The sequence below is a fragment of the Xanthomonas sp. LF02-5 genome (assembly GCF_034105325.1).
Classification (GTDB): Bacteria; Pseudomonadota; Gammaproteobacteria; order Xanthomonadales; family Xanthomonadaceae; genus Xanthomonas_A; species Xanthomonas_A sontii.
In genome coordinates, this window is sequence record NZ_JAXGGF010000002.1 from 1 (window position 1) to 57,671 (window position 57,671).

Annotated in this window: 44 protein-coding genes and 1 pseudogene (1 of these 45 running past the window's edge); 13 read left to right on the top strand and 32 right to left on the bottom strand. The window is 69.1% G+C overall.

From position 1 onward, the window contains the following. Nucleotides 1–288: 288 nt before the first annotated feature. The 6 genes and pseudogenes from SLW52_RS06090 to SLW52_RS06115 all read right to left on the bottom strand — a co-directional run bounded on the left by SLW52_RS06090 (nucleotide 289) and on the right by SLW52_RS06115 (nucleotide 11,269). Nucleotides 289–1,305: a glycoside hydrolase family 43 protein gene (locus SLW52_RS06090; RefSeq protein ID WP_320740067.1), complete on the bottom strand. Its 1,017-nt coding sequence runs from the start codon at nucleotides 1,303–1,305 to the stop codon at nucleotides 289–291. Next, nucleotides 1,279–2,739 (bottom strand): annotated as a pseudogene (locus SLW52_RS06095) (MFS transporter); the annotation flags it as partial. The gene SLW52_RS06090 and the pseudogene SLW52_RS06095, both read right to left, overlap by 27 nt. 22 nt (nucleotides 2,740–2,761) lie before the next feature. Further along, nucleotides 2,762–5,461, bottom strand: coding sequence for a glycoside hydrolase family 3 C-terminal domain-containing protein (locus SLW52_RS06100; RefSeq protein ID WP_320739741.1), 2,700 nt, complete (start codon nucleotides 5,459–5,461; stop codon nucleotides 2,762–2,764). Beyond that, entirely contained in the window at nucleotides 5,458–7,152 is a 1,695-nt protein-coding gene (locus tag SLW52_RS06105; RefSeq protein WP_267085025.1) for a glycoside hydrolase family 43 protein, read from the bottom strand. The genes SLW52_RS06100 and SLW52_RS06105 overlap by 4 nt, the downstream gene beginning before the upstream one ends. Next, nucleotides 7,152–9,131 carry a sialate O-acetylesterase gene (locus SLW52_RS06110; protein WP_320739743.1) on the bottom strand — a complete coding sequence of 660 codons (1,980 nt, stop codon included), beginning with the start codon at nucleotides 9,129–9,131 and terminating at the stop codon, nucleotides 7,152–7,154. Before SLW52_RS06110 ends, SLW52_RS06105 begins: the two co-directional genes overlap by 1 nt. Then, nucleotides 9,128–11,269: an alpha-glucuronidase family glycosyl hydrolase gene (locus tag SLW52_RS06115; RefSeq protein ID WP_320739745.1), complete on the bottom strand. Its 2,142-nt coding sequence runs from the start codon at nucleotides 11,267–11,269 to the stop codon at nucleotides 9,128–9,130. Before SLW52_RS06115 ends, SLW52_RS06110 begins: the two co-directional genes overlap by 4 nt. A gap of 111 nt (nucleotides 11,270–11,380) precedes the next feature. On the opposite strand from SLW52_RS06115, the gene SLW52_RS06120 reads away from it, so the two are divergent. After that, nucleotides 11,381–12,439 (top strand): LacI family DNA-binding transcriptional regulator, encoded by a 1,059-nt coding sequence (locus tag SLW52_RS06120; protein ID WP_017913380.1) that lies wholly within the window; start codon nucleotides 11,381–11,383, stop codon nucleotides 12,437–12,439. 14 nt (nucleotides 12,440–12,453) lie between these two features. Here SLW52_RS06120 and SLW52_RS06125 read toward each other — a convergent pair whose 3' ends face one another. From SLW52_RS06125 to SLW52_RS06155, 7 genes are all read right to left on the bottom strand, one after another. Next, complete coding sequence (locus tag SLW52_RS06125; RefSeq protein ID WP_320740068.1) at nucleotides 12,454–14,940, bottom strand: exo 1,3/1,4-beta-D-glucan glucohydrolase; 2,487 nt, start codon at nucleotides 14,938–14,940, stop codon at nucleotides 12,454–12,456. Between the two features lie 88 nt (nucleotides 14,941–15,028). Then, the gene (gene xylA, locus SLW52_RS06130) at nucleotides 15,029–16,363 is read right to left on the bottom strand and encodes a xylose isomerase (protein ID WP_320739747.1); all 1,335 of its coding nucleotides are present in this window, start codon (nucleotides 16,361–16,363) and stop codon (nucleotides 15,029–15,031) included. A 44-nt stretch (nucleotides 16,364–16,407) separates the two neighbouring features. Next, entirely contained in the window at nucleotides 16,408–17,910 is a 1,503-nt protein-coding gene (xylB, locus tag SLW52_RS06135) for a xylulokinase (RefSeq protein WP_320739749.1), read from the bottom strand. Between the two features lie 54 nt (nucleotides 17,911–17,964). Further along, complete coding sequence (locus SLW52_RS06140; RefSeq protein WP_320739751.1) at nucleotides 17,965–19,494, bottom strand: tryptophan halogenase family protein; 1,530 nt, start codon at nucleotides 19,492–19,494, stop codon at nucleotides 17,965–17,967. Between the two features lie 13 nt (nucleotides 19,495–19,507). Further along, complete coding sequence (locus SLW52_RS06145; RefSeq protein WP_320739752.1) at nucleotides 19,508–20,509, bottom strand: cupin-like domain-containing protein; 1,002 nt, start codon at nucleotides 20,507–20,509, stop codon at nucleotides 19,508–19,510. 20 nt (nucleotides 20,510–20,529) lie between these two features. Continuing rightward, nucleotides 20,530–21,288 (bottom strand): SapC family protein, encoded by a 759-nt coding sequence (locus SLW52_RS06150; RefSeq protein ID WP_320739754.1) that lies wholly within the window; start codon nucleotides 21,286–21,288, stop codon nucleotides 20,530–20,532. A gap of 93 nt (nucleotides 21,289–21,381) precedes the next feature. Further along, nucleotides 21,382–24,513, bottom strand: coding sequence for a TonB-dependent receptor (locus tag SLW52_RS06155; RefSeq protein WP_320739756.1), 3,132 nt, complete (start codon nucleotides 24,511–24,513; stop codon nucleotides 21,382–21,384). 403 nt (nucleotides 24,514–24,916) lie between these two features. Here SLW52_RS06155 and SLW52_RS06160 point away from each other — a divergent pair, with 403 nt between their 5' ends. The 4 genes from SLW52_RS06160 (at nucleotide 24,917) to SLW52_RS06175 (ending at nucleotide 29,692) form a co-directional block, all read left to right on the top strand. Then, on the top strand, nucleotides 24,917–25,894 hold the full coding sequence (locus SLW52_RS06160; protein ID WP_267100253.1) for a LacI family DNA-binding transcriptional regulator: 978 nt from the start codon (nucleotides 24,917–24,919) through the stop codon (nucleotides 25,892–25,894). Nucleotides 25,895–27,104: 1,210 nt separating this feature from the next. Further along, a complete protein-coding gene (locus SLW52_RS06165; protein ID WP_295914222.1) occupies nucleotides 27,105–27,815 on the top strand; it encodes a L,D-transpeptidase family protein in 711 nt (236 codons plus the stop codon). Beyond that, the gene (locus SLW52_RS06170; protein ID WP_295936353.1) at nucleotides 27,812–29,107 is read left to right on the top strand and encodes an APC family permease; all 1,296 of its coding nucleotides are present in this window, start codon (nucleotides 27,812–27,814) and stop codon (nucleotides 29,105–29,107) included. The genes SLW52_RS06165 and SLW52_RS06170 overlap by 4 nt, the downstream gene beginning before the upstream one ends. 87 nt (nucleotides 29,108–29,194) lie before the next feature. Next, on the top strand, nucleotides 29,195–29,692 hold the full coding sequence (locus SLW52_RS06175; RefSeq protein WP_320739758.1) for a hypothetical protein: 498 nt from the start codon (nucleotides 29,195–29,197) through the stop codon (nucleotides 29,690–29,692). 120 nt (nucleotides 29,693–29,812) lie between these two features. On the opposite strand, the gene SLW52_RS06180 is transcribed toward SLW52_RS06175, so the two are convergent. Next, nucleotides 29,813–30,319, bottom strand: coding sequence for a hypothetical protein (locus SLW52_RS06180; RefSeq protein ID WP_148829653.1), 507 nt, complete (start codon nucleotides 30,317–30,319; stop codon nucleotides 29,813–29,815). Between the two features lie 170 nt (nucleotides 30,320–30,489). Here SLW52_RS06180 and SLW52_RS06185 point away from each other — a divergent pair, with 170 nt between their 5' ends. Then, nucleotides 30,490–30,798 carry a hypothetical protein gene (locus SLW52_RS06185; protein ID WP_017916324.1) on the top strand — a complete coding sequence of 103 codons (309 nt, stop codon included), beginning with the start codon at nucleotides 30,490–30,492 and terminating at the stop codon, nucleotides 30,796–30,798. Nucleotides 30,799–31,024: 226 nt separating this feature from the next. Here SLW52_RS06185 and SLW52_RS06190 read toward each other — a convergent pair whose 3' ends face one another. From SLW52_RS06190 to tsaD, 7 genes are all read right to left on the bottom strand, one after another. Further along, nucleotides 31,025–32,170 (bottom strand): PQQ-dependent sugar dehydrogenase, encoded by a 1,146-nt coding sequence (locus SLW52_RS06190; protein WP_295936358.1) that lies wholly within the window; start codon nucleotides 32,168–32,170, stop codon nucleotides 31,025–31,027. Nucleotides 32,171–32,344: 174 nt separating this feature from the next. Continuing rightward, nucleotides 32,345–34,522, bottom strand: a complete 2,178-nt coding sequence (locus tag SLW52_RS06195; protein ID WP_320739760.1) for a glycoside hydrolase family 3 N-terminal domain-containing protein — start codon at nucleotides 34,520–34,522, stop codon at nucleotides 32,345–32,347. Between the two features lie 258 nt (nucleotides 34,523–34,780). Next, nucleotides 34,781–35,722 carry an alpha-E domain-containing protein gene (locus tag SLW52_RS06200; RefSeq protein WP_017908619.1) on the bottom strand — a complete coding sequence of 314 codons (942 nt, stop codon included), beginning with the start codon at nucleotides 35,720–35,722 and terminating at the stop codon, nucleotides 34,781–34,783. Beyond that, a complete protein-coding gene (locus SLW52_RS06205; RefSeq protein ID WP_010341631.1) occupies nucleotides 35,722–37,170 on the bottom strand; it encodes a circularly permuted type 2 ATP-grasp protein in 1,449 nt (482 codons plus the stop codon). The genes SLW52_RS06200 and SLW52_RS06205 overlap by 1 nt, the downstream gene beginning before the upstream one ends. 79 nt (nucleotides 37,171–37,249) lie before the next feature. Beyond that, a complete protein-coding gene (locus SLW52_RS06210; protein WP_017915483.1) occupies nucleotides 37,250–38,569 on the bottom strand; it encodes a mechanosensitive ion channel domain-containing protein in 1,320 nt (439 codons plus the stop codon). Then, a complete protein-coding gene (folB, locus tag SLW52_RS06215) occupies nucleotides 38,566–38,919 on the bottom strand; it encodes a dihydroneopterin aldolase (protein ID WP_017912042.1) in 354 nt (117 codons plus the stop codon). Before folB ends, SLW52_RS06210 begins: the two co-directional genes overlap by 4 nt. Before the next feature lie 70 nt (nucleotides 38,920–38,989). Further along, entirely contained in the window at nucleotides 38,990–40,072 is a 1,083-nt protein-coding gene (gene tsaD, locus SLW52_RS06220) for a tRNA (adenosine(37)-N6)-threonylcarbamoyltransferase complex transferase subunit TsaD (RefSeq protein ID WP_295845397.1), read from the bottom strand. 122 nt (nucleotides 40,073–40,194) lie between these two features. Here tsaD and rpsU point away from each other — a divergent pair, with 122 nt between their 5' ends. The 4 genes from rpsU to dnaG all read left to right on the top strand — a co-directional run bounded on the left by rpsU (nucleotide 40,195) and on the right by dnaG (nucleotide 43,970). Then, on the top strand, nucleotides 40,195–40,410 hold the full coding sequence (gene rpsU / locus SLW52_RS06225) for a 30S ribosomal protein S21 (RefSeq protein WP_003465342.1): 216 nt from the start codon (nucleotides 40,195–40,197) through the stop codon (nucleotides 40,408–40,410). Between the two features lie 243 nt (nucleotides 40,411–40,653). Next, nucleotides 40,654–41,100 (top strand): GatB/YqeY domain-containing protein, encoded by a 447-nt coding sequence (locus tag SLW52_RS06230; RefSeq protein WP_017912044.1) that lies wholly within the window; start codon nucleotides 40,654–40,656, stop codon nucleotides 41,098–41,100. Nucleotides 41,101–41,241: 141 nt separating this feature from the next. After that, nucleotides 41,242–42,156 (top strand): YihY/virulence factor BrkB family protein, encoded by a 915-nt coding sequence (locus SLW52_RS06235; RefSeq protein WP_320739763.1) that lies wholly within the window; start codon nucleotides 41,242–41,244, stop codon nucleotides 42,154–42,156. Between the two features lie 71 nt (nucleotides 42,157–42,227). Further along, entirely contained in the window at nucleotides 42,228–43,970 is a 1,743-nt protein-coding gene (dnaG, locus tag SLW52_RS06240; RefSeq protein WP_295972821.1) for a DNA primase, read from the top strand. A gap of 75 nt (nucleotides 43,971–44,045) precedes the next feature. On the opposite strand, the gene SLW52_RS06245 is transcribed toward dnaG, so the two are convergent. Further along, on the bottom strand, nucleotides 44,046–45,005 hold the full coding sequence (locus tag SLW52_RS06245; RefSeq protein WP_295914182.1) for a hypothetical protein: 960 nt from the start codon (nucleotides 45,003–45,005) through the stop codon (nucleotides 44,046–44,048). Between the two features lie 479 nt (nucleotides 45,006–45,484). Here SLW52_RS06245 and SLW52_RS06250 point away from each other — a divergent pair, with 479 nt between their 5' ends. Beyond that, a complete protein-coding gene (locus SLW52_RS06250) occupies nucleotides 45,485–46,474 on the top strand; it encodes a bile acid:sodium symporter family protein (RefSeq protein WP_043094370.1) in 990 nt (329 codons plus the stop codon). 202 nt (nucleotides 46,475–46,676) lie between these two features. Next, nucleotides 46,677–48,263, top strand: coding sequence for a thioredoxin family protein (locus SLW52_RS06255; RefSeq protein WP_320739764.1), 1,587 nt, complete (start codon nucleotides 46,677–46,679; stop codon nucleotides 48,261–48,263). 168 nt (nucleotides 48,264–48,431) lie between these two features. Here the strand turns inward: SLW52_RS06255 and SLW52_RS06260 are convergent, their stop codons facing one another. The 5 genes from SLW52_RS06260 to SLW52_RS06280 all read right to left on the bottom strand — a co-directional run bounded on the left by SLW52_RS06260 (nucleotide 48,432) and on the right by SLW52_RS06280 (nucleotide 53,670). Beyond that, nucleotides 48,432–50,156 carry a methyl-accepting chemotaxis protein gene (locus SLW52_RS06260; protein WP_320739765.1) on the bottom strand — a complete coding sequence of 575 codons (1,725 nt, stop codon included), beginning with the start codon at nucleotides 50,154–50,156 and terminating at the stop codon, nucleotides 48,432–48,434. Nucleotides 50,157–50,244: 88 nt separating this feature from the next. Further along, entirely contained in the window at nucleotides 50,245–51,138 is an 894-nt protein-coding gene (cyoE, locus tag SLW52_RS06265; protein WP_017914706.1) for a heme o synthase, read from the bottom strand. Beyond that, nucleotides 51,135–52,298, bottom strand: coding sequence for a COX15/CtaA family protein (locus SLW52_RS06270; RefSeq protein WP_017914359.1), 1,164 nt, complete (start codon nucleotides 52,296–52,298; stop codon nucleotides 51,135–51,137). Before SLW52_RS06270 ends, cyoE begins: the two co-directional genes overlap by 4 nt. Nucleotides 52,299–52,308: 10 nt before the next feature. Further along, nucleotides 52,309–52,884 carry a hypothetical protein gene (locus SLW52_RS06275; RefSeq protein WP_148829646.1) on the bottom strand — a complete coding sequence of 192 codons (576 nt, stop codon included), beginning with the start codon at nucleotides 52,882–52,884 and terminating at the stop codon, nucleotides 52,309–52,311. A 27-nt stretch (nucleotides 52,885–52,911) separates the two neighbouring features. Beyond that, on the bottom strand, nucleotides 52,912–53,670 hold the full coding sequence (locus tag SLW52_RS06280; protein WP_320739766.1) for an SURF1 family protein: 759 nt from the start codon (nucleotides 53,668–53,670) through the stop codon (nucleotides 52,912–52,914). Nucleotides 53,671–53,700: 30 nt separating this feature from the next. Between SLW52_RS06280 and SLW52_RS06285 the strand changes: the two genes are divergently transcribed. After that, the gene (locus SLW52_RS06285; RefSeq protein ID WP_160968816.1) at nucleotides 53,701–53,919 is read left to right on the top strand and encodes a twin transmembrane helix small protein; all 219 of its coding nucleotides are present in this window, start codon (nucleotides 53,701–53,703) and stop codon (nucleotides 53,917–53,919) included. 258 nt (nucleotides 53,920–54,177) lie between these two features. On the opposite strand, the gene SLW52_RS06290 is transcribed toward SLW52_RS06285, so the two are convergent. The 5 genes in view from SLW52_RS06290 to coxB are tightly spaced (at most 31 nt apart) and all read right to left on the bottom strand, a layout consistent with a single transcriptional unit that may run on beyond the window. Then, entirely contained in the window at nucleotides 54,178–55,059 is an 882-nt protein-coding gene (locus SLW52_RS06290; RefSeq protein ID WP_010341611.1) for a cytochrome c oxidase subunit 3, read from the bottom strand. A 19-nt stretch (nucleotides 55,060–55,078) separates the two neighbouring features. Beyond that, the gene (locus SLW52_RS06295) at nucleotides 55,079–55,669 is read right to left on the bottom strand and encodes a cytochrome c oxidase assembly protein (protein ID WP_017914171.1); all 591 of its coding nucleotides are present in this window, start codon (nucleotides 55,667–55,669) and stop codon (nucleotides 55,079–55,081) included. Then, complete coding sequence (locus SLW52_RS06300) at nucleotides 55,666–55,797, bottom strand: hypothetical protein (RefSeq protein ID WP_017914172.1); 132 nt, start codon at nucleotides 55,795–55,797, stop codon at nucleotides 55,666–55,668. Before SLW52_RS06300 ends, SLW52_RS06295 begins: the two co-directional genes overlap by 4 nt. After that, on the bottom strand, nucleotides 55,797–57,407 hold the full coding sequence (gene ctaD, locus SLW52_RS06305; protein ID WP_017914173.1) for a cytochrome c oxidase subunit I: 1,611 nt from the start codon (nucleotides 57,405–57,407) through the stop codon (nucleotides 55,797–55,799). Before ctaD ends, SLW52_RS06300 begins: the two co-directional genes overlap by 1 nt. A 31-nt stretch (nucleotides 57,408–57,438) precedes the next feature. Further along, nucleotides 57,439–57,671 carry the final stretch of a cytochrome c oxidase subunit II gene (coxB, locus tag SLW52_RS06310; RefSeq protein ID WP_295961454.1) on the bottom strand. The gene runs 760 nt beyond the window's last position, so the window shows 233 of its 993 coding nt (coding positions 761–993); its start codon lies beyond the right edge, outside the window; the stop codon is at nucleotides 57,439–57,441.

Genomic DNA, 57,671 nt, shown 5'->3' on the forward strand with positions numbered 1-57,671 from the left:
GGGCTTGCGGGGAGCCTGCCGGGTGCACTGTGGGAGGGACTTCAGTCCCGACTGCTGTCGCAATCGGTCATTGGATGGCTTCACTCGTCGCGACCGAAGTCGCTCCCACAGGGGCTTGCGGGGAGCCTGCCTGGTGCACTGTGGGAGGGACTTCAGTCCCGACGCATTGCGCCATCGGAACGCATAGCACTTCGCTCGCCTCGGCTGCATGGCAGCCGACGCCTAGAGGAGGCCAATGCGCCACCCGCCAACTCCGCAGGCGGCGCAGTGTCACTAGACCACGGCCTTTCAGCCACCATAGGGATCGACAGTGCGAATGCTCCCGTCCGGCTCGACGTGCAGCGGCGTGCACTTGACCGAGCGCAGGTGGGTCACGCCGCCGGACAACAGGGCGTCGTGGTAGAACAGGTACCAGCGCCCCTGGAACGCGCAGATGGAGTGGTGCGTGGTCCAGCCCACTACCGGCTTCAACAGCACGCCGCGATAAGTGAACGGGCCATACGGACTGTCGCCGATGGCATAGCACAACAGGTGCGTGTCGCCGGTGGAATACGACAGGTAATACCGGCCCTGGTCCTTGTGCAGCCACGGTCCCTCGAAGAAGCGGCGCGCGTGGTCGTCGGCGCGCAGCGGCTGACCGTGTTCATCGAGGATGACGATTTCGCGTGTGCGCTCCGCCAGCTGCGTCATGCCGGGGTCGAGCCTGGCGATGCGCGGCCCCAGCGCCGGTTCGTCGCCGACAGGCTCGGCGTGCGCCGCATCGAAGCGATCGTCGCGATACTTCTGCAACTGCCCGCCCCAGATGCCGCCGAAGCACAGGTAGTGCGCGCCGTCGTCGTCCTCGAACACGGCCGGGTCGATCGAATAGGTGCCCGCGATCGGCTCGGGTTCGGCGGCGAACGGGCCTTCCGGGCGATCGGCCACCGCTACGCCGATGCGGAACAGGCCGTGCGCGTCCTTGGCGGGGAAGTAAAGGTAATAGCGCCCGTCGCGTGCCGCCGCGTCCGGCGCCCACATCTGCCGGCTGGCCCAAGGCACGTCGCGCACATGCAGGGCAACGCCGCACTCGGTGACCGCGCCTTCCGGCGCGTCCATGCGCAGCACGTGGTAGTCCTCCATGCCGAAGTGGCCGCCGTCGTCGTCGAACGGCGCACCGCTGTCGATGTCGTGCGACGGATAGATGTACAGGCGCCCCTCGAACACATGGGCCGACGGATCGGCCGTGTAAATGTGGGTGACCAGCGGTTGCGAGACGGCGTGCGCCGCGAGGTGGTCGAGGTCGCTGCCCTGGCGCCGCGCCTGCAGGTGGTGTTCGATGCGACGTTCCATGCGCTTGTCGATCCGGTAGAAGCACAGCAGCGCCACCGCGACCAAGAACGGAATGGCGCTGTAGACGCTCACGGTCAGGCGGATGCCGTCCACCACGGCCTGCGGCTGTTGTTCGGCGCCCGCCTGGTAGCCGTGGTGCGCGAGGATGCCGGCGACCAGCGCGCCGCCGATACTGAGCCCGATCTTCAGTCCGCACAGCATCGCCGAGAAGATGATCGCGGTGGCGCGGCGATGGTTCTTCCACTCGGAGTAGTCGGCGACGTCGGCGATCATCGCCCACAGCAAGGGGATGGTGATGCCGTAGCAGAAGCCGTGCAGCATGAAGGCGCCGAAGGCCACGCCGATCGCAGTGGGCGGCAGGACGTAGAACACCAGCAGGAACAGAGTGGAGACCAGCAGCGCGCCGCCAAAGGCATCGCGCTTGCCGAAGCGGTCGGCCAGCCGCCGCGAGAAGCCGATGCCCAGGATCATGCACAGGATGCCGCAGGCGTTGAACAGGCTGAACGCCGAGGTCGCCGCATCCTGCGGCCAAGTGAAGCCGGACAGGCCCCAGCCGCCGAGCAGCGCATTCACACCGCCGATGAAGCCGTTGAAGCCGGAGGTGTCGAGAAAGCCCGCCAGCGCGGCCTCGCTCAGGTAGTACTGGAAGTAGTAGATGTAGGTGCCGCCCTTCAGCGCCAGGTTGACGAAGACCAGCACGGTCAGCGCCAGCATCACCTTCCACGGCCGGTTGTGCAGCAGGTCGGACAGGTCCTGCAGCACGCCGGCGCTCTGTTCCTTGGCCGGGACGATGCGCTCGCGGGTGGTGGCGAAGGTGATCAGGAAGAACAGCGTGCCCACCACCGCGAACACCGTCATCAGGCGCTCGAAACCACGCACATTATCGCCGTCGCCCAGGATCAGCACCAGCGGCAGCAGCAGCACCTGGATGATGAACTGCGCGATCATCACCGCCACGAAGCGGTAGGCCGACAGGCTGTTGCGCTGAGCCATGTTGCCGGTCAGCACGCCGCTGAGCGCCGAATACGGCAGGTTGTTGGCCGCGTACACCAGCATCAGCAGACCATAGGTGGTCAACGCGTAGACGACCTTGCCGCGCGCGCCGAGCTCCGGCGTACTGAAGGCGAGCAGCGATAGCACCCCGAACGGAATCGCCGTCCACAGGATCCAGGGTCGGAACTTGCCCCAGCGCGTGGCCGTGCGGTCGGCGGCGATGCCGATCAGCGGGGTGAACACGAACGCGCCGAGCAGGCCGATCACGAAGATGATCGTCGCCGCCGTGGCGGCCGGCAACCGGTACACATCGGTGTAGAAGAAGGCCAGGTAGGTGATCAGGGTCTGGAAGATCAGGTTCGCCGCCAGGTCGCCCAGGCTGTAGCCCAGCTTCTCGCGCACCGACAGCACATGCACGGCGGTCTCCGCACTGCGGGCCTCAGTCACGGCGCGCCTCCACGGTGAAACGCGCACGCACGCGGGCATCGGCACTTGAACCGCCGATCCGTACTTCGTAGCTTCCTGCCGGCACGACGTAGGTGCCGCGCGCATCGTCGTACTGGCGCAGCGCCTGCTGCGCGTCCAGTTCGAACGTCAGGGTTCGGCGTTCGCCCGGGGCCAGGCTCACGCGCTGGAAGCCGCGCAGTGCCTGCTGCGCATCGCCGGGCGCGGCCGCCAGCCGCCGCACGTACAGCTGCGCGACTTCGTCGCCGGCGCGCTTGCCGGTATTGGCCACCTCAACCTGCACCTTGAGGCGTCCGTCGTCGGCGATGCGCGGCGCATCCACGCGCAGCTTGCCGTAGTCGAAGCGCGTATACGACAGCCCGTGGCCGAACGGATACAGCGGCGTGCCGCGGAAGTAGCGGTAGGTGCGGCCTTCCATCGCGTAGTCGTCGAACGCGGGCAGCGCCTGGTCCGCCCGGTAGAACGTCACCGGCAGGCGGCCGGCGGGGTTGACCTCGCCGAACAGCGCCTGGCCCACCGCGGTGCCGCCGCGCTGCCCGGGATACCAGCTCATCAGGATCGCTGGCAGATGCGCCTGCGCCCAGTCCACCGCCAGCGCCGAGCCGCCGGTCAGCACCATCACCACCGGCTTGCCGGTGGCGTGCAGCGCTTCCAGCAAGGCGCGCTGCGGCGCGGGCAGGCGCAGGTCGGTGCGGTCGCCACCGGCGAAGCCCGGGTAGTCGACCTTCATCTCTTCGCCCTCGACATCGCCGGTCAGCCCGCCGACGAACACCACCACGTCCGCGTTGCGCGCGGCATCGAGCGCCTCGTCGAACGACGGCTTCGCCCCGGGCATGCGCCAGCCCAGGCGCACGCTCGCGTCGCGCTCGGCGTCGTAGTACTCCAGCTTCACCGCATAGGCGCGGCCCGCCTGCAGGTCCAGGTCCACGCCGTCGGCGCGCATGCAGTCGCTGTCGGTCCAGTGATCCAGCACCAGCTTGCCGTCGACATAGAGGCGGAAGCCGTCGTCGGCGGCCGCCTCGATGCGGTAGCGGCCCGAGACCGGTGGCAGCAACTGACCGCTCCAGCGGATGCTGAAATGATCGTTGGGAATGCCTTGCCCCGGCCCCGCTTCGCCGCGGGCCAGCAGATTGTCGGTCGGCGAACCGCGGTCCCAGCGGAAGCCGATCTGCGCGTCGGTGCGCACCAGCGCCGGCGTCCCCGACAGATCGGGCGTGCGGAAGTATTCGCCGCGCAGGCCGCGTTCCGGCGAGTCCGCCGAGGGCCGCAGATACGTCGCCTCGATCAGCGGCGTGGCGCTCGGATCGTCGCGCCCTTCGACCAGATCCACACCGCGCGCATAGCGCACCTCGATGCCCTTGGCCGCGTCGCGGATGCCCTGCAGGATGGTCACCGGCGCCGCCGGCGTGCCGAAGTAGTTGCCGAGCAAGGCCATGGTGTCGTCGGCGGTCGGGCCGACCACGGCGATGCGCTTGAGCGTGCGCGACAGCGGCAGCACGCCATCGTTCTTCAGCAGCACCAGCGATTCCTGCGCGGCCTGCAGGGCCAGCGCATCGTGCGCGGGCGCCTGGTTCACCGACGCGGGGATCCGCGCCCAGCGCACGCGCTCGGGCGGATCGAACATGCCCAGCCGCATGCGCGCGGCGAACAGGCGCGTCACCGCATCGTCGATCTCCGCTTCGCCGATCAGCCCCTGGCGTACCGCCGCCGGCAGCGTGGCGTACTCCTGGCCGCACTCCAGTTCGGTGCCGTTCCTGACCGCGAGCGCCGCGGCCGCCTCGCGGCTGGGCGCGAGGTGGTGATGCTTCCAAATATCGACGATGGCCCAGCAATCCGACACCACGTAGCCGGTGAAGCCCCAGTCGCGGCGCAGCACGTCGCGCAACAGGAACTGGCTGGCGCTAGCGGACTCGCCGTACACCCGGTTGTAGGCGCCCATCACCGCATCCACCTTGCCCTCCTTCACCAGCGCCTCGAACGCCGGCAGGTAGGTGTCGTAGAGGTCGCGCTTGCTGGGGCGCGCGTCGAAGTGGTGGCGGTCGGCCTCCGGGCCGCTGTGCACGGCGAAATGCTTGGCGGTGGCATCGAGCTTGCGGTACACCGGGTCGTCGCCCTGCAGCCCCTGCACGAAGGCCACGCCCATGCGCGCGGTGAGGTAGGGATCCTCGCCGTAGGTTTCCTGGCCGCGGCCCCAGCGCGGGTCGCGGAAGATGTTGATGTTCGGCGACCAGAAGGTCAGCCCCTGGTAGCGGCCATGCGCGCCTTCGCGCAGGAACTGGTGGTGCTTGGCGCGCGCCTCGTCGCTGATGGTGCTGACCACCTGCCCCATCAACGGCACGTCGAAGGTGGCGGCCAACCCGATGGCCTGCGGAAACACGGTGGCCTGCCCGGCCCGCGCCACACCGTGCAGCGCCTCGTTCCACCAGTCGTAGGCCGGCACGCCCAGGCGCTCGATCGCCGGCGCGGCGTTCTGCATCTGCGCCGCTTTTTCCTCCAGCGTCATCTGCGCGACCAGCGCCGCCGCCCGGGCCTCGAAGCTGGCCGAGGTATCCTGCCACGGCTTGGCGTCGGCGGCATGGCCCACACCGGCCAGCGCGGTGGCGGCGCACAGGGCCAGCGTGCGGAACAGGCGGCCGCCAACACCGCTGCGAAAGGAAGACCTGCGCGTCATCATCGTTTGCTCCTGGGGGCGCGCTCGTCGCGCGCGAAAGGACCGAGCAGGGCGCCCACGAAGCCGCCTGCACGATCCGTACTCAACACGGTTCCGTCGACGTCGTCGGCGAGGGTTTGCCAACCCTGCCCCGTGCCGGTGTCGAACGCGAACGCATATTTTCCTTCGTCACCGGAGATCTTCAGGCGCAGTGCGCTGGACGCGTCCAGTTCGCGGCTGGCCAGAGTTTTGGTCGCTCCCTTGCCCGCGCGCGCTTCGAGGAACACGGCCACGCGATCGCGGCCCACACGGCGCACGCCAAGGAAGTACCACCAATCTTCGTTCTGGAACGCCGCCAGCCCTGCCGCCATGCTCGCTTCGGGGCGCGTCAGCGCGGTGCTGGCCTCGAACCGCAAATGCTGCTGGCGGCGCCCCAGGAAGGCGGGGTTGCGCAAGGTGTCCAGGTTCTCCGGCAGCGGATGCACGGCCAGGCTGCCCGGACGCGTGCCCAGGTCCGCCCAGTCCTGCTTGGGCACACGCACGCGCAACCAGCCGCGGCCAAGCGTCGGCGCATCGAACTCATCGCGCTCGACGAAGTTGCCGGTGGACGGCGCCTGCGACGCCTCGCCCTGCATCCACGACGGCGCCTTGACCGCGTACGGGATGGCCTGCCCGGCGGGCAGGATCACCGGCCAGCCGTCGCGCCACTGCACCGGCAGCAGGTAGGTCTCGCGCCCGGTGTTGTAGTGGCGCACGTCGTAGGTGCGGCTGGCCAGGAACACCGCCCACCAGGAACCGTCCGGCCCTTCCACCAGGTCCGCATGCCCGGCATTGGCGATCGGCAGCGGCCGAGCGTCGGGCAGGTCACGCTGGGTGAGGATGGGATTGCCCGCATACGGCTGGTAAGGGCCCCAGACCTCGCGGCTGCGCAGCACCACCTGCGAGTGCTGCGGCCCGGTGCCGCCCTCGGCGTCGGACAGGTAGTACCAGCCGTCGCGTCGATACAGATGCGGCCCCTCGATCCAGATCGGGTGCTTCGCCGGCTCGACGCCGCCGTCGATCAGCACCTTGCGCGGCCCCACCGGGGTGAAGCTCGCCAGGTCGAGTTGCTGCATCCAGATCGCGCGGTGGCCCTCGTAGCGCGGCGGGCCGGGCGGCGCGTCGTTGTTGAGCAGGTAGACGCGGCCGTCGGCATCGAAGAACAGCGACGGATCGATGCCGCCGATGCCAGGCAGCCAGTGCGGATCCGACCAGGGCCCGGCGGGATCGCGCGCGGTGGCGATGAAGTTGCCGCCGCTGTCCACGGCGGTGGTGACCACGTAGAACACCCCTTCGTGATAGGAAATGGCCGGCGCGAAGATGCCGCGCGACACGCTCAGGCCATCGAAGTCGACTTGCGTCGGCCGGTCGATCACGTTGCCGACCTGTTTCCAGTGCACCAGATCCACGCTCTCGAACACCGGGATGCCAGGGAAGTAGGTGAAGCTGGAATTGACCAGGTAGAACCGCCCGTTCGCGCGGACGATGCTCGGGTCGGCGTGGAAACCGGCCAGGACCGGGTTGCGGTAATGCCCGGCCGGCAAGGGCGCCTCGAAGGCCGCGTCGCGCCCGGCGTAGTCGAACCAGTCGAAATAGACCGGCGGTGCGGGCGCGGCCCACAGCGGCTGCAACGCAGCGGACAACAGCAGGACGGCCGTGGCGAGCAACGGGCGCATCAGTGAACTCCTTCGGACAGTGCGAGTTCGAATGGTCCTGCCGGCGCACCGGAACGGTCGCGCAGCGTGCAGATCGGGCCATCGGCCCAGCAGTAGCGCACGCGCGCAGCGGCGACGGCCTGGGGACTGCGCAGGACGACGGCGCGCCCGTCCAGCGCGGCATCGGCATAGGTACAGCGCTGCGCCTGGGCATCGCAGAGCTCGAAGCCGATGGGGCCGCTCGCCCCGGTCGTGACCAGGCTGCCGTCGACGTCGTCGAACACGATGCGCACTCCGCCCTGCGTGCGCGTTGCCGTGCGGGGGATCGGGCCGGACGGCGCCAGCGCGCGTTCGCCGTAGACCACGTGGCGCGCCGCCCGCGCCAGGCGCCGTCCCAGTTCCTGCTTGTTCGGCGGATGGATGTCGTAGGCATCGCCGATGTCGATGGCCACCGCGATGCCGCTGTGCGGGTCTTCGGCCGCCACGCGGCGCTGCGCCTCGCGCACCTGCGCCCAGCCGCTCTCCACCGGGGCCTGCGGCGGCAGGCCGTAGCCGGCGAGCTGCACCACCAGCAGCGGCATCTTTGCACCGAATTGCCGGCGCCAGTCGTCGCGCAAGCCACGCAACCGCATCGCATAGGCCGCGCCGTCGCCGGTGTTGGATTCGCCCTGGTACCACAGCATGCCGCGCAGCCCGTAACGCCCCAGCGGCGCGATCATGCCGTTGTACAGCGTCGACATACCGGAGGCCGCATGCCACGGCGCCAGCGGCGGTGACTGCGGATCGGGCGCGACCCGGTACTGCCAATGCCGATCCAGGACGATGCGCGTGCCATCGGCCAATTCCACGGCATGCGCACTGGCGGGGCCTGCCAGTCCGCCTTCGCCGTAGGTATCCAGCACGTTGACAACCACCGTGTTGGTGCCGGCCTTCAACAGGCCGGGCGCAAGCGCATACCGGCGTGGATCGCTCGGCGCGTTCTGGCTGCCCACGGCCACGCCGTTCACCCAGGTCATGTCGGTTTCGTCGACCGGCCCCAGCACCAGCCGTGCGCCCTGCGCCGCCTGCGCGGCGCTCAGGGTGACCTGCGTGCGGTACCAGACCATGCCGTTGTAGTCGGCGAGCGCCGGCACACCCCAGCGCTCCCATGCGCCGAGTGCCGCCGGCGCGTCCCGCCACCCAGTGCGGTCCGCACCGGGCTGCCATGGCGTATCGCCCGGCGTGGCACCGGCGCGCGTGGTCCACCATTGCTGCCAATGCCGGCCCCAGCGCGCGCTCGCGGCGACGGGGTCGGTGGCGTACAGCGCCAGCACGTCGAGCGCCTCGTCCATGCCGCCCTGCGCACGCAACGCGTCGGCGCTGGTCCAGGCCTCGATCCGCGCGCCGCCCCAGGCCGACTGGATCAGCCCCATCGGCACCTTGACCGTCTTCTGCAACTCCCGCGCGAAGTAGAAGCAGGCGGCGGAATACTCCCGCACTGTGTCCGGCATCGCGGGTCGCCACGCGACCGCAGCCGCGAACGCATCCTGCGGCGCGACCGCCGCGGCCTTGGGCACGGTGAACAGACGGATGCTGGGCTCGGCGGCCGCGGCCAGTTCGCGGCTCGCATCCAGCGCGCGCCATACCGGCAGCTCCATGTTCGACTGCCCGGAACACAGCCACACATCGCCCACCAGCACATCGCGCACGACCTGCCGCGCCTGTCCCGCGCGCACGGTCATGTCGTAAGGACCGCCCGCGGCGACCGGCTTGAACGTGGCATGCCAGCGGCCGCCGGCATCGGCACGTGCGCTGACCGACTGGCGGGCGAAGGTCACCGACACCGTGGCACCCGGCGCGGCGTTCCCCCACACCGGCATCGGCCGGTCGCGCTGCAGCACGGCGTGATCCTGAAACAGCGCATGCAACAGCGGCGGCACCGCGTCTTGCGCCACGCCGGGCGTGGCGCTGCACCCCAAGGCCGCCGCCAGCAACCAGCCCGTCCACGTGGTCGGCTTCATCGTCCATCTCCCGGTGCGGAGGGAAACTGCAGGGCCTGGTACCAGGCCAACGGGTGCGGTGGCGCGGCTTCGCCCGCGGGCAACGGCCGCCCGCTCACCGACTGGAAGTACGCCACGCTGGCATCGCGCCACCATTGCGCTTCGCGCAACTGGATGCGCAGGAACGCCGCCACCTGCGCGTGCCGCTCGGCATCCACCTTGCCGCGCAAGCCGTCCCAGGTGGACTGCATGGCCTGCACCTGGCGCACGCCTTGCGTATAGCGCCCAACCAGTTCGTCCCACAACGGTCGTCCGGAGGCCATGCGGTGGTCCCACGGCACGTGGTGGAACCACAGCAGCAGCGACTCGGGTACCCGCGCCGGATCGCCATATACGGCCGCCACGTCCGGTGCGTACTGGCTCACCGCATTGCTGCCATGCGCAGTGCGATCGAAACCGATGCCATCGCGATCGGCGCGGTGGTAGTACACCGCCGTCCAGTCCGCGCGCGGGCCGCCGTCCACCCAGGGGCCGGGACCGTAGTGGTGGCCGCGCGCCATCAGGTGGTGCAGGCCCAGCGGGGTCATGTAGTTCACCGCGGCCTCGCGCGAGCCCATCATCATCCCGACGATGGGCTGCACCACCTCCGGTGCCGGCGAGAACGTCATCGCCGCCCAGTCCTCGGCGATGGCGCGGGCGGATTGGTGCGGATTCCAGGCCAGGCGGCCGAAGGCGTACCAGTTGGCCTGGTCGAAGTGCGAGCCGCTCCAGGTGCGGTCGTTGCCGATGTTGGCGACGCCGGCGATGCCGGTCAGGGCGTGGCCTTCCAATGTGCCATCCACCACGTCCGCCACCGTGGATCCCGTGCCGCGGGCATGGGTGTCGGATTGCAGCACGTCCTCGTACAGCGGCCCCAGGTACACCAGGTGCGTGGCGAAGCCGAGATACTCCTTGGTGATCTGCACTTCCAGCATCAGCGGCGTGCGCGGCATGGCGCCGAACAGCGGATGGAAGGGCTCGCGCGGCTGGAAATCGATGGGCCCGTTCTTGACCTGCACGATCACGTTCGGGCGGAAGGCGCCGTCGAGGCCGACGAACTCGGTGTAGGCCTGCATGGCGCGGTCCACCGGCACGTCGTGGGCGTAGACGAAGGCCCGCCACATCACCACGCCGCCGTGCGGCGCCAGCGCATCGGCCAGCAGGTTGGCGCCGTCGGCGTGCGAACGGCCATAGTCCTGCGGGCCGGGCTGTCCCTCGGAATTGGCCTTGACCAGGAAGCCGCCGAAATCCGGAATGCGCGCATAGATCTCGTCGGCCTTGTCGCGCCACCAGCGCTGCACGGCCGGGTCGCGCGGATCGGCGGTGTTCAACCCGCCCAGCTCGATGGGGGCGCTGAAGCGCGCGCTCAGGTAGATGCGGATGCCGTAGGGCCGGAACACGTCCGCCAGCGCCGCCGCCTTGTCGAGGTAGGCCGGCGCCAGGCTTTGCGCGTTGGCGTTGACGTTGTTGAGCACGGTGCCGTTGATGCCGATCGAGGCATTGGCGCGCGCGTAGTCGGTGTAACGTGGGTCGCGCCATTCCGGCAGGCTCTGCCAGTCCCACAGCGAGCGGCCCGCATAGCCACGCTCGACGTGGCCGTCCAGGTCGTCCCAATGGTCGAGCACGCGCAGCCGGATCCGTGGCGACTCGCGCATCGCGAGCGCTTCGAGCGACGCGCCGGTCTGCAGCAGGCGCAGCAGATGGAACACCCCGTACAACACGCCGATGTCCCGGCGTCCCGCCACCAGCACCACCGCGTGCCCGTCGATGCGGGTGCGCTTGAGCAGGTAGCCCTCCTCGCCCAGCGCCGCGATCTCCTCGCGAAATGGCGCGAGCGCTGGCGACGACTGTGGCGTGCCCAGTACCACCGCGTGATCGCCGCTTGCGCCCGCACGCATCGCCGGGGCGCGCCCCAGCAGGCCGGTGAGGCCACGCACCAGCTCGTCGCGCGCCACACGCTGCGTCGGCGTCCGCGCCGGCGCCACTACCTCGTCCAGGCGGGCGGCGCCATCCGCACGTGCGGCGCCTTGCGAGGGCAGGTAACGCAGCCACAGCGCTGCGCCGTCCTCCGCGCGCAGGCTGCCCGCGCAGACCATCAGCACCATGGCAGCGCATGCCATCCACTGACACCGCATGACATGCGGACGGCACCCAAGCGCCGCCAGCAAACCTTGTAAGCTGACGGCGTACCCGCGGCGCGGCAGCGTCAGGAACAACAAAGGGAACGCGTTTTGGACAAGCCGAAGAAAGCGGTCCGCCGCAAGACCAGCGGGGTGACGATCGACGAGGTGGCGGCCTTGGCCGGGGTTTCGCCGATGACCGTGTCGCGCGCGATCAACCAGGGCAAGGTACGCGATGCCACCCGCGAGCGCGTGATGCGCGCGGTGCGCGAACTGGGCTACACGCCCAACTTGGCGGCCAGTTCGCTGGCCGCCGCGCAGCACACCCGCATCGCCCTGATCTACACCAATCCCAGCGGCGCCTACCTGCGCGAGCTGCTGGTCGGCCTGCTGCGCGTCGCCTCCAACGCCGCCATCCAGTTGGTCATCCACTACTGGGAAGACCTGGACCCCGATGCCGAGCGCAAGGCCGCGCGTGCCCTGGGCGGGCGCGTGGATGGCGTGATCCTGCCGCCGCCGTTGTGCGAATCGCAGGCGGCGGTGAGCGAACTGGTGAAGGCCGGCATCCCGGTGATCGCGATCGCCGCCGGGCGCCTCAGCGACGCGATCTCCTGCGTGCGCATCGACGACTTCCATGCCGGCAAGGAGATGGCCGAACACCTGATCCAGCACGGCCACCGGCGCATCGGCTTCATCCGCGGGCGCCAGGACCTCAGCGCCAGTGCGCGGCGCTACGAGGGCTTCGTCACCGCGCTGCAGGAGGCCGGGCTGAAGGTCGAACCCGGCCTGGTCCAGCAGGGCGACTACACCTACCGCTCGGGGTTGGCCGCCGCCGAAAAGCTGCTGTCGCAGCGGCGGCCGCCGACCGCGATCTTCGCCAGCAACGACGACATGGGCGCGGCGGCGATCTCCGTCGCGCACCGGCGCGGCCTGGAAGTGCCGCGCGACCTGTCGGTGGTCGGCTTCGACGACACCTCGGCCGCCACCACCGTGTGGCCGGAGCTCACCACCATCCACCAACCGATCGCCTCGATGGCCGATGCCGCCATCGACATCCTGCTGCGCAGCATCCGCCGCAAGCGCGACGACACACGCATGTCCAGCGACCACGTGGTCCCGCACCGGCTGGTGCTGCGCGGTTCGGTCGCCGGCCCACCCAAGGGGCGCTGACGCAGGACGCAGGCTCACGCGCTCGGGCATGCGACAGTGCTCTCCGCTTCGTTCAATGCGCCGAGCGCGACCCGCGACACCGACAGCGTCATCGCGCCCGCCGTGGTCAATGCCCACGGACGATCCAGCTTGCTCAGATCCGCGCCGGCTGCCGCCAGGCACTTGAGCGGCACGCCCACGCGCTTCCACTGGCCGACCGGCAGGGCTGTCAGCGTCGGCCCGATCGCCACCCGCGCGGCGCAGCCGCTGCCGCAGCCGACCGCCAGCCACGCCTCGCCTTGCGGGGCGGCGTCCACGCGCAGCGTGGTCACCAGCATCAGGTCGCCGTTGCTCTCGCGCTGCAGGTCCAGCGGCGTATGCGACTGCAGTGCGACCACCGCCTCACGCCCGCCCGACCAGGCGAGGCGGCGGCCATCCTCCTGCGCCAGGTGGTCCACGCCGGTGACCTTGAGCAGCGCGCCATCGAGCGATTCCGGCACGCGGGTGACGGTCACGCCCTGTCCATTGGCCCCTTCCAGGCGCAAGGCCATGCCCGGGCCGGCCGCGCCGCGGGCGAAGAACACGCCGGCCGCAGCTTCGTTGCCGGTGAGGCCGGAGACTTCCGGCAACCTGGCCAGGTTGCCATTGTCGGCATAGCGCAGGCCGTAGCCGAAGGCGAACAGCGGGTCGTAGCCCTTCTGCCCCAGGTTGTTGGCGTATTGCGTCGCCGTGCGCGGCCAACTGAAGCTCAGCGAGCCCTTGAAGTCGTGCTGCACGCCGCCCTGCGAGTTGCGCAGCAGCACGTCGGCGATACCCGCGCCTTCCGATCCGGGCAGCCACGCCGCCACGAAGGCATCGGCCGCGTTGAGTTCGCGGTTGACCCACAGCGGTCGCCCGCTGAGAAACACCGCGACCACAGGAATGCCGTCGGCCTTGAGCCGCTTGATCAGCGCCAGGTCGGTGTCGTCGCCCGGCTTGTAGGCCAGGGTCGGCCGATCGCCCTGGAACTCCGCGTAGGGATTCTCGCCGAACACCACCACCGCGACGTCCGGCCTGGTCGTGTACGTGCCGTCGACCGCCAGCACGGCCTCGCCGCCCACGGCCTTGGCCTGCTGCGCGAAACCTTCGTAGATGGTGTCAGCATTCGGGAAGTCCTTGCGGGTGGTGCCGGTGCCCTGCCAGTTCAGCGTCCAGCCGCCGGCCTGCTTGCCGACGTCGTTGGCGCCGTCGCCGGCCACCAGGATGCGCTGCTTCGGCGACAGCGGCAGCAGACCGCCCTGGTTCTTCAGCAGCACCAGCGACTCGCGCACCGCCTGCCGCGCCACCGCGCGATGCGCCGGCGCACCGATCAGCGCGAACTGGCCACCGACCGCGCGCGCCGACGGCTTGCCCGCCTCGAACAGGCCCAGCCGCATCTTGACCCGCAGGATCCGGCGCACCGCATCGTCCAGGCGCTGTTGCGAGATGGTGCCGTTCTTCGCCGCCGCCAGCGTGGTGGTGTAGAAGCCCTTCCAACTGTCCGAGGCCATGGCCATGTCCAGGCCGGCGTTGATGGTGGCGGGGCAGTCGGTGGGCGTGCAGCCCTTGACCTGTCCGTGGCCGTTCCAGTCGCCGACCACGAAGCCGCCGAAGTGCATGCGCCCCTTCAGCGCGTCGGTCAGGTAGGTCTTGTGACCGTGCATCTTTTCGCCGTTGACGCTGTTGAACGAGGCCATCGCGGTCTGCGCACCGGCAGCGATGGCCGGCGGATAGCCGGCGGCATGGATGCGCACCAGCTCGGCTTCGCCGATTTTGGTGTCGCCCTGGTCGCGGCCGTCGGTGGTGCCGCCATCGCCCAGGAAATGCTTGACCGAGGCGATCACATGGCGGCCATCGAGGAAGTCCGGCGTTCCCACCTTGCCCTGCAGCCCTTCGACCATCGCGCCGGCGTAGCTGGCCACCACCTCGGGCGATTCGGAATAGCCCTCGTAGGTGCGCCCCCAGCGATCGTCCTGCGGCACCGCCACGGTCGGCGCGAAGGTCCACTCCATGCCGGTGGCGCGGGTTTCCAGCGCGGTGATTTCGCCGATCCGGCGCAGCAGCGCCGGGTTGCGGGTCGCGCCCAGGCCGATGTTGTGCGGGAACAGCGTGGCGCCGACGATGTTGCTCTGCCCGTGCACGGCATCGATGCCGAACAGCACCGGAATCGCCTTGCCGCCATGCGAGGTGTCCATCGACGCCGCATAGAACGCATCGGCCAGCGCCAGCCACTCGGCCGGCGCTGCGTCGTAGCGGCCGCCGGGATCGGAATTGCCGCCGGCCAGGATCGACCCCAGGCGATATTTGCGTACGTCCTCCGGGGTGAGGCTGCCGATATCGCCCTGCACCAGTTGGCCGACCTTCTCCTCCACCGTCATGGTGGCGATCAGCGCGGTGAGGCGCTGTTCCAGCGCGGGATCCTCGGGCAGCGGCCAGGTCACGCTGGGCCAGGGGCTGGCCTCCGCGCGGGCGGGCGCCGCGGCCTGGACGTCGCCCTTGCACACGGCAAGCGCGAGCAGCAGTGCGGCCAGCAACGCGCCGGTGTGGCGTGTGGAACGGGTATCGGTCACGGCGCTCTCCTTGCCGCTGCGCTCAGCGCAGCAGGTACTGGTTGATCAGGTTCTCGTAGCGCTCCTGGCGGCCGCTGATCTGCCGCGGCTCGCCGCCCTTCACGCCCAATGCCGCCAGCTCGGCGAGGCCGAGCGCGCCGCGCGCGAACTGCTCGCCGGCGCCACTGTCGAAGCTGGCATAGCGCTCCCGGCGCCACTGCTCCCAGGGCGAGTCGGTGAGCAGCGCGTGGGCCACTTCCAGCCCGCGGGCGAAGGTATCCATGCCGCCGATGTGGGCAATGAACAGATCCTCGAGTTCGGTGGACTCGCGGCGCACCTTGGCGTCGAAGTTCAGGCCGCCCTCCAGGCCGCCCTGGCGCAGCACCACCAGCATGGCGCCGACCGTGTCGTACAGATCGGTCGGAAACTGGTCGGTATCCCAGCCGTTCTGCGCGTTGCCGCGGTTGGCGTCGATGCTGCCCAGCAGGCCGTGGTCGGAAGCGACCTGCAGGTCGTGTTCGAAGGTGTGGCCGGACAGCGTGGCGTGGTTGGCCTCGATGTTGAGCTTGAAGTCCTTGTCCAGGCCGTGCGCCTTCAGAAAGCCCGCCACCGTCGCGCTGTCGAAGTCGTACTGGTGCTTCATCGGCTCCATCGGCTTGGGCTCGATCAGGAAGTTGCCTTTCAGGCCGATGCTGCGGCCGTAGTCGCGCGCCATGGTCAGGAAGCGCGCGAAGTGCTCCAGTTCGCGTTTCATCTGCGTGTTGACCAGCGAGGCATAGCCTTCGCGGCCGCCCCAGAACACGTAATGCTCGCCGCCCAGTTCCACCGTCGCTTCCAGCGCCGCCTTCACCTGCACGGCGGCGCGCGCCACCACGGCGAAATCGGGATTGGTCGCGGCACCGTTCATGTAGCGCGGATGCGAGAACAGATTCGCCGTGCCCCACAGCAGCTTCATGCCGGTCGCGTCCTGGCGCGCCTTGGCCAGGCCGACCATGTGCTTGAGGTTCTTCTCGTACTGCGCGGCATCGTCGGCGTCCGGCGCCAGGTCGATGTCGTGGAAGCACCAGTACGGCACGCCGAGCTTGGTGAAGAACTCGAACGCCGCATCCACTTTCGCCTCGGCGCTGGCCATCGGCGCACCGACTTCCCAGGGGAAGTGGCGCGTGCCCGGGCCGAACGGATCCTGCCCTGCGTTGCAGAAGGTGTGCCAGTAGCAGACCGCGAAGCGCAGATGGTCCTGCATGGTCTTGCCGCCGATGACCTTGTTGGCCTCATAGACCTTGAAGGCCAGCGGGTTGTCCGAGCCACGGCCCTCGAAGGGGATGCGGCCGATGCCGGGGAAGTATTCCTTGGCGCCGATGAAGGGCTGGGTGTGCATGGTGCGGGTTCCTGTCGTGGTGGGAGGGCGTGCGAAACGGGGAATCAGCCGCGGAACAGCGGCAGGCAGGCGTCGAGATGGCGCAGGAAGCGCGCATAGGCCGCGGCATAGGCCTGGGTGCGCGCCGGATCCGGACGGGCGGACAGCTGCGGATCGACCGCCACATGCTGTTGCGCGATGTCGGCAATGGAAGCGGCATCGCCGCGTGCCAGGCCCACGGCCCACAGCGCCTGCAAGGCGGCGCCGAATGCCGCGCCTTCCGGCTGCATGGGCACGTCCACCGGCAGGCCGAACACATCGGCCACCAGTTGCCGCCACGCGCCGCTGTTGCTGCCGCCGCCGGTCAGCACGATGCGCTCGAAGTGCATGCCGGCGCGCACGAATGCGTCGAAGCCGTACTTCAGGCTGTATGTCGCCCCTTCCATCGCCGCGCGATAGAGGTGGGCCGGGGTCATGTTGTGCGTGTCCAGGCCCGCCAGCACCCCCTTGCCCAGCGGCAGGTCGGGCGTGCGCTCGCCGTTGAGGAACGGCAGCATCACCAGGCCGTCGGCACCGGGCGCGGTGGCGTGCAGATGCGCATCGCCGTCGCGTGTGCTGAAGCCGAACGCGGCGGCGACCTGTTCGGTCGCCACGGTGCAGTTCATCGTGCAGATCAGCGGCAGCCAGCCGCCGGTGGAGGAGCAGAACGCGGCCCACGCACCGTCCGGGTCGACCACCGGCGTGTCGGAGTAGGCGAACAGGGTGCCGGAGGTGCCCAGGCTCATCGCCAGGCGACCGGGCACGACGCAGCCGGTACCGATGGCCGCCATCATGTTGTCGCCGCCACCGACGGCGACCTTCAGCGTCGCCGGCACACCGAGCAAGTTGGCCGCGGCCGGGTCGATGTCGAACAGGGCATCGGGTGCGGCGAAACGCGGCAGGCAGTCCGCCAGGTCGCGCTGCGGATCGGTGGCGCGCAGCAGCTCGGTCGACCAGGTGCGCGTGCGCACGTCCAGCCAGCCCGTGCCCGACGCATCGCCGTATTCGCAGAAGCGCTGGCCGGTCAGCACGAAGTTGAGGTAGTCGTGCGGCAGCAGAATGGTGGCGAGGCGCGCGTAGGCGTCGGGCCGGTGCGTCTTGGTCCACGGCAGCTTGGAGGCGGTGTAACCGGTGAGGATCGGATTACCCGCCAGTGCGATGGTGCGTGCCGCGCCGCCGAGCGCGTCCATGATCTGCACGCACTCGGCCGAGGTGCTGGTGTCGCACCACAGCTTGGCCGGTGCCAGCACCTCGCCTGCCGCATCGACCGGCACGAAGCCATGCTGCTGGCCCGAGACTGCCAGCGCGCCGAGGCGCGAGCGCAGCGCAGGATCGATGGCCTGGAAGCAGGCCTGCAGGGCCGCGACCCAGTCGGCCGGATGTTGTTCACGGCTGCCATCGGCGGCGGAATGCAACTCCAGCGGCGCGCTGCTGCTGGCCACGACGCTGCGCCCGACCGGGTCGTAGACCACGACCTTCAGGCTCTGCGTTCCCGCATCGATTCCGGCTACCAGTTCCCTTTCTTCCACGTCGTACCGCCTTTTCGTTAGCGCTATCATTTTTGGACGACAGCGTGTGTGCCGTTACGCCAGGGATACGCTCCGCTGCCAGACGTCCGGGGTCGCCTTGCAGTAGCGTTCGATGAACTCCGCCTGCGACGGCATCGCCGCGCTGGCCTGCTGCAGCGGCTGCCGGATCCGCGTCAGCAGCGTGCGCAGATCCGCATCGCCGATGGCGGCGGCCAGCGGATGCGGCGGTCCCGGCTGGATGCCCTGCCCCAGCAACACGCTGGTCCAGGAGTCCACGCGGAACAGTTCGCCCGGGTCCTGCCAGGCGTGCGCCCGCTCGCGCCAGGCGCGCAGCCGAATCGCCAGCGACTCGGGCAGCGCCATCTCGCGGCACGCTTTCCACATCGGCTCGTCGCGCTGGGTGGCGTGGTAATGCAGGATGATGAAGTCGCGCACGTGCTCCATCTCCTGGCGGCTGACCGTGTTGTACAGTTCCACCAGCGCCGGGCTGATGCCCTCGTGCGGAAACAGCTGGATCAGGCGCACCACCGCACTGATGGTCAGGTGGATGCTGGTCGATTCCAGCGGCTCGATGAAGCCGCTGGCCAGGCCCAGCGCCACCACGTTTTTGTTCCAGGCCTGCATCCTGCGCCCGCTGCGGAACGGCACCAGCCACGGGTCGCGCAGCGGCGGGCCGTCGACGTCGCGCAGCAGCTTGGCGTGCGCCTCGTCGTCGGACAGGTGCCGGCTGGAGAACACCAGTCCGCAGCCGACCCGGTGCTGCAGCGCGATATGCCAGCGCCACCCGGCCTCGTGCGCGATGGCACGGGTATACGGCACCGGCGGCGCGACCGCCTCGGTCTGCACCGCCACGGCGCGATCGCTGGGCAACCACTCGCGCCAGTCCTCGTAGCCGGTGTGCAGGGTCTGCTCGGTCAGCAGGCCACGGAAGCCGGTGCAGTCGATGAACAGATCGCCCTCGATGAGCTGCCCATCTTCCAGCAGCAGCGAGGCGACGGAGCCGTCGTGTGCATGCTGCCGCACCTCGCGGATCTGCCCTTCCACCCGGCGCAGGCCATGGCCTTCGGCCTTCTTGCGCAGGAACTTGGCATAGAGCGCGGCATCGAAGTGATAGGCGTAGTTGACCTGCGGCTGGGTCTCCAGCGAGAACCGGTCCGCACGCGAGGCCACGCTTTCCAGGCAGAAGTCGCCCAGGTCCGACGGCATGCCGCGGCGCAGGCTGTCCAGCCAGAAATGATGGAACGGCGTGGCCCAGGTGCCCTGCCCGATGGTGCCGAACGGATGGATGAAGCGATCGCCGGGGCGGCGCCAGTGCTCGAACGAGATAGACAGCTTGAACGTGCCGGCGACGGCGCGCAGGAACTCCTGCTCGTCGATCTGCAGGAAGCGGTGGAAGGTGCGGATCGGCGGCACGGTCGACTCGCCGACGCCCACCGTGCCGATCTGCTCGGACTCCACCAGGGTGATGTCCAGGCGATCGCGGAACTGGTGGGCCAGCGCGCAGCCGGCCAGCCAGCCCGCGGTGCCGCCGCCGGCGATGACGACCTTGCGGATGCGTCCGTCCGTTGTGGTGGCAAGGTTCAAGGTGATGCTCCCATCAGCGATTCAGCCGCGCCAGCAACTGCGCGCGCGCGCGGCGCGCCCGTGCCTCGTCGAATGGCGCCAGTTCGCCCCGCGCGGCCTCGGGCAGGTGCTGGCCTGCACATTCGCCGGGGCCGAACACGTAGTAATCGAAGAGCTTGGCCCAGGCCTGTTTCTCGCGCGCCGGCAGATCGCGCAACGCCCACATCGCGTGCTGCAGCGCCGTCAGCGGCGAGGGCAGGAAGGCCGGCGCACTACGCCACCAGTAGTTCACCAGCACGTTGAACGGCGCGAGGCTGCGTACGTTGTGCCACCACATGCTGGGGATGAACAGCGCATCGCCCGGCTCCAGCTCGGCGTGCCGTGCGCTGGCCAGCGCATCACGGAAACGCGGATAACGCGCGAAGTCGGGGCGGTCGACATCCACCACGCTGACCACCTGGCCGCCCGGCGTCGGCTCCAGCGGCCCCGGATACAGGTTGTCGATCTGCTCGGGCGGAAACAGGGTGAAGTGGCGCCGGCCCACCGCACAGCAGGCCAGGTTGTCCGGCGTGTCGAAATGGCAAGACGCCGTGACCCGGTTGCCGATCCAGATGCTCGGCGGCGCATCGACGCCCTGCCCGGCCAGGCCGGCGTCGTTGGCCTGCGCGAACCCCGGCAGCGCCCGCTCGATCGGCAGCGACGCGACATAGTAGGTGGGCGGCCGCGGATCCTCGAAGGTCGCGGCGATCGCGTCCAGCACCTGCGTGAGCGTTCCGCGGCGGACCTCGAAATTCAACTGGGTGAAATCGGCGTTGTAGAACGGGCGTCCTTCGATCCCGGGTTCGCCGAAGGAATACGGAACGGGCACGCCCGTCTCGAAGCTGCGCAGGTAGGCCATTGCGTCCTGCGTGGAGCGCAGCCCGGCCTGCACCAGCCCCCAATCGCGCACGATGCCGCGCAACACCACCGGCTCCCCCGCCGCCACCAGGTCCTGCAGTGGCAGCGCGGTGGGCTGCACGTCTTCCAGTGTCCGCATGGCTGCGCCGTCCGGCACGCTCAGTTCCTGCCTGCCGCGCCAGCGGCATCCTGCAGGCGCAGGCGTCGCTGCTTCTCGGCGATCAGGCGGCGCATGTTGTGCAGCGAGGCCAGCATCAGATACGCGCCTTCCAGATAGCCGGCGCGGTTGAGCGCGGCCAGCGCGGCGCCGTCCAGTTGGGCCAGGCGCTCACGGTCGATCGCATGCAGGCCGTTGACGCCGACGCGATGCTGCGCATCGAGTTGCACGTCGAGCGCCACCGGCTGGATCAGCCCGTGCGCATCGAGCGCGGCGAACATGTCCGCACCGAAGGAACTGCCCTCGTGGATGCCGCGCAGCACCGTGGCGACGTGGTCGAGATAGGGCGTGTTGCCGCCCTGCGGCAGGAATACCGGCTCGCCCTGCATCGCCGTCACCCGCGGATGCTCCATGTCCACGTGCAGCACCGCGTCCTGGGTCAGCACGCCATCGATGCGCTGCTCCTGGAAGCCGATCAGGAACGGCCCCTTGGCCGCCGCCCCAGGGAGATAGGAGGCCGTCCAGCGCCGGTCCTGCAGGAACAGGTTCTCGTGCTGCTCGAACCCCAGCAGCACCACCGACTGCCAGGCGCCGTCCGCCGGGTCCTTGCGCAGGAAGATCGGATATTCGCGCTGCAACTCGGCGAACTCGCTCGGATAGGCCGGCACCATGCCCACCGCGTCGCCAAACTCCGGACCGAAGTCGGTGGCCACGCGCAGGTCGCGATGGGCGATGTTGTTGAGCATCTCGTAACGCGGCATGGTGATGCGTACTCCCCTCTGGAGCCCGGCACAAGGTGCCGCCGCAACAGCGGCGACACCCGTGCGACATGCGAAGAAGGACTCCCCGCTTCTTCAGAACTTATAGCGAACGCCCAGCATATAACGCGGGCTCTGGTCGGCCAGCTTCACGATCATCTTCGAGGTGCGCGAGCGCCAGCGCACGTCCTCGCCGGTCAGGTTGATCGCCTCCAGGCCGAACGACCAGTGGTCGTTCAACGTGTAGTTCACGCTGAGATCCCACTGTTCGTAGGGTTCCACATAGTACGGATTGCGGCTGGTACCCTGGTTGGCCAGGATCAGGTACTGGTCGCGCCAGTTCCAGGCCAGGCGCACCGACCAGCCGTACTTCTCGTACATCAGCACCGCGTTGGCGGTGTCGCTCAGGCCGGTGAGCGCGAACTGGTCGATGCCCGGGTCGCCACCGTTGTCGTAGCCGACGTCGCCCTTGACGATGGTGTAGTTGGCGAGGATGCCGAACCCGGTGTCGCCGAGGAAGTACTGCCCGCCGAGCTCCCAGCCGTGCAGCTTGGCCTGGTTCTGGTTGATCGGACGGTTGACGTTGAACTCGTACAGCGGATCGTCGGCCTCGCCGTAGAGATCGTAGGCCGCTTCGGTCGCCAGCACCTGCGCACCGGTGCCGTTGTAGGCGGCCAGGCCGGCCGGGTTGTTGCGCAGCAGGGCCAGCGCGGTGAACAGCGAAGTGTCGTTGGCCGAGCAGGCCGCCGCATTGGCCGGGCCGACCTGGGCGAGGCAGGCACCGCTGGTGAGGAACGCCAGCGCCGACTTCGCGTCCGGACCCGAGGTGGGATCGCGCAGGCCGTACAGATTCTCCTGCACCACGGTGTTGCCGATGAAGTTGTTGACCGACTTGTTCCAGTACGTCACCGACAGGTAGCTCGCATCGGCGAAGTACCACTCCAGCGCCAGGTCGAGGTTGTCGGATTCCAGCGGCTTCAGCGACGGATTCTGCGCCGTGCCGCTGGCCCGCGAGGACGGATCGATCAGCACCGAGCCGAACGGCTGCTGTGCCCCGGGGCCGGCATACAGATTGCCGATCGGCGCGCGCGCGATGCTCTTGCCGAAGGAGACGCGGCCTTTCAGCGTGTCGGTGAGGTCGATGCTGAAATCGAGGTTGGGCAGGATGTAGCTGTACGTGGTCTTCTCGCTGAACGGCTGCTGCTCGTTGGACAGCACCACGCGGAAATCGTTGTTGGACTGCCACTCGATCGCCTCGGGCGTGGCAATGATCGAGGTCGACACCACGTCGGTGGTTTCGTAGCGCACGCCGAGCCGGGTATTGGTGCGCCGACCGGCCAACTCGCCATCCAGTTCCACCTGGAAATACGCCGAACGGGTCTTCTCCTCCACGAAGTTGTCGGCGGCGCGCTGCGGGCTCACGCCCAGGCCGACGCCGTACTGGCTGGCCGCCCATTCCGCCAGCCGGCCCGCATCGCCGCGCCATGCCGGCCAACTCGTCCCGCTGTAGTCATGGAACAGGCCGATGATGTTGACCGGCTGCATCAGGTTCATCAGGCCGCCGGCGGTATCGCGGTCGACGTTGGCCACGCCCCAGTCGCCCAGCGTGGAATACGCCTCGGCCGCCTGGATGCGGTGGGTGGTCGACTTGTTGGTGTCCACGCCGAACTGGAAGCGGCCCTGGTCGAAGCTCCATTCGCCGTCGACGCGCGCCTGCTTGATCTGGCTGATCTGGCTCTGCGAGTTGACCCGCAGCACCTGCGAACCGATCTCGCCGGGCACGAAGCCCGGATTGACCACGCCATTGGCCTTGGCCGCGGCAGCGGCGTCGCTCGGATACCAGACCTGGGTGCCGATCGGCAGGCCATTGTTGAAGTTCAGCTCCTGCACCCAGGAGCCGCCGCAGTGCGGCCCGGTGGTGCAGTTGTTGGTGCCGGCGATGCTCATGAAGAGGGAGCCGCCGCCGGTCAGCGGATCGTTGGGGCGGCTTTCGTTCTTCGAGTCGTGCGCGTCGAAGCTGAGCTTGAGCCGGTCGGTCACGTTCCATACCGCATTCAGACCGAGCGAGCCCAGCTTGTACTTCTGCATGCTGCGCTGCTGTTCCAGACCGAAATCCTTGGTGCCGGCGATCTCGCGGATGTAGGTCGGCACGGCCACCGCGCCACTGGTATCGAACGTCACATCGGTGTAGTTGCTGTTCTGCAGCCACATGCCCTGCTCGCCACGATTCTCGGTGATCTCGTTGGTCGAGTAGGTGTAGTCCAGGGTCAGCGTCAGGCTGTCGGTGGGTGCGAACTGCAGCACCGCCTGGCCGTTGACGCGCTCGCGTTCGAACTCGGAGAACGCATAGCGCAGGTCGTTCGGGCGGGCATACAGCGCGCCGATCTGCGGCGCATTGACCACGGTCGGATTGCCGGGCATCGAGCCCGTCCACGGCTGCACGTTCCAATAGTTCTCGGTGGCCTGCACCGAGCCGCCCTTGCGCTTCTGGTAGCTCGCGCTCACGCCGACGCCGAAGGTCTTGTCCGGATTGCTGTAGCTGAAGATGCCCGACAGTTCCGGGGTGATGTCGTTGTCGAACGGCTGGCTGCGGTCGGAGACGGCCTTGGCGCCGGCACTGGCGACGATGCCCTGGTGGTCGAACGGGCGCGCGGTCAGGATGTTGATGGTGGCGCCGATGCCGCCGCTGGGCATGTTGGCCTGGCTGGTCTTGTAGACCTCGATGCCATTGATCGCTTCGGCAGCCAGCTGGGCGAAGTTGAAGGCACGGGTGCCGCCGTCGACGCCGCCGATAGGGACCTGGCCGGCAGCGCCGAACGCATCGGCGCCCGGCATCTGCCGCCCGTTGAGCGTCACCATGTTGAACTGCGGGCCGAAGCCGCGCGCGGTGACCTGCGCGCCTTCGCCATCGCGCCGTTCGATGGAGATGCCGGTGATGCGCTGCAGCGACTCGGCCAGGTTGGTATCGGGGAACTTGCCGATGTCTTCGGCACTGATGGCATCCACCACGCCCGCGGCGTCGCGCTTGATGTCCATCGCCTGGCTGAGGCTGTTGCGCAGGCCGGTGACCTGGACCGTGTCCAGCTGCGTCGGGCTGCTCTGCGCCTGTTGCTCTGCCGCCGGCGCGGGCGTCGACGCGTCCTGTGCGAATGCGGGATTGATGACAAGGACGCCACCGACGAAGGTGAACATGGCCCTGGATTTGAACTTCGCCAGCGTGCGGCTCATGGACGAGCCCCCAGGTCTGGGCTACGACGAAACATAGAAGCGCTCATGACTCTCCCCTCTGACATGCGATCGATGGATGTACCGCCCCTCCCCTAAGAGGCACGCACGGGCGATGCCCGTCTTCCACGCCGAACATCGCAGCGCGCTCTGCGGTCGCTGCGACTCAAAACTCCGTTTCAGGATTGCCAGACGACGCGCGATAAAGGCTCCCCCCGAGCCCGACTGCCGCTGATTGATAGCGCTATCATCGCGTCACGGCGCAGACTACGCACCCGGGACATCGCTTGTCATCATGCGTCGCAACAAAGGACGGCATTCCTTGAAGAACACCCCCAAAACGACGCGTCGAAGAGGGAACGCCATCACCATCGACGACGTCGCGGCGCATGCGGGCGTCTCGCCGATGACCGTCTCGCGCGTCACCCACGGTCACGCCGGCGTGCGCGAGAGCACGCGCGAGCGGGTGATGCGCAGCGTGCGCGCACTGGACTACCGGCCCAACCCGGCCGCCAGCGCGCTCGCCGCCGCGCAGCACACCTGCATCGCGTTGATCTACACCAACCCCAGCTCCAGCTATCTGCGCGAACTGCTGGTCGGCGCGCTGCGTGGTTCGACCCGCGTGGCGGCGCAACTGGTGATCGCCACGTGGGACGGACTGGGTCCGCGGGCACGCCGCGAGGCCGCACGCACGCTCTGCAGCAGCGTGGCCGGCGTGATTCTCCCCGCGCCCTTGTGCGAATCGAAAGCCATCGTCGCCGTGTTCGTCGACGCCGGGATTCCCGTCGTCTCCATTGCGTCGAGCCGGTTCAGCGACAGGCTGTCCTGCGTGCACATCGACGACCGCCGTGCCAGCCATGACATGGTCTCGCACCTGATCGCGCACGGGCATACGCGCATCGGCTACATCACCGGCGACCCGAACCAGACCGCCAGTGCGCACCGCTGGCAGGGTTACCGCGATGCCCTGGCGGATGCGGGCATCGACTACGACGCCGCGCTCGTGCAACCGGGCGACTTCACCTATCGCGCCGGGCTCGAGGCCGCCGAGCGACTGTTGGCGTTGCGGGCACGCCCCAGTGCGATTTTCGCGAGCAACGACGACATGGCCTCGGCGGTAGTGTCGGTGGCGCATCGTCGGCGCCTGAAGGTGCCGGAGGATCTGTCGGTGGTGGGATTCGACGACACGTCGGCGTCGACGATGGTGTGGCCGGAGCTGACCACCATCCATCAGCCGGTGGCGGACATGACCGATGCGGCCATCGATCTGCTGCTGCGGGAGATCCGGCAGGGGGCCGGTTCGGGGCGTACCTGCGTCAATCATGTGGTGCCGCATCGATTGGTCGCGCGTGATTCGGTGTTGCGGCCTTCGCTGGTTCGCTAGCACCGTGCCATAAGCGAGAGACCGGGAAGCCGCTGCAGATGCGGCGCCTGTGTCTCAGGTACGTAAAACGCTAATTCGCCGAACGTTTTTGCCGTTGCCGTTGCCGTTGCCTTTGCTGTGGCTGTGGCTGTGGCTGTGGCTGTGGCTGTTGCTTTTGCTGTTGCTGTTGCTTTTGACTTACCGGGTTCCCTTCCGAAGCGGCGAACCAGGCGGGAAAAACCCGAAGGGCGGCGCACATGGACGTGCGCCGTCCGCGGCAGGGGCAGGATGCCCCTTCCGCGGATCCCGCCTGGTTCGCGGACCCGGAGCGCGCAGCGCGGAGGGCGCGTAGGCAGGGCGCGCTTTCTTTTGGTTACCTTTTCTTTGCGCGAGCAAAGAAGCGCTTCTCAGCAGCCGAAGGCTGATCAAAGTAACTCGCCCGAGAGGGCGAAAGCCTTTGCTGTTGCTTCAAGCTTTCGTGTCAGACAAGAAGAACCGTAGAAGCGGCTTCAGCCGCGACCAACGTAATCGGTCATGCATGTCGCGGCGTAAGCCGCTCCTACAATCCAGCGGCCGCCGTAGTAACAGCAAGTGCAAGTGCAAGTGCAAGTGCAAGTGCAAGTGCGATAGCGAGAGCAAGTGCAAGAGCAAAGCTTTCGCCTTGCGGCGAGTTACTTTTCTTTGCTTGTGCAAAGAAAAGTAACCAAAAGAAAGCACACCCTGCCTCGCGCCCTCCGCGCTAACGCGCTCCGGGTCCGCGTCCAGCCCGGGGATTCGCGGAAGGGGCATCCTGCCCCTGCCGCGAACGGCGCACATCCATGTGCGCCGCCCCTTCGGGGTTTTTCCCCGGGCCGGCCGCCGCTTCGGAAGGGAACCCGGCAAGTCAAAAGCCGGAGCAACGGCAACGGCAACGGCAACGGCAACGAGCATCTTGCTCGGTGCGGAAACAAGCAATCGAAAAAATCAGACCGACGGCGACGCGTTGCCAACGCCTAGTTCCCTGCCACCCACCGCATCGGCCAAGTCGTCGACAAGATCGCAGCACCAGTGCGCGCCATCCGCCTCGCAACTGCGCTACCTTGCACCCAAGGCGCCCTCGCGCCCATGTCGCCCCCCGGAGATCCCCATGCCCCTGCTCCATCGGTCCCCCGCCACGCCACCGCATGCCGGCCACCATCGCGCCTGGCGCATCGGCTTGGCCCTGCTGTGCGCCCTGATCGGCGCGCCCTGCATGGCCGCCGACACCACCGTGCCGGCCGTGCAGCGCGCGCAGCAACTGATCCTGGTGCTGGCGCCGGACTGGGACAGCCCGCAGGGCACGTTGCAGGCGTTCGAGCGTGATGCACAAGGCTGGCGCGCGCATGGCAAGGCCTTCGACGTGAGCCTCGGCCGCCACGGCAGCGCCTGGGGCCTGGGCCTGCATCCGGCACAAGACGACGGCCCGCAGAAGCGCGAAGGCGATGGCCGCAGCCCGGCCGGCGTGTTCACCATCGGCGAAGCCTTCGGCTATGCGTCGCGCATCGACAGCGCCATGTCCTACCAGGCGATGCAGCAGAGCAACTACTGCATCGATGTGCCCGGATCGCCGCTGTACAACCAGATCGTCGATGCCGACAAGGTCGGCAGCGCCGCGGTGGCCGGGTCCACCGAACCAATGCGCCTGGACCTGCAACACGCCGGCGATCAGCGCTACCGCGAAGGCTTCGTGATCCAGCACAACGCGCAGGCCACGCCGGGCGCCGGCAGCTGCATCTTTGCGCACCTGTGGCGCGCGCCCGGCGCGCCCACCGCCGGCTGCACCGCGATGCAGCCGGCCGACATGCAGCGGCTGCTGGCGTGGTTGCGGCCGTCCGCCGCGCCGCTGTTCGTGCTGCTGCCGCGCGATGCCTACCGGCGCCTGCAGGCCGAGTGGGCGCTGCCGGCCGTGGAGCCGGCGTCGTGAGCCAGGCGCCCGCACCCGGGCTGGTCCGCGCGGTCAGCCGCTGGCAGATCGTCGGGTTGTCGATCAACGACGTGATCGGCAGCGGCATCTACCTGCTGCCCGCGGCCACCGCCGCCCTGCTCGGGCCGTTGAGCCTGTGGGCGGTGTTGCTGGCCGGTGTGGCGGTGGCGCTGCTGGTGCTGTGTTACGCGCAGGCGGCCAGTTACTTCGACGAACCCGGCGGCAGCTATCTGTATGCGCGCGAGGCGTTCGGCCGTTTCGCCGGCTTCGAGATCGGCTGGATGATCTGGCTGACCCGGATCAGTTCGGCGGCGGCGCTGAGCAACGGCCTGGCCGATGCGGTGGTGCGCTTCTGGCCGGCCGCGGCCGGGGGCGGCGCGCGTCTGGCCATCGTGATCGGCTCGCTCGGCCTGCTCACCGCGATCAACGTGATCGGGGTGAGGTCGGCCGCGCGCACCGGCGTGGCGCTGGTGATCGGCAAGCTGGTGCCGCTGCTGCTGTTCGTGGCGATCGGCGTGTTCTACGTGGACTGGTCGTGGGCGTTCTCGGGCAAGACGCCGGATCCGCGCGATGTCGGCAACCTCGGCGAGGCGGCGTTGCTGCTGCTGTTCGCGTACGCCGGCTTCGAGAACATCCCGGCCGCCGCGGGCGAATACCGCAATCCGCGCCGCGACGTGCCGTTCGCGCTGATCACCATGATCGTCACCGTCACCCTGATCTATGCCGCGGTGCAGGTGGTGGCGCAGGGCACGCTGCCCAACGTGGCGCAATCGGCGACGCCACTGGCCGATGCCGCCAGCGGCTTCGGTGGCGAAGCGCTGGCGCTGATCCTCACCGTCGGCGCCACCATCTCCATCCTCGGCACCACCAGCAACACGGTGATGCTGGGGCCACGCTTCCTGTTCGCGCTGGCCAAGGACGGCTACGGCCCGGCGTTCCTGGCACGGGTGCATCCGCGCTTCCGCACGCCAGCCGCGGCGATCCTGCTGCAAGGCGTGCTGTCGCTGGCGTTGGCCCTGTCCGGCTCGTTCGTGCAACTGGCGCTGCTGTCGATGGTCACCCGCCTGTTCGCCTATATCGGCACCGCCGCGGCGGTGCTGGTGCTGGCACGGCGCTATCGCGATCGGCCCGGCGCGCTGCGGCTGCCGGGCGGGCCGTTGATCCCGCTCGCGGCGCTGTTGCTGGCGCTGGCGCTGCTGCTCAGCGCCAGCTGGCAGAACCTGGCCGCCGCGGGCGTAGCGCTGCTGGTGGGCGCGCTGTTCTATCGGTTCCCGCGCAAGGACGCGGCATGAACGCCTTCACGCCACCTTGCGCGCAGGTCACGCGCGGATAACCGCGGCGCCCGGACGCTGGACGCCCACCAGCGAGAGCCGCCCGCCATGAAACGACGCCGCGTCTACAGCGCTCCGGATCTGCCCACCGCCACGCGCGCACTGCAGGCCGCGCGCAGTGCCGGCCTCGACAACGACGACCTGTCGCTAGTCGCGCGCGGCGACATCGAGCTGGACGCCATCCCCGACGACCGCAAGGAAGGCAAGACCGACACCGTGCCGGCCGCGGCGCGCGGCGCCCTGGGCGGCGGTGCCGCCGGACTGCTGGCCGGGCTGGCGGCGATCGCGGTGCCGCCGCTGGGCATCACCCTGGCCGGCGCCGGGGTCATGGCCATCGCCGGCGCCCTGGTCGGCAGTTGGTCCTCGGCACTGGTCGGTTCCACCGTGCCGGATCCGGTGCGGCGCAACTTCGAAGAGGAAATCGAGGCCGGGCGCATCCTGGTGGTGATCGAAGGCGAGCCGGAGCTACTGGACGCCGCCGATGCGCCGATGCGCGCGGTCGGCACCACGGCCTTGCCTTACGAAGCGGTGGCTGCCGCGCACTGACATCACGCCAGCTAGGCCAGGCCTGGCGCGAGACGCTCTCCGTTGCGCAGTTCCGTACTGACGCGGTTGCACGGCCCGAAGGCCCGCCGCCATGGCGTCGTCATCGGCAGGCGCGTTTCGTCAGGCGGCTGGCGTCAGCGACCGCATGCGTACCAACAGACCCGCGGCGTACACCAGCCCATAGGCGATCAGCGCCGCGGCAATGCTCATGGTCAGCGGACTGGCGTTCTGCAGGGTCTCGGCACTGCCGCCGGCGAAGGCGCCGCTGGCCCAGCGCCAGGCCAGGCGCCCGAGCAACAGCACGCTCAGCGCGGCGCCGATCCAGGGATTTGGCGTATACCAGCGCGCGCCGTCCTGCAGCTCGATGCGGGTGTGGTGCAGGGCGAAGGCGCCCAGCGCGGCGCCGCCCACGGCGCCCAGCGCCATGCCCAGGCGCACGGCCGGCAACTGCACAGCCAGCCAGGTCAGCAGGCCCGCGACCAGCAGCAGGAACCCCAGCCGCACGCCGGTGCGCCGCGGCTGCCAGGGCTGGCGGCCGAAGTAGCGACGGATGCGTCGGTAATACAGCCAGCCGACGCCGGCCGTGGCCAGGTACGGGGTCAACAAGGCGATGCCGTTGGCGGCCATGGGATTTGTCGGTAGAGAGGGGGCGTAGCGGCGGATCGTAAGCCACCCTGAGCGCCGGCGCAGCCTGCTAGAAGGCATGAATGTTTCATATCGCGATCACACCGCGCAGGGGCGGGTTTAACGCCGGCGTGGCTAGCTTTAAGCGCATTCATCGCCCACGGAGAACCATCATGAGCGTTCCGTATCAGATTCCCGGCCGTGCGCCCAACGACGAGGACCGCAACAGCGTCTCGCAGTACTGGCGCGATCGTTTCGCCGACGAGCCCTATTACAGCGAAGGCGAGCGGTTCGAGGACTACGAACCCGCCTACCACGCCGGCCACGAGGCGCGCATCCGCGACTTCAACCGCGCCTACGAGCAGGTGGAAGCGGAACTGCACCGCGACTGGGACAACAACAAGGGCTCGCAGACGCTGAGCTGGAGCAAGGCCCGCCACGCGGTGCGCCGCGCCTGGGAGCGTGCCGGCAACGGCGAATAAGGCGACACGCCACGTTCCCACCTGTAGAAGCGGCTTCAGCCGCGACAGGCTTTCTCAGTAAAGACCGTCCTCAGTAAAGCCCGTCGCGGCTGAAGCCGCGCCTACGAAGGCAGCACGGCGATGTTCCTGATCGCACCCACGCCGCCAGCACCGACGCATCGGCAGGCGCGTGCGCCCCACGCCGCTCACCCGGCAGCGGCGCAGCCGCCGCTGCCGGGTGTACTCCTCAACTCTCCAGCGGCTGGAGCTTCAGCAACCGCCCACCGGCGCCATCCTCCAGCAGCCACAGCGCGCCATCCGGCCCCTGCTCCACCTCGCGGATGCGCTTGCCCATGTCGTAGCGGGCGGCCTCGCGTGCGGTCTCGCCGTTGAACTCGATCCGCACCAGCGACTGCGAGGACAGGCCGCCGATGAAGCCATTGCCGCGCCACTGCGGGAAGCGGCTGCCGTTGTAGATGACGAAGCCGGCCGGCGAGATCACCGGCGTCCAGCTCACCTTGGGCGCAGCGAATTCCGGGCGCGTGCTGTGATCGGGAATCGGGCGTCCATCGTAGTGGTCGCCATTGGACACGATCGGGTAGCCGTAATTGGCGCCGCGCTGGATCAGGTTCAGCTCGTCGCCGCCGGCCGGGCCCATTTCGTGTTCCCACAACCGGCCGTTGGCGTCGAAGGCCAGGCCGAGCACGTTGCGGTGGCCCAGCGACCACACCTGCGCAGCGACGCCGCCGCGGTTGGCGAACGGATTGTCGGCCGGCACGCTGCCGTCGTCGTTGAGGCGCACGATCTTGCCCAGGTTGCCGCTCATGTCCTGCGCCGGATCGAACTTCTGCCGCTCGCTGGAACTGATCCACAGCTTGCCGTCCGGGCCGAACGCCAGCCGATGGCCGAAGTGGCCGTTGCCGGACACCTTGGGCTGCTGCCGCCAGATCACCTGCTGTTGGGACAGGCTGCCGCCGCCGTTGTTGTCGAGCGTCAGCTTGGCGCGCATCACCGCTGCGCCGCGGGTATCGCCGCTGCCGGGTTCGGCGTAGCTCAGGTAGACCCAGCCGTTCTTGGCGAAGCCCGGATGCGGCAGCACGTCGCCGAGACCGCCCTGGCCGCCGTACGCCACGGTGGGAACGCCACTGACCATGCTGGTATGGCCGCTGACCGGATCGATGCGCTTGAGCGTGCCACCCTTCTCGCTGACCAGCGCAGTGCCGTCGGGCAGGAAGCTCATCGCCCACGGTTCGTTGAAGGTGGCGACCGGCGTCGCCGAGAACGGCCAGTCGCCGCGCCGCTCGGCGGCCGTGTCGGCGGGGGCGGCGTGTGCCGCAGAGATCGCCAGGCCCATGGCCAGCGCGCAAGCCAAACCCAGGGGAGTACGTTGCATGACGTGCACCTATCGGTTGGGGTCGAATCCCGAACCTAGCAGACCCCATGTGCACGGCAAGCATGCCGCGGCCAGGGCGTGGCCGCGGTCACGTCACGGCGTCGTGTCCGGTAGACACGTTGCCTATTCAAGTCCGTCGATGCGGCGGCGGCAGGCACCGCTGCACCGCGGCGATCAGGCCTGCGGCAGCAGCTCGAAGGCCACCGGCTCGCCGCTGGCCGAGGACGCGCACACCCACAGGTCGAACAGGCCCGGCTCGGCCGCGCACTGTCCGTCGCGGCCGGTGAAGGCCAGCGCGTGGCGGTCGAGGGTGAAGCGGACCTCCATGCCCTCGCCCGCCGCCAGCCGCACCTTGCGGAACGCCTTCAACTCGCGCACCGGGCGCACCCGGCTGGCGACGCGGTCGTGAATGTACAGCTGCACCACTTCCTCGCCTTCGCGCTCGCCGACATTGTCGATGCGCGTGGTCACGGTCAGGGTGTCGTCCCAGCCGACCTGGGTGAGGTCGAGCTGCGGCGTGCCGTAGGCGAACTGCGTGTAGCCGAGGCCGTGGCCGAACGGATACAGCGGCGCGTTCGGCACCTCGCGCCAGCGCGACTTGAACTCGCTCATCGTCGGCAGTTCCGGCCGGCCGGTGCGCGGGTGATTGTAGAAGTACGGCTGCTGCCCGGCATCGAGCGGGAAGCTCACCGGCAGGCGCGCGGACGGGTTGTAGTCGCCGAACAGCACGTCGGCCACCGCCGGGCCGGTCTGCGTGCCCAGGTACCAGGTCACCGCGATCGCCGCGGCGTCGCGCACCGCACCCTGCAGCGCCAGCGCGCGGCCGTTGCGCAGCAGCACCACCAGCGGCGTGCCGGTGGCGGCGACCGCCTCGGCCAGCGCCTGCTGCGCCGGCGGCAGCACGATCTGGGTACGCGACTGCGCCTCGCCGCTGTAGCGCTGCGGCTCGCCAAGGGCCAGCACCACCACGTCGGCGGCGCGCGCGGCGGCCACCGCCGCCTCGATGCCGCCGTCCAGCGGCGCTTCCAGGCCGCAGCCGGGCACCACGGTCAGCGCCTGCGCGTCGGCCAGCGCGGCGCGCACGCCGGATTCCAGGGACACATAGCGGGTCTTGTCGCCGAACAGGGTCCAGCAGCCCTCGATGTTGTCGCGGTCCTGCGCGAACGGGCCGATCAGCGCGATCTTCTGGCCCTGCTTGCGCAGCGGCAGCACCGGGCCGTCGTTCTTCAGCAGCACGATCGAGCGCCGCGCCGCGTCGCGCGCCAGCGCATCGTGCGCGGCGATGTGCGACAGGTCGGCCTCGCGCGCCGGGTCCAGCGAACGGTACGGATCGTCGAGCAGGCCGATCGCCTCCTTCAGTTCCAGCACGCGGCGCACCGAGGCATCCAGCAGCGCCATCGGCACCTCGCCGTCCTCCACCAGCGACGGCAGGTGCGCGGCGTAGAAGCCGCTCTGCATGCTCATGTCCATGCCGGCCAGGAACGCCTTCTTGGTCGCGTCGCGCTCGTCGGCGGCATAGCCGTGCGCGATCAGCTCCATGTCGGCGGTGTAGTCGGAGATCACCACGCCGGGGAATTTCCATTCGCCGCGCAGGATCTCGGTCAGCAGTTCGTGGTTGGCGCTGGCCGGCACGCCGTTGATGTCGTTGAAGGAGGTCATCACGCTCAGCGCGCCGGCCTCGAAGGCGGCCTGGAACGGCGGCAGATGCACGTCGCGCAGGGTCTGCGGGGCGATGTCGACGCTGGCGTACTCCATGCCGGCGGCGACCGCGCCATAGGCGGCGAAGTGCTTGGGCGTGGCCAGCAAGGCGTCGTCGGCGCGCAGGTCCGGCCCGTGGAAGCCGCGCACGCGCGCGGCGGCGAAGGCGCAGCCCAGCACCACATCCTCGCCAGCGCCCTCGGCGCCGCGGCCCCAGCGCTGATCGCGGGCGATGTCCACCGCCGGCGCGTAGGTCCAGTGGATGCCGGCGGCGGTGGCCTCGACCGCGGTGGCGCGCGCGGTGCGCTCGGCCAGTTCCGGCTCGAAGCTGGCGGCCTCGCCCAGCGGGATCGGGAACACCGTGCGCATGCCATGGATCACGTCCGCAGCCAGGATCACCGGGATCCCCAGCCGGCTCTCCTCCAGCGCCACCTGCTGGATGCGCCGCCCCAGTTCCGCGCCGACGCCGTTGAACAGCGAGCCGACCCGGCCGGCGCGCACCTGCTGCAGCACCTCGTCGGCATTGCGGACGTTGGCTTCCGGATTCACGTCGGGGGCGAACGGGCGCACCATGTCGGCGAAGACGCCGAGCTGGCCGACCTTCTCCTCGACGGTCATGCGGGCGATGAGCGATTCGATACGATCCGAAGCCATGGGGTCCTTTGAGAAAACGTTTACATAGCCGCCAATTCTAGCTCTGCGGCCAGTCGATGGGGCAAGTTCCGGCGCCGGAATCGCCTATTCATAAAACTGTCTACCGACCGGGGCCGGCCCGGCCGCCGCGCACCATACGCCTGCGAAGGGGCGCCGCCTAGGGGGACTGGAGGGAGAGCCGGGCCCGGCTCAGCCCGGCGCTGATCCCGGATCGCCGCGGCCGGCCGCTGGCGCAGCGCACAGGCCGCCCGCCTCAGCTCAGGAGCTGAAGTAGGCCTCGGCGATGGCGCTGTGCAGGTGGCCGAGGTGGGTCTGGATCTCGTCCATGAACCCGGCCGGGTTGTGCTGCGCCAGGTACGCCGGGTCGGCATTGCGCACCAGCCCGCTGATGCGCATCAGCGCGCGCTCCACCGGCGGCCGCGGCGGCATGGTCGGCAGGATGTGCTGGGCGCGGACCAGGCAGAACTGCACGCTGCGCGGGAAATCGTTGTTCTGCAGCAGGAAGCGCAGCGCCTGCTCGCCGGTGACGCGCTGGCGCACGTGGCGGCGGTACATCTGGTAGGCGGCCTGCGCACGCAGCACGCTCATCCACTGCATGGCCTGGTAGGCCTCGCGGTCGTCGGCCTTGCGCGGGGTGATCAGGCCCGAGGCGCCGGCATCGATGATGCGCGTGGTCATGTCGGCCTGCTCGATCGCCGTGCCCAGGCGCAGGAACTGGAAGCCGATGTCGCGGCTGACGTTGGCGGTCAGCAGCCCGGACACCTTCAGGCAGGCGTCGGTCACGTGGCCCAGGAACTCCATGCGGTAACGGCGACCGACGCTGCGCTCGCCGTTGGCGTCGATGTACAGGTGCAGGTCGTTGACCGCTTCCCAGATCTCCTGCGGCAGGGTGTCGCGGATGCTGCGCAGCAGTTCGCGCGCGTACTGCACCGAACTGCGCAGCGAGGACGGATTGCGCTCGTCCAGCAGCAGGAAGCGCACCACGTCGGCGTCGCCGACGTCGTCGCCGGCGTTGGGGAACCACAGCGCGAAGATCTCGCCGGCGCCGACCGTGTCGATCATCGGCCGCCAGGCGAAGCGCACCGAGCGCGGCAGGTCCAGCTGCAGCAGGCTGCCCACGCCCACCAACCGCGCGGTGGTCTCGGCGCGGCGTACGTAGCGGCTGAACCAGTAGAGGTTGTCGGCAACGCGCGAGAGCATCAGTCCAGCTCCTCGTCCAGGTCCACCACCCAGGTGTCCTTGGCGCCGCCTCCCTGCGAGGAATTGACCACCAGCGAGCCCTCCTCCATCGCCACCCGGGTCAACCCGCCGGTGGTCACGTAGACGTCCTCGCGGGACAGGATGAACGGGCGCAGGTCCAGGTGCCGCGGCGCCGGCCCGGCCTCGGTCACGATCGGCGCGGTGGACAGGCCCAGGGTCGGCTGCGCCATGTAGTTGCGCGGGTCGGCCAGGATCAGCTTGCGGAACTGCTCGCGCTGGCGCGTGGTCGAGCGCGGGCCGATCAGCATGCCGTAGCCGCCGGACTCGTTGGCCGGCTTCACCACCAGTTCGTCCAGGTGCTCGAGCACGTACTGGCGGTCCTTGTCGTCGTGGCACAGGTAGCTGGGCACGTTGGGCAGGATCGGCTCCTCGTCCAGGTAGTAGCGGATCATCTTCGGCACGTAGGCGAACACCACCTTGTCGTCGGCCACGCCGGCGCCCGGCGCATTGGCCAGCGCCACCTTGCCGGCGCGCCAGCTGCGGATCAGCCCGGCCACGCCCAGCACCGAATCGGCGCGGAACGCCTCCGGGTCCAGGAACAGGTCGTCGACCCGGCGGTAGATCACGTCGACCCGGCGCGGTCCGTACACGGTGCGCATGTAGGTGCAGTCGTCGTCGGCCACGAACAGATCGTCGCCCTCGACCAGCTCGATGCCCATCGCCTGCGCCAGGTAGGCATGCTCGAAGTAGGCGCTGTTGAAGATGCCCGGGGTCAGCAACGCGATCACCGGCTGGTCGCCCGGGCGCGGCGACAGCGCCGCCAGGGTGTCGTAGAGCTGCGCCGGGTAGTCGTCCACCGGCAGGATCGCACTGGTCTCGAACAGCTCCGGGAACACCCGCTTGGCGACCATGCGGTTCTCGAGCATGTACGACACGCCGCTGGGGATGCGCAGGTTGTCCTCCAGCGCGTACAGCGTGCCGTCGGCGTCGCGCACCAGGTCCGAGCCGCACACGTGCGCCCACACCCCCAGCGCCGGAGTGATGCCCACGCACTGCGGGCGGAAGTTGACCGAGTGCTCCAGCAGCATCGCCGGGAACACCTTGTCCTTGACGATGCGCTGGGCGCCGTAGATGTCGCCGATGAACAGGTTGAGCGCACGCATGCGCTGCTTCAGCCCGGCCTCGGTGCGCTGCCATTCGTGCAGCGGGATCACCCGCGGGATCAGGTCGAACGGCAGCGTGCGGTCGACGTTGCGGCCGTCGGAGTAGACGGTGAAGGTGATGCCCATGACCCGCGCGGCGACGTCGGCGGCGAGCTGGCGTTCGGACAATTCGCGTCCACTGAGGCTGGACAGGTACTCGATGACCCGGCGCGCGGCCGGACGTGGCTGCCCATCGGACTGGATCAGCTCGTCGAAGGTGGCCGTGCGGTACTTGCTCCAGTCCATCGCGCCCCTTGTTGCTGCGGGCCGGCGGCGAGAGGCGCCGGCATGTTGTCCCGCAACATGCCCGCAGACGTGACAGCCGTCAAGCCGCCGGCGGCGGCACGGCGTCCGGGGCGCGGCGGATCCGCGCGCTGTCCATGAACATCGCGTCGCTGGAGGCCTGGAACACGCGCAGGTCGAAATTGGGCAGGATCGCCAGCAGGTGATCGAACAGGTCCGCCTGGATCTGCTCGTACATCGCCCAGCGGGTGTCGTTGGCGAAGCAGTACAGCTCCAGCGGCAGGCCGTTGGCGCCCGGCTCCAGTTGCCGCACCAGCAGGGTCATGTCCTGCCGCACGTGCGGGCTGGCGCGCAGGTAATGTTCGACGTAGGCGCGGAAGGTGCCGAGGTTGGTGATCCGGCGGCCGTTGATCGGCGCCACCCCACGTTCGGCCAGCGCCCCGTTCCAGGCGCCGAGTTCGTCGCGCTTGCGGTCGATGTACTCGCGCAGCACGGTCAACTGCCGCATCTGCTCGATCTCGGCAGCGTCGAGGAAGCGCACACTGTGCTGGTCCAGATATAGCGCGCGCTTGATCCGGCGCCCGCCGGCCTCGCTCATCCCGCGCCAGTTCTTGAACGAATCGCTGATCAGCTTCTTGGTCGGGATGGTGGTGATGGTCTTGTCCCAGTTCTGGACCTTGACCGTATGCAGCGCGATGTCGATCACGTCGCCGTCGGCGTTCTGCTGCGGCATCTCGATCCAGTCGCCGACGCGGACCATGTCGTTGGAACTGATGGTGACGCTGGCCACCAGCGACAGCAGGGTGTCCTGGAACACCAGGATCAGCACCGCCATCATCGCGCCCACGCCCGACAGCAGGATCACCGGCGACTTGTCGACCAGCACCGACACCATCAGCACCGCCGCGACCACGCCGAGCACGATCTTGAGCAACTGCATGTAGCCCTTGATCGGCTTGTTGTGCGCGTCGGGGCGCCGCTCGTACACGTGGTTGAGCAGGTCCAGCACCCGCGACAGGGCCAGCGCCACGGTCAGCACGATGAAGGCGGCGCAGACGTTGCGCACCACGCTGACCATCGCCGCCGGCAGGTGCGGCACCGCGCCGATGCCCAGCGACAGCACCAGCGCCGGGATCACGTTGGCCAGGCGCGGGATCACGCTCAGCTTCACTTCCTTGTCGCTGAGCACGGTGGCGCGCAGCACCCGCCGCAGCCCGCGCAGCAGGATCCGCTTGGTCACCCAGTTGGCCAGCCACGCCGCCAGCAGCAGCGCCACGATCACCATCGCGTCGTAGGCCCAGGGATACGGTGCCAGGGTGTGCTGCAGGTCGGCGAAGAAACGCGCGCCGGGCAGCGCCGCCGGCGCGGCGCTGGCGAACGGCAGCGATGCCTGCGTACTCATGCGCGGCTGCGCTCGATGATGACCCCCACCGCCTGCGCCCCGCGCACCGCGCCCGGCTTGCTCAGCTTCAGCCGCAGCCACTGCACGTCGAATTCTTGCAGCACCGCTTCCGCGCAGCGCTCGGCCAGCGTCTCGACCAGCCCGTAGCCGGACTGCTCGACCAGTTCCACCAGGCGCTTGCTCACCGCCTTGTAGTTGAGCGTGTCGGCGATGTCGTCGCTGGCCGCGGGCTTGCGGTTGTCGAAGCCCATTTCCAGATCGAAGCGCAGCGTCTGCCGGATCCGCCGCTCCCAATCGTAGATGCCGATCAGCGCGTCGATTTCCAGACCTTCGATGAAGACTTTATCCATGGGGAGCGGGGAATGGGGAATAGGGAGTGGGGAATGGTAAGAGCAGAGGCAAAAGCGGCGCGTGAGCCGCTCACGATTCCCGATTCTCCATTCCCGATTCCCGACTTGCCGCCAATGGCGGCAAGTCCGCCATGTCCCAGCGCGGCGTCACCTGCACCGCGGACGCGGCGTCGTGCAGGCCGGCCTGCAGGCGCAGGGCGCCAGCGAAGGCGATCATCGCGCCGTTGTCGGTGCACAGCGCCGGGCGCGGGAAGCAGGCACGGCCGCCGCGGGCCTGCGCCATCGCCTGCAGCTTGGCGCGCAGGCGCAGATTGGCGCCGACGCCGCCGGCGACCACGATGGTGTCGCTGCCGGCCGCCTCCAGCGCGCGCTCGCACTTGATCGCCAGCGTGTCCACCACCGCGTCCTCGAAGCCGCGGGCGATGTCGGCGCGCACCGCGTCGGACTGGTCGCTGTCGCGCCAGGCCAGCAGCACCTGGGTCTTGAGCCCGGAAAAGCTGAAGTCCAGACCGGGCCGGTCGGTCATCGGCCGGGCGAAGCGAAAGCGCCCCGAGGTGCCCTGCGTGGCCAGCGCCGCCAGTTGCGGGCCGCCCGGATACGGCAGCCCCATCAGCTTGGCGGTCTTGTCGAAGGCCTCGCCGGCGGCGTCGTCCAGGGTCTCGCCGAGCAGGCGGTAGCGGCCGATGGCCTCCACCGCGATCAGCTGGGTGTGGCCGCCGGAGACCAGCAGCGCCACGAACGGCGGCGCCGGCGCGCCGTGCACCGGGTCCGGATCCTCCATCAACGGCGCCAGCAGGTGGCCTTCCATGTGGTGCACGCCGATCGCCGGCACCTCCAGCGCCCAGGCCAGGGCGCGGGCCACGCCGGCACCGACCAGCAGCGCGCCGACCAGGCCCGGGCCGGCGGTGTAGGCCACCCCGTCCAGGTCGCGCACCCGCAGGCCGGCCTCGGCCAGGGTCTGGCGGATCAGCGGCAGCAGCTTGCGCACGTGGTCGCGGCTGGCCAACTCCGGCACCACCCCGCCGTACTCGGCGTGCAGGGCGATCTGGCTGTACAGCGCATGCGCACGCAGCGCGGCCGCCCCGGAGCGGGTGGTGTCGTAGACGGCGACGCCGGTTTCGTCGCAACTGGATTCGATGCCGAGCACGTTCATGGGGTGCATTGTGCGGCCGAATCGGCGGCAGGCCAAACGGGGTGCTTGCAGCCGCGAAATCTGTCGCTATAATGTGCGGCTCGCCGGGCCTGACCCGGTCACCATTGTGTCCCGGAGATTCCATGCCCAGCGTTAAAGTCCGCGAGAACGAGCCCTTCGAGTTTGCGCTCCGTCGCTTCAAGCGCACCTGCGAAAAGGCCGGCGTGCTGGCCGAAACCCGCAAGCGCGAGTTCTACGAAAAGCCGACCCAGGAACGCAAGCGCAAGGCCGCTGCCGCGGTGAAGCGCCAGCTGCGTCGCACCTCGCGCGACGTCACCAAGCGCCAGCGTCTGTACTGAGGATCGCGGCCTGCTGTAGCGGGATGTGCCGGTTTCGGCATCCGCTACGGTAAGCCCACAAAGCCGGCACGCGCAAGCGTCGCCGGCTTTTTGTGCGTCTTCCGCCTTGGCCAGGCGCTCCGCCCCGCGCGGGCATCGGTCCCATCCCTGTCCCTCGGCACCCGCGTGCCGCCTCGGCCACGGCCTGCGCCAGCGCGCTTGCCTAGAATGCCCTTTCCCTTTTTCTCTCCTGTGGAGCCCCTCATGACCCTCAAGCAGCAGCTCACCGACGACATGAAGGCCGCGATGAAGTCCGGCGACAAGCACAGCCTGGGCGTGATCCGGCTGATCAACGCCGCGATCAAGCAGAAGGAAGTGGACGAGCGCGTGGAGATGGACGACGCCGCGGTGATCGCGGTGATGGACAAGATGGTCAAGCAGCGCAAGGACTCGGTGAGCCAGTACGAGGCCGCCGGCCGCGACGACCTGGCCCAGGTGGAGCGCGAGGAGATCGTGGTGATCGAGCGCTACCTGCCGAGCAAGATGGGCGAGGCCGAGATCGTCGCCGCGATCCAGGCGGCGAAGGCGCAGACCGGCGCCGCCAGCCCGGCCGACATGGGCAAGCTGATGGCCGTGCTCAAGCCGATGCTCGCGGGCAAGGCCGACATGGGCCAGGTCTCGGTGCTGGTCAAGCAGCAGTTGGCCGGCTGACCGCACCGATGCGTTAGCGCGCGCGGCGGGCTTCACCCGCCTTTCGGCGACGGGCTGCTACAACGCCGGCAAGCCCGCGCCCCCTTCTGCGCGCAGTGCGGGACCGGCGTTGCGACGCCGCGCGCCGAAGGTTCCGCGCCCATGTCCATGCCCCTGTCGTCCGATCGCCTGCACAAACATCTCGACCGCCTGCAGCAGAGCCTGCCGGCCGCGCTGGTGCGGCGCTTCGTCGAGATCGACGTGATGACCCAGGCGGCGTCGCTGTCGTTCTACGCGCTGCTGTCGCTGGCGCCGCTGCTGGTGCTGCTGCTGTGGCTCACCGCCTCGCTGTATCCGCAGGCGCAGGAGGCGCTGATCGCGCAGATCGGGCAACTGTCCGGGCACGGCGCGCGCGAGGTCGCGCAGACGGTGATCGACAACGCCAAGAACCAGCCCAGCGTGGGCTCGCTGGCCGGGCTGTGGAGCACCCTGCTGCTGTTCGTCGGCGCCACCGCGGTGTTCGCGCAGTTGCAGAACGCGCTGAACCTGATCTTCCGCACCGACAAGCAGCGTCTGGACGGCCTCATGGCCTGGCTGAAGAAGCGCGTGTTCTCCTTCGGCGTGGTATTCGCGCTGGGCTTCCTGCTGCTGATCTCGATGATCCTGACCACCGTGCTGCAGGTGGTGTTCGCGCGGATGCCGTCGGTACTGCCGGCGGTCGGCTACGTCTCGACCCTGGCGATCTACGTGCTGGCCTTCGCCGTGCTCTACCACTACCTGCCCGACCGCCGCGTGGAATGGCGCCAGGCCATCATCGGCGGCGCGATCACCGCCTGCCTGTTCGTGGCGGGGCGTTACGCGATCGGCCTGTACATCGCCACCGCCGCACCGGGCAGCGCCTACGGCTCGATGGGCGCACTGGTGATCCTGCTGGTGTGGATCTACTACGCCACCGTGGTGTTCTTTGTCGGCGCGCTGATCACCGCGGTGATCGACGAGCGGCTGCGCTCGCACAGCAAGCTCGTCGCGGCCGGGATCGACCCGCGCAGCGCTGCGCAGGCACCGCCGGCGCCCTGACCGCACGGCGCTGAACCACACGCAGGCCGCGCGGCCAGCGTGACGGCGCACGCGCGTGGCATCCTATGCGGATGGCCCGCATCCCCGACGCATTCATCGACGACCTGCTCGCACGCACCGACATCGTCGAGGTGATCGGCACGCGCGTGCCGCTGAAGCGCCAGGGCAAGGAGTACGCGGCGCGCTGCCCGTTCCACGACGAACGGTCGGCCTCGTTCACGGTGTCGCCAACCAAGCAGTTCTACCACTGCTTCGGCTGTGGCGCGCACGGCACCGCGATCAGCTTCCTGATGAATTACGACCGCCTCGAATTCCTCGACGCGGTCGACGAGCTGGCCAAGCGCGCCGGCATGGAGATCCCGCGCGACGCCCAGCAGCGCGGTGCCGCCCAGGCCGCCGGCGACGACCATCGCGACCTGTACTCCGCGCTGGAAGCGGCGGCCAAGTTCTTCCAGCGCCAGTTCGACGGCAGCGACAAGGCGCGCGCTTACCTGGACGGCCGCGGCGTGGACGCGGAGAACCGCGCGCGCTTCCAGATCGGCTACGCCCCGGACGGCTACAGCGCGCTCAAGGACGCGCTGGGCACCGACGAGCGCCGGCTCAAGCTGCTCGACCGCGCCGGGCTGTTCTCCAAGAACGACCGTGGCCACGTCTACGACAAGTTCCGCGACCGGGTGATGTTCCCGATCTTCGACCGCCGCGGCCGGGTCATCGCCTTCGGCGGCCGCGTGCTCGACAAGGACGACGGCCCCAAGTACCTGAACTCGCCGGAGACCGCGCTGTTCCACAAGGGCCGCGAACTGTACGGCCTGTGGCAGGTGCGCCAGGCCAACCAGAAGATCGAGCGGCTGATCGTGGTCGAGGGCTACATGGACGTGGTCTCGCTGTTCCAGTTCGGCGTCACCCAGGCGGTGGCGACGCTGGGCACCGCGACCACGCCGGACCATGCCGAACTGCTGTTCCGCAACGCGCCGGACGTGTTCTTCTGCTTCGACGGCGACGCCGCCGGCCGCCGCGCCGGCTGGAAGGCGCTGGAATCGGTGCTGCCGCGGATGAAGGACGGACGCCAGGCGTTCTTCCTGTTCCTGCCCGACGGCGAGGACCCGGACACCATCGTGCGCAAGGAAGGCGCCGCGGCCTTCGACGCGCGGCTGGTCCAGGCCACGCCGCTGTCGCAGTTCTTCTTCGACGAACTCTCGCGCGAGATCAACCTCGGCACGCTCGACGGCAAGGCGCGCCTGGCCGAACGCGCGCGGCCGATGCTGGCGCAGATTCCCGACGGCGCCTTCGGCGACCTGATGCGCCAGCGCCTGGCCGAACTCACCGGCATCGGCGCCGCGGCACCGGCGGCCGCCACGGCGGCGGCGAGCCGGCCACCACCGCGCACGCCGCGCCCGGCGCACAAGCGCAGCCTGGTGCGCGAGGCGATCGTGCGCCTGCTGCAGGCGCCCTCGCTGGCGCTGGACCTGCCGCCGCCCTACCCGTTCGCCGGCCTGCGCCTGCCCGGCATCGAGCTGATGATCGAACTGCTGCAGATCGTGCATGCGCGCCCGGAGATCACCACCGGCGCCCTGCTCGAACACTTCCACGAACGCGAGGAACTGGCCGCACTGCAGAAGCTGGCGGTGCAGGAGATCGCCGGCGAGACCGCCAGCTGGCGCCAGGAACTGCACGACGTGGTCGTGCAGCTGGAAAAGCAGACGCTGCAGCAGCGCCTGGACGAACTGCAGGCCAAGCAGCGCGCGCAAGGGTTGGACGAGACCGACAAGTACGAGCTGCGGGAACTGCTGAAGGCGCGTGCGGGGCTGCATTGACGCAATGCGCACGGACGTCCGAAATGGCGGCGATCCGTATGCCGGACCGCCACCTCTGACCCCACCCCGTCAGAACTATGCCGACGTTTCTGCGCGCGCCAACGCCGCTATCGCGTCCGCCTCCAGCGTCTCCCACTCCGCCCCCTTGGCTTCGATACGCGCGACCAGCGCATCCAGCAGCGCATCTGCATCCAGCGGCAGCGTCTGCGGCGTGGCACCGGGCGGAAATACCGGCTGCAGCCAGTTCGCGATCAGCGCCTCGTAAGCCTTGGTGTGCTGGAACGCCACCTGCTGCAGGAACGTCTTCAGGTCGGTCGGAGGACTACCGCTCGGCGTTCCGGCCAGCGGCTGATTGGCAATCTGCGTGTAGGCCACACCCGACGCCCATGCTTGCACGATGGCTGCATTCACCGCCAGATCGACATCCGAGATGGGCTTGTTGTCGTAGAGCGTCTTGATCTGCCGAAGCATGGCAATGACCCACGCGTGCGGCACCGCGTCCAGGGTATTCCACATATCGCGGTTCCATGCCTGGTAACCGTTGGCCGGCGTGGGCGGTAACAGCTGCGCGTAGAGACTGGCGAACGCAGCGTTACCCGGCGTAGCTCCTGCGGTGGGATAGCAGTACACCGCGTTGTATTCGAGCTTGCCCGCCTGCTTGAGCCAGGCCGCGGTGGTCGGCGACAACGCGCCACCGAGGCTGTGCCCGACGAAGATCACCGTGGCACCGTTGCTCGCGTTGCTCTGCAGGAAGCTGCACAAGGTCGTCTTTGGCGCCATGGCAGTGTCTGGACTCACCATAGTGAGCAGATGCCATACGCCCAGTGCCGTGCCCATCGAGATGACCGCGGCATCCTGCGGGATCGGCTTGGATGCCCTTGTCGGCGCAGCGCTTGCCAAAGGATCGTAGGTGGCGAAGTCGACCACCGAAGCGACATCGAAATCCTCGACCAACCAGTCGTAGGGAGACTTCGGTTGGTGGCGCAGATCGCCACCACATAGACGGCGGTCGAAAAGCCAGGCATGTCCGCGCACTTGGCGACGAACATTGCATTGTCAGAAAGATCGGAGTGTTGCCCCTGCCACACCTGCGGCCCCCAGACCAGCTCCCAGGTCCCGATCTTCTGCTGCGCTGGCGCCGACTTCAGGGTGTCCAGCAACATGCGCTGATAATCGGACTGCAGTGCTGGGGCGATTCCGGTCCGCGTCCCCACCCAATTGGCCAAGCTCGAAAGCGCAAACACGGTCTGGTACTGATCGTATTGCATGTGCGTGCTCCTGATCCCTGGAGAAGCGGGGGGGCGATGGCGCACGCGTGGCGCGCCATCGTGCCCGACGCGCTCCCCCACTCGGACGGGCAAAGGCAATCTAGCAAGCTGCCGGTACGCGCATTTGACCGAAACGGCCGTCGCCGCAACATGTCTGCGAGTTGTCTACGCCGTGCGTCCGGATTCGCGTGCGGGCGCCATGCTTTCTAAAATGCACGCCCCCCCCCCACCGCTCGACCTTCCCCGATGATCAAGTCCTGGCTTGCGCGCCTGCGCATCGAACCCTTCACCCTGGCGCTGCTGTGCACGGTGCTGCTGGCCTCGCTGCTGCCGGTGCAGGGGCGCGCGGCGTCGGTGATGGACGTGGTCACCGATCTGGCGATCGCCGCGCTGTTCTTCCTGCATGGCGCGCGGCTGTCGCGCGAGGCCATCGTCGCCGGCGCGCTGCACTGGCGGCTGCACCTGACCATCTTCGCCGCCACCTTCATCCTGTTCCCGCTGCTGGGCCTGCTGTTCAAGCCGCTGTCGCACTGGCTGCTGACCCCGGACCTGTACATCGGTGTGCTGTTCCTGTGCACGCTGCCGTCCACGGTGCAGTCGTCGATCGCCTTCACCTCGATGTCCGGCGGCAACGTGCCGGCGGCGGTGTGCAGCGCCTCGCTGTCGAGCCTGCTCGGGGTGTTCCTGACGCCGCTGCTGATGGGCGTGCTGACCGACGCGCAGAACGCCATGTCCAATCCGCTGGAGGCGATGGGCAAGATCATGCTGCAGCTGTTGGTGCCGTTCGTCGCCGGCCATCTGCTGCAGCGCTGGATCGGCGGCTGGGTCGAACGCCGCCGCGCAGTGCTGCGCTACACCGACCAGAGCACCATCCTGCTGGTGGTGTACACCGCGTTCAGCGCCGCGGTGGTCGAAGGCCTGTGGCGCAAGACGCCGCTGCCGGCGCTGCTCGGCGTCGCCGTGGTCGGCGCGGTGCTGCTGGCGCTGGCGATGGCGTTGATCACCTTCGGCGCACGGCGCCTGGGCTTTTCCCGCGAGGACGAGATTCCGATCGTGTTCTGCGGCTCGAAGAAGAGCCTGGCCACCGGCGTGCCGATGGCCAAGGTCCTGTTCGCCAGCGGCAGCCTCGGCGCGATCGTGTTGCCGGTGATGATCTACCACCAGATCCAGCTGATCGTCTGCGCGGTGATCGCGCAACGCTACGCGCGCGCGGCGAAGGCAGAAGCGACCGGCTAGCGGCGAACGGCAAGGGGCGGTCGCGGGCGCCGGCCGGCACGCCGCGCCGACGCGGGCCGCAAGTGCGTGTCATGCGCCGCGCAGCACCTGCACGGGCGGCATATGCAGATGCGCAGCCGGCATGAGCGATGACGGCAACGGCTGCGTACAGTAGACGGCCGGCACGGCCGGCGCCGTGTCTCCCTCCCCTCCCGGTGCCCCCATGAGCCGCATGTTCCGCCGTTCCGCGACGATCTCCGCCAGCCTGGCCGCGCTGCTGGCGCTGAGTGCCTGCCAGCAACCGCCCGCGCCGGCCGCGCCCAAGGCCGCCCCAGCGGCGCCTGCCGCCGACAGCGCCGGCATCGCCTGGCGCGAGGGCGACGTCGACGACGCCTTCGCCGAAGCGCGCGAACACGACAAGCCGGTGCTGCTGTACTGGGGCGCGGCCTGGTGCCCGCCCTGCAATCGGCTCAAGGCCACGCTGTTCAAGGACCCAGCGTTCATCGCCCGCACCCGCGCCTTCGTCGCGGTGCACCTGGACGGCGATTCGGAAGGCGCGCAGGCCTGGGGCGAGCGCTTCGGCGTCAAGGGCTATCCGACCATCATCGTGCTGCGCCCGGACCGCAGCGAGATCACCCGCCTGGCCGGGGACAGCGATACCGTGCGCCTGGCCGAGGCCCTGCGCGTGGCCGCGACCCGCACCACCACTTCGGCGCAGTTGCTGCAGCAAGCGCTGAAGGCGCCGGCCACGCTCAGCGCCGACGACTGGACCCTGCTCGGCGAATACGGCTGGGCGGTGGATGCGGCGCAATTGGTCAAGCCGGGTCAGGCCGCCGACGTGCTCACGCGGCTGGCCGCGGCCGCGCCGCAGCTGGCCTTGCAGCGCCGTTTCGCGTTGCTGGCGCTGGCCGCGCAGGATCCGGCCAAGGCTGCCAAGGTGGATGCCAAGCACCGCGCCGCCGACCGCGAATTGCTGCAGGCGGTGCTGGCCGACCCGGCCGAGGTGCGCGCAAACCGCAGCACGCTGACCTATGCGGCGCGCGAGCTGGTGCAGGCCGCGGCCAGCGATGCCGCCGAGCGCAGCACGCTGTCGGCCGCACTGACCCATGCGCTGGACCAGGTCTACGCCGACAGCAGCCTGCCGATCAGCGATCGCCTGGACACCGCTGCCGCGGACATCGCCCTGGCGCGGTTGGCGCAAGGCCAGCCGGCCGAGGCCGGCGACGGTCCGCATCCGCCGCTGCCGCCGGCGGTGGTCGCCAAGGTGCAGCAGCGCGTGCACTGGGCCGAGCAGGCCGCCAGGACCGACTACGAACGCCAGTCCACGATCAGCAGCGCCGCCGGCCTGCTGGACGCCGCCGGCGACAGCGCCGGTGCCGAACAACTGCTGCTGGCCGAGCTTCAGCGCAGCAAGACGCCGTATTACTACATGCCGGAACTGGCCGGCCTGGCCGAGGCGCGCGGCGACAAGCAGACGGCGCTGTTCTGGCTGAAAAAGGCCTACGAGAGCGCACAAGGCCCGGCCACCCGCGTGCAGTGGGGCGTGCTCTATGTCGATGGGCTGGTCCGGCTGCAGCCGGACAATGCGGCCGCGATCGAGGCGGCCGCCGGCCAGGTGATCGGGGAGTTGGCCAGTCAGCCCGACGGCTATCACCAGCGCACCCGGCAGCGCTTCGACACCCTGGCCAAGACCCTGCAGGCCTGGAGCAAGGGCCACGACGGCAGCGCGGTGCTCGCGCGGCTGAAGCACAAGATGCAGCAAAGCTGCGGCAGCCAGGAGGGCGACGGCTGCCAGCATTGGCTGGGGTGAGCGCGAGAGGCGCCTCACGCACCACGGCAGGGCAGCACGCCGGGGGCGACCGCCAGTGCCTGCACAGCTGTCCGCTCCCGAGCCGGCGGATCTGCCGCGTCGCAGGACGCGACAGCCCCCCTCACGCCCACGACGCGGCAGACGCGCCGTGGGCTGGGCCGCTCCCGATCAGGCCGCCACGCGCACCGGCGCCGCCTGGTTGGCCGCGCGCTGCTGCTCCTTGGCGGTATGCGCGTTCAGGCCGCTGGCCTGGTTTTCCAGCGCGCGCGCCGCTTCGGCCATCTTTTCGACCAGCGCCGCGTTCTGCTGCGTGGCGGTGTCCATCTGCACCACGATCTGGTTGACCTGGCCGATGCCGGCACTCTGCTCGCGGCTGGCGCCGGCGATGTCGGTCATGATGCGCTGCACCTCGCGCACCGAGCCGAGCAGTTCTTCCATGGTGGCACCGGCGCGTGCGACCAGCGCCGAACCGCGATCGACCTGCTCGCTGGAGCTGGCGATCAGGCCGCGCACTTCCTTGGCCGCATCGGCGCAGCGCTGCGCCAGGCTGCGCACTTCGGTGGCGACCACGGCGAAACCACGGCCCTGCTCGCCCGCACGCGCCGCTTCCACCGCCGCGTTCAGCGCCAGGATGTTGGTCTGGAAGGCGATGCCGTCGATCACGCTGATGATGTCGGCGATCTTGCGCGAGGCGCTCTCGATGCCGGCCATGGTCTGCACCACGTCGCGCACCACCTCGCCACCGCGCTGGGCGACGTCGCTGGCACCATCCACCAGGCGGTTGGCGTGACCGACGTGCTCGACGTTGCGCTGCACGGTGCCGGTGATCTCTTCCATCGAGCTGGCCGCCTCTTCCAGCGCCGCGGCCTGCTGCTCGGTACGCCGGGCCAGATCGTTGTTGTCCTCGACCATCTCCGCGGCCGCGGTCTGCAGCGTGTGCGCCGCCTCGCCGAGCTGACGCGTGGCATGGATGTCCAGCAACGCGCCGACCGCACGCAGCGGGGTGCCGTCGGCGGCGCGCTTGGTCAGGCCGCGCGCGTGGACCCAGCGGTACTCACCGCTCTTCAGCTTGATCCGATACTGAATGTCGAAGCCGGTACGCCCGGTGCGGTCGTTGATATGCGACGCGAAGGCATTGAGCGCGAATTCCGCGTCCTCCGGATGCAGGCGCGAGGACCAGCTGTCGAGCACGTTGGGGAACTCGGCCTCGGAAGCGAAGCCCAGCAACGCGCGGAACTGCGGCGACCACCAGAACTCGTTGGCCGGGTTGATCGGGTCGCCGGCGGTCACGCTCATGTCCCACAGGCCGTCGTTGAGCATCTGCTGGCCCAGCTCGAAGCGCGTCAGCACGATGTCCAGGAACGCCTCGCGCTCGCGCCGCTCGGTGATGTCGGTGAGCGCGCCGGCCACCCGCAGCGGTAAGCCCTGGGCGTCGCGCTGGGTGGTGCCTATCGCGCGGAACCAGCGGTACTGGCCGTTCTTCAGCTGCAGGCGGTAGTCCACGTCGTACGGGGTCTGGCCGCTGCGGTCGCCCAGGTGCGCGGCGAACGCGTCCAGCGTGGCCTGCTTGTCGTCCGGATGCAGGCGCGAGGCCCAACTGTCGAGCACGTTGGGGAAGTCGAGCTCGGAGGAGAAGCCCAGCATCGCGCGGAACTGCGAGGACCACCAGAATTCGTTGGCGGGGTTGATCGGATCGCCGGCGATCACCCGCATTTCCCACAGGCCGTCGGTGGTCGCCTTGGTGACCAGGTCGAAACGGACGCGCATGTCGTCCACATTGGCGAGGGCGCTGTCGGCCTGCGCACGGGCGCGGTCACGCTCGGCCTCGGCCTCGCGCAGGCGCTCGGTCAGTGCCTGCAGCTTCGCCGCGTCTTGCTTGCTCTTGCCCCACATGGATGTCTCCGCGGCTTTGCCGATCTTGGTCGTTCGCCCGGTAACGACCGCGACCGGCAACACTTGAGCGGAAAACTGAACGACCCGTTCAGGCGATCCAGTGATCGACCAGCAGGAACGCGAACAGCGCCATCAGGTACACGATGGAGTAGCCGAACATGCGCATCGAGAACATCTCGTCCGGCGGATCGAGCATGCGCCAGGCGTACCAGAGGAACACCGCGTCCAGCACCAGGGTGCCGCCGAGGTAGAACACCCCGCTCATGCCCACCGCCACCGGCAGCAGCGTCACCACCACCAGCAGCACCGTGTACACCAGGATCTGCCGGCGGGTATGCGCCACGCCATGGGTGACCGGCAGCATCGGGATCGAGGCCTTGGCGTAGTCGGCGCGGCGGAAGATCGCCAATGCCCAGAAGTGCGGCGGCGTCCACACGAAGATGATCAGCACCAACAGCGAGGCATAGGCCCAGTCCCACTGGCCCTGCATGCCGGTGATCGCGGCCCAGCCCAGCAGCGGCGGCGCCGCGCCGGCCAGGCCGCCGATGACGATGTTCTGCGGCGTGGTGCGCTTGAGGAACACCGTGTAGATCACCGCATAGCCGATCAGCGAGGCGAAGGTCAGCACCGCGGTGATCCCGTTGACCCACACCACCAGCACGGTCATCGACAGCGCCGTCAGCAGGGTAGCGAACAGCAGCACCTGCCACGGCAGCACCTTGCCCACCACCAGCGGACGCCAGGAGGTGCGCGCCATCTGCGCATCGATGCGTGCGTCCAGCAGCTGGTTGATCGCCGCCGCCGCCGAGGCCGCCAGCCAGATGCCGAAGAAGCCGAGCAGGCCGGTGCGCACCTGCGCCCAGGTCGGCAGCCCCGGGATCGCCAGGCACATGCCGACCAGGGCGGTGAACACGATCAGCGCCACCACCTTGGGCTTGGTCAGGTCCCAGTAGTCGCGCCAGTGGACGCGATGCGCGCTCATTGCGGCGCCCGCAAGCGCGCCAGCAACGACACCAGCACGAACAGCAGCGCCACCGCGCCGGCGTTGTGCAGCACCGCCACCGGCAAGGGCAGCGCCAGCTTGACGTTGAGGATGCCCAGGCACACCTGCGCGACCAGCAGCAGCGCCAGCGCCGCGGCCCAGCCGCGCATGCCCGGCGTGCGGCTCAGGCGCCAGCTCAGCCACAGCAGGTAGGCCGCCACCACCATCGCCATCATCCGGTGCGCCATCTGGATGGCGATGCGCGCCGCGCCGTCGAGCACGCCGCCTTCGTAGTCCACGCCGATGCCGCGCCACAGGGTGAAGCCCTCGCGGAAATCGTGCGGCGGCCACCACTGGCTGACGCAGCGCGGGAAGTTGTCGGCCGACCAGCTGCCGCCGCCGCAGGCCAACGCCGCGTAGTTGGCGCTGACCCAGCCGCCCAGGGCGATCTGCAGCACCAGCACCGCCACGCCCAGGCGCAGCAGCCACTTCAGGCGCGGCGCATCGGCCAGGGTGATCGGCAGATGGGTGGCGCGCCAGGCCATCCACACCAGCAGCGAGAACATCAGCAGGCCGCCCAGCAGATGCCCCATCACCACGATCGGCTTGAGCAGCAGGGTCACCGTCCACATGCCCAGCAGGGCCTGGAAGATCACCACCGACAGGGTCAGCACCGCGGCACGGGCCAGGTCGTCGTTGGACCAGCGCAGCGCCGCCAGCAGCAGGATCGCCTCGCCGCCGACTGCCACCAGCATCGCCAGCCCCGGCCAGCCGGACATGTACAGCGGGATCGACAGCGCCACCAGCGCCGCCGCCGTGACGATCTGGGCGATGCCGAGCCGGCGCCGCCGCGCCGCCAGCAGCGACAGCACCAACACTTCCACGCCCAGCGCACCGGCCAGGAAGCGGTGGATCTGCTCGCGCCACGCCTTGTGCGTCTCCAGCGGCCGGATCTTGCTGGCGGCGTGGGTATCGGCTTCGGCACTGGTCTGCGGCCAGGTGATGCGGCCGTAGCAGGTCGGCCAATCCGGGCAGCTCATGCCCGCATCGGACAGGCGCACGAACGAGCCGAACATGATGGTGCTGGCGGTGAACAGCGCCGCCAGCCAGGCCATGCGATGGAAATGCCGGAACAGCGCCGGGCGCGCGAACAAGGTCATAGGAAGCGGCTCACAGGAGTTTCAGCAGTTTCGCCAGGTCCGCGCGCAACCCGGCCGGGTCGAACCCGGGGGCATAGCGCAGCACCACGAAACCGTTCGGATCGATGACGTAGACCGGCACCCCGGCCGCATCGCGCACCCGCGGCAGCGCCGCCAGCAGCGCCGGATCCGCGCGCAGCGCCTGCACCTGCGGCAGGGCCTGGGCGGCGGCCGGCGGCGTGCCGATCCACAGGATCTGCACGTGGTCGGCGTCGTGGCCGAACAGCTGCCAGACCTTGTCCAGGTCGCGCGCCAGCGCCTCGCAGGCGCTGCCGCAGTCCGCCGGCGGCGCCAGCGCGATGCGCCACAGCCGCCGCTGCGGCTCCCAGGCGTAGACGCGGCCGTCGGCCAGCCGCGGCTGCAGCGCGCGCAGGTCGGCCGGCGGCTGCAGCAGTTCGCCGTGGTTGCGGCTGGCGGCCGGCTGCCAGCCGGAAAAGCGCAACGCGCCGGCGACCAGCATCGAGCCGAAGAACAGGACGAACAACACGATCAGCGGCCAGCGGCCGCGTGCGGCCGCCGGGCGCGGGGCCGGGGTGGGAGCATTCATGCCGGGGATTTTCTCATGCGCGCGCGCTCAGCGCCCGCCCCGTCCCCTGCGCGCGCGCCAGCTGAGCAGCGCCGCGGTGACCAGCACCGCCAGCGCCAGGCCGAACCATTGCACCGCGTAACCCAAGTGGCGCTCGGGCGGCAGCGTGTTCGGCAGCAGGTCCAGGTCGCGCGGATAACCCAGCGGCAAGGCCGGATCCAGGCGCAGCACCTGCGACAAAATGTCGCGGCGGCCGAGCGCCTCGCCGATCGCCGCCGGCTCGATGCGCATCGCCAGCCAGCGCTGCGGCGACGGCGCCGCGACCAGCGCCGGACCCAGGGTCAATCCATGCGACGGTGGCGGCCCGAGCAGGCCGACCAGCGTGTAGCGGCCCTGCAACGGCGCCGGTTCCGGCAGCGCGCGGTCGGCCGGCAGCGGCAACCAGCCCAGTTCCACCAGCAGCGGCGCGGCGACGCCGTCGGCCAGGAACGGCTGGTACACCTTGACCCCGCTGCGGCCCTGCCGCAGCTGATTGTCGAGCAGGATCTGCCCGGGCAGGAAGCGGCCAGCGCCATGCACCCAGCGCAACTCGCCTGGCGGCGTCGCACGCAACGCATCGGCCAGCGTCTGCGGACGATCGCGCACATGCGCCGCCTGCGCCAGCAAGGCCTGCTTCTCGTGCATGCGCTGCAACTGCCAGCGGCCGAGCATGCAAAAGCACAGCGCCACCGCCAGCGCGACGCTCCAACCCAGCCACAGCGGCATGCGCCGGCGCGCACCCACGCGCGAGGCAGCGGCGAGGGTCATAATGCGGACACACCATGCGCCGAGACGCCCATGAACGACTCACTGAAGACTTTGCTGATCGTCGCGTTCCTGCTGCTCATCCTGTGGAACCTGGGCGCCGGCCTGTACTACCTGTTGGTGGACCGCGGCCAGAGCAAGCGCACGGTGAACGCGTTGACCTGGCGCATCGGCCTATCGGTGTGCCTGATCCTGCTGGTGATCCTGGGCATCTACACGGGCACGATCAAGCCCCATGGGCTCGGGCGGTAGACGTTGCTTTCGGGATTCGGGATTCGGGATTCGGGATTCGGGATTCGATAGCAGCATGCCGTCCGCACGGGCACTTTGCACGCGAGCGATCCAGTCAAAGCGCCTACGAGATGAATTCGCCGTAGTAGCGGCTTCAGCCGCGACGCCTTACCGGTAACGCATCGCGGCTGAAGCCGCTCCTACAACACGCCGCAGCCAGTGACGCCGGCACGCGCGGAAACCAACCAATCCCCACTCCCGACTCCCCAATCCCCGCCCTCAAAGCACATAGACGAACAGGAACAGCGCCAGCCACACCACGTCGACGAAGTGCCAGTACCACGCCGCCGCTTCGAAGGCGAAGTGGTTGTCGCGGCTGAAGTGGCCGCGGCTGATCCGCAGCAGCATCACCAGCAGCATGATCGTGCCCAGCAGCACGTGCGCGCCGTGGAAGCCGGTGAGCATGAAGAAGGTCGAGCCGTAGATGCCCGAGCCCAGGGTCAGGTTGAGTTCCTTGTAGGCATGCATGTACTCCTCGGCCTGGAAGTACAGGAAGGTGCAGCCCAGCGCCACGGTCAGCGCCTGGAACACCATCAGCCGGGTGCGCTGACCGGCCTTGAGCGCGTGGTGGGCGATGGTCAGGGTGACGCCGGAGCTGAGCAGGATCAGCGTGTTGATCAGCGGCAGGCCCCAGGCCGGGATGGTCTGGAACTGGCCGCCGATGCCGCCCGGGCCGTTGGTCGGCCAGGCGGCGGAGTAGCCGTCCCACAGCAGCGCATTGGTCATCACCCCGTCGCCCTCGCCGCCCAGCCACGGCAGGATGAAAGTGCGGGTGTAGAACAGCGCGCCGAAGAAAGCGCCGAAGAACATCACCTCGGAGAAGATGAACCACACCATGCCCATGCGGAACGACACGTCGACCTGGCGGTTGTAGTGCCCGGCGATCGATTCGCGGATCACGTCGCCGAACCACATGAACAGCGTCGCCACCAGCATCGCGATGCCGGTGAAGAAGGTCCACTTGCCCCAGGACGCGTCGTTGAGCCAACTGGCCACGCCGATCATGGTCACGAACATCGCGATCGAGCCGATGAACGGCCAGCGGCTCTGGCTGGGCACGTAGTAGGCGTTGGCGGTGGCGTCGGTGCTGGGCTGGGCCATGGCAGGCATTCCGGTCGGGTCAGGGAGCCGCGCGCGCGGAACCGGCCAGTTTCGGCGATCCCAGTTCCGCGCTCAGCGCATCGTTCTTGTAGAAGGTGTAGGACAGGGTGATGGTGCTGATGTCGCTGGGCAGGTTGGGATCGACGATGAAGCGCACCGGCATGTCGCGCTTCTCGCCGGCCTGCAGGGTCTGCGCGGTGAAGCAGAAGCACTCGGTCTTGGTGAAGTAGCCGGACGCGCGTGCCGGCGCCACCGACGGCACCGCACTGCCGACGATGGCGTGCGCGCCATCGTTGTGCGCGTAGTACAGCGCCTCGTTGAGTTCGCCCGGCACCACCTGCATGGTCAGCTGCTCCGGATGGAACGACCAGGGCAGCTTGGAGTTCACCCCGCCATCGAACTGCACCGTGACCGTGCGCTTGCCCGCGAGTGGTTTGCCGGCCTGCGGCCCTTCGCCGGGGCCGCGTTCCAGGCGCACGCCGAATACCTTCTCGCAGGCGATGCGGTACAGCGGCACCAGCGAGAAGGTCAGCACGAACACCGCCAGCGCCACGCCGACCAGCTTGAACAGCCCGGCGCTGCTGTGCACCCGCGGCGCTGGCGCGTTCATCGGCCCAGCACCCCCGAGAGGACGAAGGCGACGTAGATCGCCAACGCCACCGCGCCGACCACCAGCGCGGTGCGCACCGCACGTTTGCGGCGCAGGACCAGGTCGTCGAGCGGCGGTTGCGCGGTCATCAGTGGCTGATGTCGTCGTGAGCCAGATCGCCGGGCTTGAGCACCGGCGGCAGGGTGAAGGTGTGCGCCGGTGCCGGCGACGGCACCGTCCACTCCAGGCCGCGCGCGCCTTCCCACGAGCGCGCTTCGGCACGCGCGCCATTGCGCAGCGACGCCAGCAGGATGCCGGCCATCAGGAACGGGGTGACGAACATGCCGAACGCGCCGATCGAGCTGACCAGGTTCCAGTCGGCGAACACCACGTTGTAGTCGGGGATGCGCCGCGGCATGCCGGCCAGGCCGAGGAAGTGCTGCGGGAAGAACAGCAGGTTGACGAACAGCATCGTCCACCAGAAGTGGAACTTGGCCCAGGTCTCGTTGTACATGCGCCCGGTCCACTTCGGCCACCAGTAGTACACCGCCGCGATCAGCGCGAACACCGCGCCGGTGACCAGCACGTAGTGGAAGTGCGCGACCACGAAATAGGTGTCGTGGTACTGGAAGTCGGCCGGCACGATCGCCAGCATCAGCCCGGAGAAACCGCCGATGGTGAACAGGATCACGAAGGCGATGGCCCACAGCATCGGCGACTCGAAGGTCATCGAGCCCTGCCACATGGTGCTGACCCAGTTGAACACCTTCACCCCGGTGGGGATGGAGATCAGCATGGTGGCGAACATGAAGTAGATCTCGCCGCCCAACGGCATGCCCACGGTGAACATGTGGTGCGCCCAGACGATGAAGCTCAGGAACGCGATCGCCGCGATCGCGTAGACCATCGCCTGGTAGCCGAACAGCGGCTTGCGGCTGAAGGTCGGGATGATTTCGCTGATCACGCCGAACGCCGGCAGGATCATGATGTAGACCTCGGGGTGCCCGAAGAACCAGAAGATGTGCTGGTACATCACCGGGTCGCCGCCGCCGGCGGCGTTGAAGAACGAGGTGCCGAAGAACTTGTCGGTGAGCAGCATGGTCACCGCGCCGGCCAGCACCGGCATCACCGCGATCAGCAGGAACGCGGTGATCAGCCAGGCCCAGCAGAAGATCGGCATCTTCAGCAGGTCGATGCCGGGCGCGCGCATGTTGAGCACGGTGGCGATGATGTTGATCGCGCCCATGATCGAGCTGATGCCGGCGACGTGGATGGCGAACACCGAGAAGGCGACGTTGTAGCCGCCCTGCAGCATCAGCGGCGGATACATGGTCCAGCCGCCGGCCGGCGCACCGCCGGGCAGGAACAGGGTCAGCAGCAGCAGAGTGAAGGCCACCGGCAGCAGCCAGAACGACCAGTTGTTCATGCGCGGCAGCGCCATGTCCGGCGCGCCGATCTGCAGCGGGATCATCCAGTTGGCCAGGCCGACGAAAGCCGGCATCACCCCGCCGAAGATCATCACCAGCGCGTGCACGGTGGTCATCTGGTTGAAGAACTCGGGCTTGACGAACTGCAGGCCCGGCTGCGCCAGTTCGGCGCGGATCACCACGCTCATCGCCGCACCGATGACGAACATGGTGAAGCTGAAGAGCAGGTACAGCGTGCCGATGTCCTTGTGGTTGGTGGAGAAGAACCAACGCTCGACGAAGCTCTGCTGATGCCCGTGCTCGTCGTGGTGATCGACTGCCGAATGGGCCATGGCGGCTACCTCAGAAAAGGAATGCTGGAGATCAGGCGGCTTGCACGATCAGGTGCGAGTCGGAACGAGGACGCGACAGCCGCGCCTGCGGCGGCGGTGCCGGCACCTGGGCGTCGGCGGGCGCGGCAGCGGGTTCGGCGGAGGCCGGCGCAGCAGCCGGGGCCGCCGCCGGCGTGGCCGGCGCGGGCGCAGCGGCGGGCGCCGGCTTGCGCGATGCCAGCCACTTCTGGAAGTCCTGCTTGCTCACCGCCTCGACCACGATCG

Excerpts from the sequence above, each read along its gene's own strand:
- ctaD (WP_017914173.1), bottom strand. The coding sequence starts at position 57,407 with ATGGCCCATTCGGCAGTCGATCACCACGACGAGCACGGGCATCAGCAG.
- SLW52_RS06110 (WP_320739743.1), bottom strand. The coding sequence starts at position 9,131 with ATGAAGCCGACCACGTGGACGGGCTGGTTGCTGGCGGCGGCCTTGGGG.
- xylA (WP_320739747.1), bottom strand. The coding sequence starts at position 16,363 with ATGCACACCCAGCCCTTCATCGGCGCCAAGGAATACTTCCCCGGCATC.
- SLW52_RS06300 (WP_017914172.1), bottom strand. The coding sequence starts at position 55,797 with ATGACCGCGCAACCGCCGCTCGACGACCTGGTCCTGCGCCGCAAACGT.
- SLW52_RS06230 (WP_017912044.1), top strand. The coding sequence starts at position 40,654 with ATGACCCTCAAGCAGCAGCTCACCGACGACATGAAGGCCGCGATGAAG.
- SLW52_RS06160 (WP_267100253.1), top strand. The coding sequence starts at position 24,917 with ATGACCGTCTCGCGCGTCACCCACGGTCACGCCGGCGTGCGCGAGAGC.
- SLW52_RS06195 (WP_320739760.1), bottom strand. The coding sequence starts at position 34,522 with ATGGCTTCGGATCGTATCGAATCGCTCATCGCCCGCATGACCGTCGAG.
- SLW52_RS06145 (WP_320739752.1), bottom strand. The coding sequence starts at position 20,509 with ATGCGGACACTGGAAGACGTGCAGCCCACCGCGCTGCCACTGCAGGAC.
- SLW52_RS06200 (WP_017908619.1), bottom strand. The coding sequence starts at position 35,722 with ATGCTCTCGCGCGTTGCCGACAACCTCTACTGGTTCAGCCGCTACGTA.
- SLW52_RS06190 (WP_295936358.1), bottom strand. The coding sequence starts at position 32,170 with ATGCAACGTACTCCCCTGGGTTTGGCTTGCGCGCTGGCCATGGGCCTG.
- SLW52_RS06235 (WP_320739763.1), top strand. The coding sequence starts at position 41,242 with ATGTCCATGCCCCTGTCGTCCGATCGCCTGCACAAACATCTCGACCGC.
- dnaG (WP_295972821.1), top strand. The coding sequence starts at position 42,228 with ATGGCCCGCATCCCCGACGCATTCATCGACGACCTGCTCGCACGCACC.
- SLW52_RS06260 (WP_320739765.1), bottom strand. The coding sequence starts at position 50,156 with ATGTGGGGCAAGAGCAAGCAAGACGCGGCGAAGCTGCAGGCACTGACC.
- SLW52_RS06155 (WP_320739756.1), bottom strand. The coding sequence starts at position 24,513 with ATGAGCCGCACGCTGGCGAAGTTCAAATCCAGGGCCATGTTCACCTTC.
- SLW52_RS06280 (WP_320739766.1), bottom strand. The coding sequence starts at position 53,670 with ATGACCCTCGCCGCTGCCTCGCGCGTGGGTGCGCGCCGGCGCATGCCG.
- SLW52_RS06255 (WP_320739764.1), top strand. The coding sequence starts at position 46,677 with ATGAGCCGCATGTTCCGCCGTTCCGCGACGATCTCCGCCAGCCTGGCC.
- SLW52_RS06205 (WP_010341631.1), bottom strand. The coding sequence starts at position 37,170 with ATGGACTGGAGCAAGTACCGCACGGCCACCTTCGACGAGCTGATCCAG.
- SLW52_RS06100 (WP_320739741.1), bottom strand. The coding sequence starts at position 5,461 with ATGATGACGCGCAGGTCTTCCTTTCGCAGCGGTGTTGGCGGCCGCCTG.
- SLW52_RS06165 (WP_295914222.1), top strand. The coding sequence starts at position 27,105 with ATGGCCGCCGACACCACCGTGCCGGCCGTGCAGCGCGCGCAGCAACTG.
- rpsU (WP_003465342.1), top strand. The coding sequence starts at position 40,195 with ATGCCCAGCGTTAAAGTCCGCGAGAACGAGCCCTTCGAGTTTGCGCTC.
- SLW52_RS06180 (WP_148829653.1), bottom strand. The coding sequence starts at position 30,319 with ATGGCCGCCAACGGCATCGCCTTGTTGACCCCGTACCTGGCCACGGCC.
- SLW52_RS06115 (WP_320739745.1), bottom strand. The coding sequence starts at position 11,269 with ATGGCATGCGCTGCCATGGTGCTGATGGTCTGCGCGGGCAGCCTGCGC.
- SLW52_RS06210 (WP_017915483.1), bottom strand. The coding sequence starts at position 38,569 with ATGAGTACGCAGGCATCGCTGCCGTTCGCCAGCGCCGCGCCGGCGGCG.
- tsaD (WP_295845397.1), bottom strand. The coding sequence starts at position 40,072 with ATGAACGTGCTCGGCATCGAATCCAGTTGCGACGAAACCGGCGTCGCC.
- SLW52_RS06185 (WP_017916324.1), top strand. The coding sequence starts at position 30,490 with ATGAGCGTTCCGTATCAGATTCCCGGCCGTGCGCCCAACGACGAGGAC.
- SLW52_RS06150 (WP_320739754.1), bottom strand. The coding sequence starts at position 21,288 with ATGCCGCGTTACGAGATGCTCAACAACATCGCCCATCGCGACCTGCGC.
- SLW52_RS06105 (WP_267085025.1), bottom strand. The coding sequence starts at position 7,152 with ATGCGCCCGTTGCTCGCCACGGCCGTCCTGCTGTTGTCCGCTGCGTTG.
- SLW52_RS06270 (WP_017914359.1), bottom strand. The coding sequence starts at position 52,298 with ATGACCTTGTTCGCGCGCCCGGCGCTGTTCCGGCATTTCCATCGCATG.
- cyoE (WP_017914706.1), bottom strand. The coding sequence starts at position 51,138 with ATGAGCGCGCATCGCGTCCACTGGCGCGACTACTGGGACCTGACCAAG.
- SLW52_RS06285 (WP_160968816.1), top strand. The coding sequence starts at position 53,701 with ATGAACGACTCACTGAAGACTTTGCTGATCGTCGCGTTCCTGCTGCTC.
- folB (WP_017912042.1), bottom strand. The coding sequence starts at position 38,919 with ATGGATAAAGTCTTCATCGAAGGTCTGGAAATCGACGCGCTGATCGGC.
- SLW52_RS06290 (WP_010341611.1), bottom strand. The coding sequence starts at position 55,059 with ATGGCCCAGCCCAGCACCGACGCCACCGCCAACGCCTACTACGTGCCC.
- SLW52_RS06275 (WP_148829646.1), bottom strand. The coding sequence starts at position 52,884 with ATGAATGCTCCCACCCCGGCCCCGCGCCCGGCGGCCGCACGCGGCCGC.
- SLW52_RS06250 (WP_043094370.1), top strand. The coding sequence starts at position 45,485 with ATGATCAAGTCCTGGCTTGCGCGCCTGCGCATCGAACCCTTCACCCTG.
- SLW52_RS06295 (WP_017914171.1), bottom strand. The coding sequence starts at position 55,669 with ATGAACGCGCCAGCGCCGCGGGTGCACAGCAGCGCCGGGCTGTTCAAG.
- SLW52_RS06175 (WP_320739758.1), top strand. The coding sequence starts at position 29,195 with ATGAAACGACGCCGCGTCTACAGCGCTCCGGATCTGCCCACCGCCACG.